General features: G+C 69.2%; 47 protein-coding genes and 1 pseudogene (1 of these 48 running past the window's edge). 28 read left to right on the top strand and 20 right to left on the bottom strand.

Going from position 1 to position 57,671, the window contains the following annotated elements:
* Positions 1–549, bottom strand: the 5' portion of a protein-coding gene (locus ACWDEW_RS31180) for a helix-turn-helix domain-containing protein (RefSeq protein WP_450517092.1). Its footprint begins 483 nt before the window's first position; 549 of the gene's 1,032 nt are visible here — the first part of the coding sequence; its start codon is at positions 547–549; its stop codon lies beyond the left edge, outside the window.
* Positions 550–761: 212 nt separating this feature from the next.
* On the opposite strand from ACWDEW_RS31180, the gene ACWDEW_RS31175 reads away from it, so the two are divergent.
* The 5 genes from ACWDEW_RS31175 (at position 762) to ACWDEW_RS31155 (ending at position 7,157) form a co-directional block, all read left to right on the top strand.
* Positions 762–1,796: a sugar ABC transporter substrate-binding protein gene (locus ACWDEW_RS31175; protein ID WP_450517090.1), complete on the top strand. Its 1,035-nt coding sequence runs from the start codon at positions 762–764 to the stop codon at positions 1,794–1,796.
* 9 nt (positions 1,797–1,805) lie between these two features.
* Positions 1,806–3,383, top strand: a complete 1,578-nt coding sequence (locus tag ACWDEW_RS31170; protein WP_450517088.1) for a sugar ABC transporter ATP-binding protein — start codon at positions 1,806–1,808, stop codon at positions 3,381–3,383.
* Positions 3,380–4,378: an ABC transporter permease gene (locus ACWDEW_RS31165; RefSeq protein WP_450517086.1), complete on the top strand. Its 999-nt coding sequence runs from the start codon at positions 3,380–3,382 to the stop codon at positions 4,376–4,378. The genes ACWDEW_RS31170 and ACWDEW_RS31165 overlap by 4 nt, the downstream gene beginning before the upstream one ends.
* 42 nt (positions 4,379–4,420) lie before the next feature.
* A complete protein-coding gene (locus ACWDEW_RS31160) occupies positions 4,421–6,118 on the top strand; it encodes an amidohydrolase (protein ID WP_450517084.1) in 1,698 nt (565 codons plus the stop codon).
* A 97-nt stretch (positions 6,119–6,215) separates the two neighbouring features.
* Positions 6,216–7,157, top strand: a complete 942-nt coding sequence (locus tag ACWDEW_RS31155; RefSeq protein ID WP_450517082.1) for a TIGR03619 family F420-dependent LLM class oxidoreductase — start codon at positions 6,216–6,218, stop codon at positions 7,155–7,157.
* 1,108 nt (positions 7,158–8,265) lie between these two features.
* Here the strand turns inward: ACWDEW_RS31155 and ACWDEW_RS31150 are convergent.
* Together ACWDEW_RS31150 and ACWDEW_RS31145 are read right to left on the bottom strand one after the other, a co-directional pair.
* Positions 8,266–9,552, bottom strand: a complete 1,287-nt coding sequence (locus tag ACWDEW_RS31150; RefSeq protein WP_450517080.1) for a cytochrome P450 — start codon at positions 9,550–9,552, stop codon at positions 8,266–8,268.
* Positions 9,553–9,580: 28 nt separating this feature from the next.
* Complete coding sequence (locus ACWDEW_RS31145) at positions 9,581–10,894, bottom strand: glutamine synthetase family protein (RefSeq protein ID WP_450517215.1); 1,314 nt, start codon at positions 10,892–10,894, stop codon at positions 9,581–9,583.
* A gap of 363 nt (positions 10,895–11,257) precedes the next feature.
* Here ACWDEW_RS31145 and ACWDEW_RS31140 point away from each other — a divergent pair, with 363 nt between their 5' ends.
* From ACWDEW_RS31140 to ACWDEW_RS31095, 10 genes are all read left to right on the top strand, one after another.
* The gene (locus tag ACWDEW_RS31140; RefSeq protein WP_362983495.1) at positions 11,258–11,446 is read left to right on the top strand and encodes a ferredoxin; all 189 of its coding nucleotides are present in this window, start codon (positions 11,258–11,260) and stop codon (positions 11,444–11,446) included.
* Complete coding sequence (locus ACWDEW_RS31135) at positions 11,446–12,657, top strand: NAD(P)/FAD-dependent oxidoreductase (RefSeq protein WP_450517077.1); 1,212 nt, start codon at positions 11,446–11,448, stop codon at positions 12,655–12,657. Before ACWDEW_RS31140 ends, ACWDEW_RS31135 begins: the two co-directional genes overlap by 1 nt.
* Before the next feature lie 12 nt (positions 12,658–12,669).
* Positions 12,670–13,482 carry an acetoacetate decarboxylase family protein gene (locus tag ACWDEW_RS31130; protein ID WP_450517075.1) on the top strand — a complete coding sequence of 271 codons (813 nt, stop codon included), beginning with the start codon at positions 12,670–12,672 and terminating at the stop codon, positions 13,480–13,482.
* A 45-nt stretch (positions 13,483–13,527) separates the two neighbouring features.
* Entirely contained in the window at positions 13,528–14,988 is a 1,461-nt protein-coding gene (locus ACWDEW_RS31125; RefSeq protein ID WP_450517073.1) for an aldehyde dehydrogenase, read from the top strand.
* Positions 14,981–15,916, top strand: coding sequence for a 3,4-dihydroxyphenylacetate 2,3-dioxygenase (locus ACWDEW_RS31120; protein ID WP_450517071.1), 936 nt, complete (start codon positions 14,981–14,983; stop codon positions 15,914–15,916). Before ACWDEW_RS31125 ends, ACWDEW_RS31120 begins: the two co-directional genes overlap by 8 nt.
* 9 nt (positions 15,917–15,925) lie before the next feature.
* Complete coding sequence (locus ACWDEW_RS31115) at positions 15,926–16,771, top strand: fumarylacetoacetate hydrolase family protein (protein ID WP_450517069.1); 846 nt, start codon at positions 15,926–15,928, stop codon at positions 16,769–16,771.
* Between the two features lie 28 nt (positions 16,772–16,799).
* Positions 16,800–17,399: a TetR/AcrR family transcriptional regulator gene (locus tag ACWDEW_RS31110; RefSeq protein ID WP_450517067.1), complete on the top strand. Its 600-nt coding sequence runs from the start codon at positions 16,800–16,802 to the stop codon at positions 17,397–17,399.
* Between the two features lie 160 nt (positions 17,400–17,559).
* Complete coding sequence (locus tag ACWDEW_RS31105) at positions 17,560–19,020, top strand: APC family permease (protein ID WP_450517065.1); 1,461 nt, start codon at positions 17,560–17,562, stop codon at positions 19,018–19,020.
* A 94-nt stretch (positions 19,021–19,114) separates the two neighbouring features.
* Complete coding sequence (locus ACWDEW_RS31100) at positions 19,115–20,605, top strand: aldehyde dehydrogenase (protein WP_450517063.1); 1,491 nt, start codon at positions 19,115–19,117, stop codon at positions 20,603–20,605.
* Entirely contained in the window at positions 20,602–21,333 is a 732-nt protein-coding gene (locus ACWDEW_RS31095) for a gamma-glutamyl-gamma-aminobutyrate hydrolase family protein (RefSeq protein ID WP_450517061.1), read from the top strand. Before ACWDEW_RS31100 ends, ACWDEW_RS31095 begins: the two co-directional genes overlap by 4 nt.
* 3 nt (positions 21,334–21,336) lie before the next feature.
* Here ACWDEW_RS31095 and ACWDEW_RS31090 read toward each other — a convergent pair whose 3' ends face one another.
* The 4 genes from ACWDEW_RS31090 to ACWDEW_RS31075 form a co-directional block, all read right to left on the bottom strand.
* The gene (locus ACWDEW_RS31090; protein WP_362983486.1) at positions 21,337–21,909 is read right to left on the bottom strand and encodes a MarR family winged helix-turn-helix transcriptional regulator; all 573 of its coding nucleotides are present in this window, start codon (positions 21,907–21,909) and stop codon (positions 21,337–21,339) included.
* Positions 21,910–22,705: 796 nt separating this feature from the next.
* Positions 22,706–23,278, bottom strand: coding sequence for a DUF3060 domain-containing protein (locus ACWDEW_RS31085; protein WP_450517059.1), 573 nt, complete (start codon positions 23,276–23,278; stop codon positions 22,706–22,708).
* Between the two features lie 205 nt (positions 23,279–23,483).
* On the bottom strand, positions 23,484–23,864 hold the full coding sequence (locus ACWDEW_RS31080; protein ID WP_450517057.1) for a winged helix-turn-helix transcriptional regulator: 381 nt from the start codon (positions 23,862–23,864) through the stop codon (positions 23,484–23,486).
* Positions 23,865–24,023: 159 nt separating this feature from the next.
* A complete protein-coding gene (locus tag ACWDEW_RS31075) occupies positions 24,024–25,556 on the bottom strand; it encodes an MFS transporter (RefSeq protein WP_450517055.1) in 1,533 nt (510 codons plus the stop codon).
* A 550-nt stretch (positions 25,557–26,106) separates the two neighbouring features.
* Between ACWDEW_RS31075 and ACWDEW_RS31070 the strand changes: the two genes are divergently transcribed.
* Complete coding sequence (locus ACWDEW_RS31070; RefSeq protein WP_450517053.1) at positions 26,107–26,337, top strand: hypothetical protein; 231 nt, start codon at positions 26,107–26,109, stop codon at positions 26,335–26,337.
* Between the two features lie 105 nt (positions 26,338–26,442).
* On the opposite strand, the gene ACWDEW_RS31065 is transcribed toward ACWDEW_RS31070, so the two are convergent.
* Positions 26,443–27,696 (bottom strand): FAD-dependent oxidoreductase, encoded by a 1,254-nt coding sequence (locus ACWDEW_RS31065; protein WP_450517052.1) that lies wholly within the window; start codon positions 27,694–27,696, stop codon positions 26,443–26,445.
* 169 nt (positions 27,697–27,865) lie between these two features.
* Positions 27,866–28,621 carry a dienelactone hydrolase family protein gene (locus ACWDEW_RS31060; RefSeq protein ID WP_450517050.1) on the bottom strand — a complete coding sequence of 252 codons (756 nt, stop codon included), beginning with the start codon at positions 28,619–28,621 and terminating at the stop codon, positions 27,866–27,868.
* A 1,452-nt stretch (positions 28,622–30,073) separates the two neighbouring features.
* Here ACWDEW_RS31060 and ACWDEW_RS31055 point away from each other — a divergent pair.
* From ACWDEW_RS31055 to ACWDEW_RS31020, 8 genes are all read left to right on the top strand, one after another.
* Positions 30,074–30,493, top strand: coding sequence for a hypothetical protein (locus ACWDEW_RS31055; RefSeq protein WP_450517048.1), 420 nt, complete (start codon positions 30,074–30,076; stop codon positions 30,491–30,493).
* Positions 30,494–30,647: 154 nt separating this feature from the next.
* On the top strand, positions 30,648–32,009 hold the full coding sequence (locus tag ACWDEW_RS31050) for an aminomethyl transferase family protein (protein ID WP_450517046.1): 1,362 nt from the start codon (positions 30,648–30,650) through the stop codon (positions 32,007–32,009).
* An 800-nt stretch (positions 32,010–32,809) separates the two neighbouring features.
* Positions 32,810–33,610 (top strand): dihydropteroate synthase, encoded by an 801-nt coding sequence (gene folP, locus ACWDEW_RS31045; RefSeq protein ID WP_450517044.1) that lies wholly within the window; start codon positions 32,810–32,812, stop codon positions 33,608–33,610.
* A 148-nt stretch (positions 33,611–33,758) separates the two neighbouring features.
* The gene (locus ACWDEW_RS31040) at positions 33,759–35,102 is read left to right on the top strand and encodes an aminomethyl transferase family protein (protein WP_450517042.1); all 1,344 of its coding nucleotides are present in this window, start codon (positions 33,759–33,761) and stop codon (positions 35,100–35,102) included.
* 145 nt (positions 35,103–35,247) lie between these two features.
* Complete coding sequence (locus tag ACWDEW_RS31035; protein WP_450517041.1) at positions 35,248–36,120, top strand: methylenetetrahydrofolate reductase; 873 nt, start codon at positions 35,248–35,250, stop codon at positions 36,118–36,120.
* Entirely contained in the window at positions 36,117–37,022 is a 906-nt protein-coding gene (gene purU / locus ACWDEW_RS31030) for a formyltetrahydrofolate deformylase (RefSeq protein WP_450517040.1), read from the top strand. The genes ACWDEW_RS31035 and purU overlap by 4 nt, the downstream gene beginning before the upstream one ends.
* 208 nt (positions 37,023–37,230) lie before the next feature.
* Positions 37,231–38,094, top strand: coding sequence for a bifunctional 5,10-methylenetetrahydrofolate dehydrogenase/5,10-methenyltetrahydrofolate cyclohydrolase (locus tag ACWDEW_RS31025; RefSeq protein WP_450517038.1), 864 nt, complete (start codon positions 37,231–37,233; stop codon positions 38,092–38,094).
* 63 nt (positions 38,095–38,157) lie between these two features.
* Positions 38,158–39,267 carry a chorismate-binding protein gene (locus tag ACWDEW_RS31020; protein WP_450517037.1) on the top strand — a complete coding sequence of 370 codons (1,110 nt, stop codon included), beginning with the start codon at positions 38,158–38,160 and terminating at the stop codon, positions 39,265–39,267.
* Between the two features lie 812 nt (positions 39,268–40,079).
* Here the strand turns inward: ACWDEW_RS31020 and ACWDEW_RS31015 are convergent.
* The 5 genes from ACWDEW_RS31015 to ACWDEW_RS30995 all read right to left on the bottom strand — a co-directional run bounded on the left by ACWDEW_RS31015 (position 40,080) and on the right by ACWDEW_RS30995 (position 44,917).
* Positions 40,080–40,505 carry a hypothetical protein gene (locus ACWDEW_RS31015; RefSeq protein ID WP_450517035.1) on the bottom strand — a complete coding sequence of 142 codons (426 nt, stop codon included), beginning with the start codon at positions 40,503–40,505 and terminating at the stop codon, positions 40,080–40,082.
* 25 nt (positions 40,506–40,530) lie between these two features.
* Positions 40,531–41,385, bottom strand: a complete 855-nt coding sequence (locus ACWDEW_RS31010; RefSeq protein ID WP_362984079.1) for a carbohydrate ABC transporter permease — start codon at positions 41,383–41,385, stop codon at positions 40,531–40,533.
* 2 nt (positions 41,386–41,387) lie between these two features.
* Complete coding sequence (locus tag ACWDEW_RS31005) at positions 41,388–42,404, bottom strand: carbohydrate ABC transporter permease (RefSeq protein WP_450517033.1); 1,017 nt, start codon at positions 42,402–42,404, stop codon at positions 41,388–41,390.
* A gap of 65 nt (positions 42,405–42,469) precedes the next feature.
* Positions 42,470–43,813, bottom strand: coding sequence for an ABC transporter substrate-binding protein (locus tag ACWDEW_RS31000; RefSeq protein WP_450517031.1), 1,344 nt, complete (start codon positions 43,811–43,813; stop codon positions 42,470–42,472).
* 84 nt (positions 43,814–43,897) lie between these two features.
* The gene (locus ACWDEW_RS30995) at positions 43,898–44,917 is read right to left on the bottom strand and encodes a LacI family DNA-binding transcriptional regulator (protein ID WP_450517029.1); all 1,020 of its coding nucleotides are present in this window, start codon (positions 44,915–44,917) and stop codon (positions 43,898–43,900) included.
* Between the two features lie 181 nt (positions 44,918–45,098).
* Between ACWDEW_RS30995 and ACWDEW_RS30990 the strand changes: the two genes are divergently transcribed.
* Complete coding sequence (locus ACWDEW_RS30990; protein WP_450517027.1) at positions 45,099–46,439, top strand: mucin-1; 1,341 nt, start codon at positions 45,099–45,101, stop codon at positions 46,437–46,439.
* Between the two features lie 267 nt (positions 46,440–46,706).
* Here the strand turns inward: ACWDEW_RS30990 and ACWDEW_RS30985 are convergent, their stop codons facing one another.
* Positions 46,707–47,042, bottom strand: coding sequence for a hypothetical protein (locus tag ACWDEW_RS30985; RefSeq protein WP_450517026.1), 336 nt, complete (start codon positions 47,040–47,042; stop codon positions 46,707–46,709).
* Between the two features lie 382 nt (positions 47,043–47,424).
* On the bottom strand, positions 47,425–48,069 hold the full coding sequence (locus tag ACWDEW_RS30980) for a TetR/AcrR family transcriptional regulator (RefSeq protein ID WP_450517024.1): 645 nt from the start codon (positions 48,067–48,069) through the stop codon (positions 47,425–47,427).
* Between the two features lie 586 nt (positions 48,070–48,655).
* On the opposite strand from ACWDEW_RS30980, the gene ACWDEW_RS30975 reads away from it, so the two are divergent.
* Both ACWDEW_RS30975 and ACWDEW_RS30970 read left to right on the top strand, forming a co-directional pair.
* Entirely contained in the window at positions 48,656–50,974 is a 2,319-nt protein-coding gene (locus ACWDEW_RS30975) for a family 78 glycoside hydrolase catalytic domain (protein WP_450517022.1), read from the top strand.
* Positions 50,971–51,927, top strand: coding sequence for an alpha/beta hydrolase (locus ACWDEW_RS30970; RefSeq protein ID WP_450517021.1), 957 nt, complete (start codon positions 50,971–50,973; stop codon positions 51,925–51,927). Before ACWDEW_RS30975 ends, ACWDEW_RS30970 begins: the two co-directional genes overlap by 4 nt.
* A gap of 366 nt (positions 51,928–52,293) precedes the next feature.
* On the opposite strand, the pseudogene ACWDEW_RS30965 reads toward ACWDEW_RS30970, so the two are convergent.
* Positions 52,294–53,505: pseudogene (locus ACWDEW_RS30965) on the bottom strand (beta-galactosidase); the annotation flags it as partial.
* Here ACWDEW_RS30965 and ACWDEW_RS30960 point away from each other — a divergent pair.
* Positions 53,470–53,790 carry a hypothetical protein gene (locus ACWDEW_RS30960; RefSeq protein WP_450517019.1) on the top strand — a complete coding sequence of 107 codons (321 nt, stop codon included), beginning with the start codon at positions 53,470–53,472 and terminating at the stop codon, positions 53,788–53,790. The pseudogene ACWDEW_RS30965 and the gene ACWDEW_RS30960 overlap by 36 nt on opposite strands.
* Positions 53,791–53,808: 18 nt before the next feature.
* Here ACWDEW_RS30960 and ACWDEW_RS30955 read toward each other — a convergent pair whose 3' ends face one another.
* From ACWDEW_RS30955 to ACWDEW_RS30945, 3 genes are all read right to left on the bottom strand, one after another.
* On the bottom strand, positions 53,809–55,806 hold the full coding sequence (locus tag ACWDEW_RS30955) for a ricin-type beta-trefoil lectin domain protein (protein ID WP_450517017.1): 1,998 nt from the start codon (positions 55,804–55,806) through the stop codon (positions 53,809–53,811).
* A 14-nt stretch (positions 55,807–55,820) separates the two neighbouring features.
* Positions 55,821–57,209, bottom strand: coding sequence for a glycoside hydrolase family 43 protein (locus tag ACWDEW_RS30950; protein WP_450517015.1), 1,389 nt, complete (start codon positions 57,207–57,209; stop codon positions 55,821–55,823).
* A gap of 193 nt (positions 57,210–57,402) precedes the next feature.
* Positions 57,403–57,671: jacalin-like lectin (locus ACWDEW_RS30945; RefSeq protein ID WP_450517013.1), on the bottom strand; the 269-nt coding region annotated here is incomplete at its 5' end.

The raw sequence follows: 57,671 nt of genomic DNA, 5'->3' as shown, positions 1-57,671 counted from the left end.
GTCCACCGGAAGGTCGTGCGGGTCACTGGTATGGGTCGTCGGCTCGGCCAGGGCACCCAGTGCCGGCAGGACCGAGGCGAGCAGCTGGCGCGCGTTCGTGTCGTACGTGCCCGGTCCTTCGACGGACAGGGTGACCAGACCGACCACCCGCCCGTGGTGACGCAGGGCGCCGGTCAGTGCGTCACGGAACCCGGCGGGCCGGACCCGCTCGGCGTAGAACCAGCCGTTGCGGAAGCGCTGCGCGCCGGATGCCGCGTCTTCGGCGTCTTCCGTGATGGACGGCGGGAGCGTCTGCCGTACGACGTTCGCGTACCACGGGGTCGAGACGAACTCGGCGGCCATCGATTCGGACGTCATGGTGGTGTAACCGATGCCCGCGACCTGCAGATGTGCTCCGGTGATCGGATCGATGGTGAGCAGGGTGGCGGCGTCGAGGGGCAGAGCGCGGCGGAGCTCGTGCAGCGCCTGGGCACAGGCCGACGCGGTGTCGCGCTCGCGGGTGAGCATGCCGATGCGGGTGGCTGCCGCGAGCTGCTGGTAGCTGACCATGCGGGCCTCCGGGAACCCACGACCAAGGTGTCGTTTGGCTCCTAACGGTATGGGTTTCGGGGTGGGTCGGACAAGACGTTCACCACCGCACGGCTCGGGCGGTCGGTATTTCTACGGATGGCGGCGACGGACCGCCCGGGTCTTTTCTGTTCGGCACAGCCGGATGCCCGACACCAGCGGTATCGGGCCGCATCCCCTCGGAGAGCCCCGCCATGTCCAGATCCTCTTGTCCTTCGCCGGCCTCGCGCCGCCGGTTCCTGGCTCTGTCCGGTGGCGTTGCCGCCGCCACCGCGCTGTCCGTCGCGGGCTGTTCCGCGCCGGGCGGCGGCACGAGCACGGTGGATGCCGCCGACTCGTCGGCGGGGTCGAAAAGCCTCACCAAGATCGGCCTGGACTATCCCTTCACCCAGCTTCCGCTCTACGCGACGCTCGTGAAACTCTCCACTGCCGCGGCCAAGAAGCACGACGTCTCCCTGCTGACCACGAGCGACGCGAGCAGCGCCGACACCCAGGCCACCGATCTCACGACCTGGGTCACGCAGAAGATGCCGGCCATCGTGTCCTTCCCGATGGTCTTCGAGGCAACCGAGGCGATCGCCGAGCGGGCGTTGGACTCGGGCCTGATCTGGGTGACGTACGGCGGATCCCTGCAACATCAGAGCGCGGACATCCAGTTCAGCTTCCTTGAGGGCGGCACGCTCCTCGGGGAGGCCGCCGCCAAGTGGGCCAACGAGACGCTCGGCGGCAAGGGGAAGGTCGCCTTCCTCACCGACAGCACCATCGAACTCGGTCGCGAGCGGTCCAAGGGCATGATCGACGCGTTCACCAGGAACGCGCCCGGCGTCGACGTGGTCGCCCAGGAGCAGGCCATCGACCCCGACAGCGGACTGTCCAAGTCCCGTGCCGTCCTCGCCAAGCACTCGGACCTCAATCTCATCCTCGGTGTCACGGACGCCGCCGCGTACGGTGGTTTCAAGGCCCTCCAGCAGGCGGGCCGCAAGTCGACCGACGCCAGGACCTTCGTCGGCGGCCAGGACGGCGCGGCCCCCTCCCTTCTTGCCATCAAGCAGGGCACCTTCTACCGGGCCTCTGCTGCTCTGGCGCCGAAGGACATTGCGAACGCTGTCGTCGAGGTCCCCCTGGCCGTCGCCGCCGGGAAGGCGCACCCCAGCGTCCAGGTGCCGATCACACTCGTCGGGCACGGGGACGTCGCGCGTATCGACGACCTTCTCGCGCAGAACTCCTAGGCGCCCGCCATGACGGAACCCAACCTCCGTATCAGCGGGCTGAGCAAGTCCTTCGGCGGCGTCAGGGCCCTGGACGGCGTGGACCTGACCGTCCCGGCAGGCCAGGTCCACGCCCTGCTCGGTCACAACGGCGCCGGCAAGTCCACCTTGATCAAGTGTCTCGGCGGTGCCTTTCCGCCGGATGCGGGCACGATCGAGGTGGGCGGGACGTCCCATGCGCGTCTGACCCCACGCGAGTCGATCGCCGCCGGCGTGGCGATCATCTTCCAGACACTCAGTGTCGTCGACTCCCTCACGGTGGCCGAGAACATCTTCCTCGGCCAGGAGTGGACGCGGTACGGCACCGTTCACCGCAGGGCCCAGGAGGACGTGGCGGCGGAACTGCTGGAGCGGGTCGCCGCGAGCTGCTCGCCGCGCGACCGGGTCGCTGAACTGCCCATGGGGCAAAGGCAGTTGGTGGAGATCGCCAAGGCTCTCAGCCGTAGCGCCTCGGTGCTGGTCCTGGACGAGCCGACCGCCGCGCTGTCCGGGGCCGAGAGCGATGCCCTGTCCGAACGCGTCGAGGACCTGCGCAGCCAGGGGCTGGCCATCGTCTACGTCACCCATCTGCTGGGCGAAGTCGAGCGGCTGGCGGACGCGGTAACGGTGTTGCGCGACGGCCGGGTCGCCCACCACTCGACGGTCGCGGGTCACACCCGGCGTGGGCTGGTCGAAGCCATCGTCGGCCGACCCGAACCCGTCCCGGACGACCTCTGCAGCCCCGCGCGGAGCGCCGCTTCCGCCACCGTCGTCGCACGGGACGGCACCTCGGCCCCTCCGCGTGTCCCTGGGCTTGTCGTGGACGGGCTCTGCGGCCCGGGGTTCGGCCCCGTGGAGATCAGCGTCGGCGAGGGGGAGATCGTCGGGCTGTACGGGCTCATGGGCTCAGGCCGTACGCGCATCCTGGAGACCCTCTTCGGCGGGCGCCGTGCCTCAAGCGGAAGGGTGACGGTGGGGGAGCGGATCGTCGCGCCCGCGTGTCCCGCGGACGGGCTGGCCGCCGGAATCGCCCTGGTGCCGGCGGACCGGCGCAGGCAGGGCCTGTTCCCGGTGCTGAGCGCCCAGGACAACGTGCTGCTGCCGTCGATCCGTCGGCTCGCCCGACACCGGGTGCGGGCCCTGGCTGCCGAGCGGAGGGTCTTTCGTGCGCTGTCCGGCGCGGTCGGACTGCGCCCCGCCCGGCCGCGCCTGCCGGCAGCCGCCTTCTCCGGTGGCAATCAGCAGAAGCTCGTTCTGGGCCGGTGGATCAACGAGGCGCGCAGCATCGACGTCCTGCTCCTCGACGAGCCCACCCAGGGTGTCGATGTGGGCGCTCGGCAGGAGATCTACCAGGTCGTCTCCGCACTCACCGCTCAGCGGGGGACGGCCGTGCTGTTCGCCTCCAGCGACCCGGAGGAGGTCGTCGCCCTCGCCGACCGCTGTCTGATCGTCTCGGCAGGACGGATCAGCGGCGAACTCAGTGGCGCCGAACTGACCGAAGCCGCCCTGATGTCGGCCGTCCACAACGTCGACAACACCGCCCTCATGACCCCGGAAGGAGCGGCATGACGACCGCGACCACCGCCCCCGCGAACCGCCTGATCCCGAGCCCGCGTGTCCTGGCCGGGGGTGGGCTGAACGCCGTACGGCGTCACCCCCTGCTGGTCGTCCTCACCCTCATGGTGCTGGTCTTCCAGCTGACCACCGGGAGCTTCCTCGACCCCGGCAACCTGCGTGGGATCGCCACAGACGCGGCCACCCTCGCCGTCGTGGCGGTGCCGCTGGCACTGCTCGTCATCAGTGGCTATCTCGATCTCTCGGTGGGCTCCACGCTCGCGCTGGGAGGACTGGTGGCCGGCTGGCTCGCCGGACAGCAGCACCAGTCGCCCGTCGTCGCCGTACTCGGCGCGCTCGTCGTGGGCGCGGCGGTGGGTGCCGTGAACGGCATCCTCTGCTGCTACCTCGGGCTGTCCGCGTTCATCGTGACGCTGGGCATGCTGACGGCGGTCCGCGGACTGGCACAGCAGCTCTTTCCGCTGCCGCTGAGCAGCTTCGGGTCCGGGTTCGCCTGGCTCGGCGGATCACGGATCGCCGGGATCGACGCGCCGATCGTCATCGCCGTGCTCGTCCTCGTGGCGGGCGCTCTGTTCCTGGCGCTCACCCCGGCCGGGCGGCACGTCTTCGCCATCGGCGTCAACCGGGAGGCCGCCTATCTTTCCGGCATCAACGTTCGCCGTACGCCCTTCGCGCTGTTCGTCGTCACGGGTGTGGCCGCGGCGCTGGCCGGTGCGATCAAGGCGTCGGTGCTCGACAGTGTCGTGTCCGGAACGTCGGGGGCCGGGTTCGAACTGACCGTGCTCACCGCCGTACTGCTCGGCGGGGTCGCACTCACCGGCGGCTCCGGTTCCGTCCTCGGTGTCCTGCTCGGCGTGCTCTTCCTCGGCTGTCTGCAGAACGGGCTGACGCTCTTGAGCGTGCCCACGTTCTGGCAACAGATGGCGCAGGGCACCGCTCTGGTTGCCGGTGCCGCGCTCGCCTGCTTCGGCCCACGGCTGACGCGGTGACCATTTCCTCGCCCCCGAACCCTCCCTGCAGAAAGGCCACGCGTGAGCGACTGCACCCCCTCCCTGATTCTGACCGGTGGCCAGGTACTCACCATGGACCGCGACTTCACGGTCGCCGAAGCCGTGGGCGTACACGGCAGGGACATCGTCGCTGTCGGCAGTGACGCCGACCTGCGCGCCCTGGCCGGACCCGGCACCCGGATCATCGAACTCGACGGCAGGACCGTCCTGCCGGGCATCAACGACTCGCATCTGCACGGGGCGGCGTACGGCATGACGAAGCCGCCCTTCGCCCTCGACGTCGGCCACCCGGCGGTCGGTTCGATCGAGGACATCGCCACCGTCGTGGAACGGGCGGCCCGGGCGGCCCGGCCCGGCGAGTGGATCATCGGACTCGGATGGGACGCCGGTTACCTGGCCGAGTGCCGAGCCGATGCACGGCGGTTCCCGCACCGCCGGGACCTGGACGGGATCGCACCGGAGAACCCGGTCTGTCTGACCCACTTCTCCTCGCACCTCGTGTGGGTCAACAGCGCGGCGCTGCGCCGCTGCGGCATCGACACCGCGAGCGTTCCGCCGTCCGGCGGAGTCATCGACCTCGACTCCGGCGGGGAGCCCACCGGCATTCTGCGCGAGGCCGCGCAGCAGCTCGTCCTGGCATGCCTGCCCTCGCCCGCAGTCGGCCGACGGCGCGAGGCCATCCAGGGCATGGTGCGTGAACTGCACTCCCGGGGCATCACCAGCTACACCGAACCAGGCCTCGGCCCGGGCGGTGCCACCTCCCTCTTCGGCGGCCTGAGCACCGACAACTGGACGGCCTACGCCGACCTCGCCGCGAGCGGCGAACTCCAGGCCCGAGTCAGCGTCCTCCTGCTGCCCGCTCCCATGGGCGGCTCGGCCGATGACGTCCGCAAAGGCCTGGTCGAACTGCGGCGCCCCGAGTCGGCCGACCCGCGTCTGCTGAACGCCATCGGCGTCAAGATCTTCGCCGACGGTGTGCCGCCCAACCGGACGGCCTGGATGAGAGAGCCGTACGCGGACGGAGGCCATGGCGCGCTGTGCGTGCACGGCGACACCCCCGCACTCCGCAGCGGCGAACTGGTCGAAATGATCCGCGTCGCCCACGAGGCAGGTTTCCAACTCGGCGTGCACGTCACCGGCGACCTGGCCATCGACACGGTGGTCGACGCCTTCCTCGCCGCGAACGACGCCGTACCGCGCCCGGACGCCCGGCACTACGTCATCCACGGAGACTTCGTCGGCGCCGACAGCCTCGCCAAGCTGGCCGCGCACGGCTACGGCGTCAATATGAACCCCGCCATCAAGTGGACCATCTCCGACCTGATGGACGAGGTCGTCGGCCCCTGCCGCTCCGCGTACCAGTGGCCCGTGCGGTCCGCCGTCGAGGCCGGGGTCACGGTCTGTGCCAGCTCCGACGCACCGATCACCGAGCCCGACTGGCGGCAGGGAGTGTCCGCGATGATGCTGCGGGAGTCGAAGGCCAGCGGCCGGCAGAGCGGTCCCGAGCAGTGTGTGTCGCTCGCCGAAGCCTTGCGGACCTACACGATCAATCCCGCCCGGCAGGACTTCGCCGAGGACTGGAAAGGGTCCGTCGAGGTCGGCAAGGTCGCGGACCTGTGCGTGCTGGATCGAACCCTGCTGGGTCTGGACCCGCACTCCATCACGGACGTCGAGGTGGATCTGACGGTCTTCGACGGACGTGTGGTCCATGAACGCTGACTGCACCGGCCTCCGATGTCGGACGATCCCCTAGATACGTTTGAGGTCAAATGAAAAACTGGCCTTTCACGGCTCCCGCAAGCGAAGGACGTCCTTGATGACTGACACACCCCGCATGCTGCTCGTCCTCAGCGAGAACTGGACCCTGACCGGTGGCCGAGCCGACCTGCCTGCCGCCGTGCGGTGGGCGCGCGAGGCCGAGGAGGCCGGCTTCGACTCGGTCATGGTCAGCGAGCACATCGTCCTCGGCCCGGACGCGGCGTCCAACGGCGTCATGGGAAACCCCCGCGACTATGCCCTCCCGGGCAACCAGGACCCGTACACCCCCTGGCCGAACTCGCTGCTCCTGCTGTCGGCCATCGCCTCCGTCACCGAACGCCTGCGCCTGGCCGCCGCCGCGGTGCTGGCACCCCTGCGCCATCCTCTGCTCATGGCCAGGGAGCTGGGCACCCTCGACCTGATCAGCGAGGGGCGACTGCTGGTGCAGCCGACGGTCAGCTGGAGCAGGGACGAGTACGACGCCCTCGGCGTCCCCTTCGACAGGCGCGGGCAACTGCTCGACGAACACCTCGCCGTCTGGGCCAAGGCCTGGGGGCCTTCACCGATCTCCCACGAGAGCGAGCACTATCGGTTCCGGGACGTGTACTTCGAACCCAAGGCATACCGTCCCGAGGGGCCGAGGCTGTGGTTCGGCGGACAACGCCTGGGCGGCCCCGTTCTGCGCCGACTCGTGCGGTACGGCTACGGCTTCCATCCGCTGGGGCGGCCGGCACCGCAGGACATCCAGGTGCTCAAGGACGCCCTGGCGGCGGTCGGCCGGGACATGGCCGAGCTGGAGATGATCGGCGGCACCCAGGCGGTGTTCCCCGACGACCACTCCCCGGCGGATCTCGGCGCGGCGCTCGCGGTCGTCCCGGAACAGATGGAGCAGGGCTTCACCACCTTCTGCATCAAGCCGAACCAGTTCATCGACGACCCGGACGGGATCGGCGTGTTCTGTCGTGACGTGATGCGTCGTGTCGAAGCGCTACGCGCCTGACACCCCGGTCGGCTTGATCCCTCGTGCAACGTGAGTCCGAACTGCGCTCGCGCTCCACACGACTGCGGCCGGAGCGGCCTCCCCGCGCCCGGCCGGAGATCCGGCGCCCAGGCCGAGCAACCGGCCCAGGCCGAGTCTGACGGCATCCCGTCGCGGGGAGCGGATGCCCTTCGCCCGCCGCCACCTGGCCGCTTCGGCGGGCGAGTGGCGTCCGGATGGCTCCGTGGCGCGTCGGGCGGACTTGGCCCGGACTGTGTTCGTCGTGCACCGGGCCTGTCTTCCAGTGGGCGGCATCTGCCACTGGCGCACGGTGCCGTTGGCCGGACGTGCGGCCCTGGTCCCCGCTCTCCAGATCCAGGCCACCTGTCTGTAGCGTGCCGGCAGGTCACTCCAGTAGCTCCGGGCCGGGGCTTCCGGACGATCCCATTGACGACCTGCCGCCCCGACACCCGCGGCCGGACGGTGACGGCGCGCGGTATGAGCGGAGCGGTAACTCCCGCTCGTGGTCGCCGAGTTCATGGTCGCCCTCGGCTGTCGGGTGACAGAGCACGGCACGACATGGTGGGCCGAGTTCATCGGAGACTGCTGAGCCGAGCGCACCGAGCGGCTTCCCGGCTCCAAGGAGAGCTATCGATCATGTGTCTGTCGGCCTGTCCGTTCGTTGGTCCGGTGCTGGGGCAACGTCAGTCGCGGCCGTGGATCGTGTCGGATGAACTGGGGGCGCTCATTGAGACGTTGCTGCCCGAACCAGGGCCGAAGCCGGCCGAAGGCAGAGCTCGGGTTCCGGACCGCCAGGCCCTGTGCGGGGATCCTCTTCGTCCTGCGCACCGGCATCCAGTGGGCCTACCTGCCCAGTGGATCATCGCCACCGAGTTGGCGGGCCGGGCCTCGCAATCACGCACGAGTCTGCGGCACAGCCGGAGGGTGCCGAGGGTCTGCTCCACCACCCCTCTCTTCGGTTCCGGGGTGGACCTTCTTGCCCCGGGGCATCTGCGACCTCCCGCTTCTGGTACTGCCCGTATGCCCGCTGAAGCCCCGGAAGCCGACAAGCCGCCCTCAAGTGCGATGAGAACCCTTGATCTCTCGCGGAACCCTCACTCGGTTCCTTTCACGCGAGCGTCACCTCCACCGGCAGTTTCTTGATGCCGTTGACGAAGTTCGAGCGCACGCGGGGGACCTCACCGGTCAGGCGTATGTCCGCGAGGCGGGGGATGAGTTCCTCGAACATGATGCGGATCTCGGTGCGGGCCAGCAGGTTGCCCAGGCACAGGTGGGGGCTGCCCTTGCCGAAGGTCACGTGGTCGTTGTGCTGCCGGGCCACATCGAAGTCGTAGGGGTCGGTGAAGACCTCCTCGTCGCGGTTCCCCGAGGCGTACCACATGACGACCTTGTCGCCCTCCTTGATGCGTTTGCCGCCGAGTTCGACCTCCCGCGTTGCGGTCCGGCGGAAGTGGTAGACGGGAGACGCCCAGCGCAGGAACTCCTCGACCGCCGTGGGGATCAGGGACGGGTCGTCCTTCAAGCGGGCCAGCTGCTGCGGGTGTTGGAGCAGGGCCAGCATGGAGTGGGTGATGGTGTGCCGGGTGGTCTCGTTGCCGGCGACGACCAGGAGCAGGAAGTAGTTGTCGAAGTCCTGCACGGAGAGCGGGACTCCGTCGCGCGGGGTGGTGTTGACCAGTTTGGAGACCAGGTCGGTGCCCGCGCCACCGCGTCGCCGGCGGGCCAAATCCCGCCCGTACTCGAAGACTTCGAGCGAGGCGGGCGAACGGAACGGCAGGTCGCGGTACTTCTCGCTCTCCTCGCTGTGCAGGAGCACATCGGCGTAGTCGGGGTCGGTGTTGCCGATGATGCGGTTGCCCCAGTCGATGAGCCGCTGGTTGTCCTCCGGCGGGACGTCGAGCAGCCGGGCGAGCACGTTGATGGGGAAGTCGGCGGAGATCTCCTTCACGAAGTCGAAGCTGCCCTTGGCCAGCGCCGCGTCCAGGGTCTTCGCGGTCAGGCCGCGCAGGAAGTCCGCGTAGCTGTTGATCACCCCCGCCCCGAACTGCCGCTGGATCAGGCTGCGCAGGGCCCGGTGGCGGACGCCGTCGAGTTCCAGGATGGAGGCGCGTTTCTTGATCTGGTCGTCGTCGACCTCTTCGAGGTTGACGAACCGGGTGGAGGTGAACGTCTCGGCGTCCCGGTCGACCCGGGCGATGTCGGCGTGCCGGGTCACCGACCAGAAGCCGGAGTTGGGGGCCTCCTCGGGCTGCCAGTGGACGGGGTCCTCGTGGCGCAGGGTGTGGAACATGCGCCACGGGGTCACGCCGTCGGTGAAGTTGTCGAGGTTCGCGAGGTCGACGTCCGCGAGAGGCAGCGGTTCGTTCGCGGCGGCGGGCAGGGTCGTCTCGGTCATCGGTGGCTCCTCGGGGTCGTACGGCATGTCACAGGTGGTAGGCGTACTCGGTGAACTCCCAGTCGGTGACGTGCCGTTGGAAGCGCTCGACCTCGTTCCGCTTGTAGGAGAGGAAGGACGTGGTGAAGTCCTTGCCGAGTACCTCGGCCAGGGCGGTGTCCGCCTCCAGTGCGTCGAGGGCCTCGGACAGGGTGCCGGGCAGGAGGGCGGAGCGGGCCGGGTCGTAGCCGTAGCCCTCCAGCGGGGCGGGCGGCTCCTCCGCGGCCGTCACGCCCAGCAGGGCGGCGGCGATCGTGCCGGCGATCGCGAGGTAGGGATTGGCGCTGGCATCGCCGAGCCGCAGTTCGAGCCGGGCCCCGGAGCCGCGCTCGGGCGGGACGCGGACCATGGTGCTGCGGTTGTCGAGCCCCCAGTCGATCAGCCAGGGCGCGAGTGTGTCGGGTCCGAAACGTTTGTAGGAGTTGACGGTGGGGTTGAGGAGTGCGGCGAGGGCGGGCGCGTGGGCCATCACCCCGGCGACGGAGTGCCGTGCGGTGGCCGAGAGGCCGTAGGGCCCGGACGGGTCGTCGAAGGCGTTGCGGCCCTCGGTGTCGTGGCTCGACAGATGGAGGTGGAAGCCGGACCCTCCGGCGTCGTTGAAGGGTTTCGCCATGAAGGTGGCGAGTCTGCCCTCCTTGCGGGCCAGTTCCTTGATGGCGGCCTTGAAGCGGAACGCCCGGTCGGCGGCCGACATCGCCTCCGAGTGGACCAGGTTGATCTCGAACTGTCCGCCGTCGAACTCGTGGTTGCCGCTGAGCACGCCGATGTTCAGGTCGCGGACCTGGCGCAGGGTGCGCAGGAGGTGGTTGTCGGGGTCGGCGCGCAGCCCGGCCGTGTAGACGACACCGGGGTCGGACGCGTAGCGGCGCCAGCCGGCGGCACCGTCCCGCTCGCACAGGAAGTACTCCAACTCCGGCCCTACGACGGGTCGCAGCCCGTGCTCCGCGCACCGGTCGAGGACGGCCTGGAGGAGGTCGCGGGGGGACTCGGGGGCGGGCGCGCCGGTCGCCGGGTCCAGGACCTCGCCGAGACAGGTGGCCACGCCGGGCTCCCAGGGGAGGGGCGCGAGGGTGTCCAGGTCGGGGCGTACGCAGATGTCGGGCAGTCCCGCGTCCAGGCCGCCGCGGACCGGGACCACGTCTCCCTGCGGACTGGTGTGGTAGACGGCCCGGCAGAAGGCGAGCCCGTGTTCCACGGCCCGGGGCAGCTCCTCCAGCAGGACGTCGCGGGCGCGGTCGGTGCCGATGAGGTCGGGGTAGGTCACCCGGACCACGTCGATGCCCTCGGCTGCGAGTCGCTCCATGTGGCGGCGGACTTCCGGGATGTCTTGAACGCTCACCGTTGTCTCCTCGGGCGGACGGTGGGGCACTTCCGGGTCGGGAGCCCGGAGGCGGGCGAATGAGGGGCCGGGACACAGCGGTCGCGGGCGACCCCGGCAATGTTGTTTGACGCCAAACGGTAGGAGCGGTCCTCGCGTACCGCAAGAGGTGACGGCAAGAAAATTATCCATCCGGATAGGTATTGACCCCACCTCGGCGGCTTCCTATCTTGTTTGAAGCCAAACGAGTCAGGGGCGGTCTTCGAGCCCCTTTGGCCGGGGCCCGGCCAATGTGCCGGGCCCCTCTCCCCACCACTTCTCCGACGCCCTCACTCCAGGAGGCCGGCCATGAAGGTCGTCGTCGACATGAACAAGTGCCAGGACCACGGCCAGTGCGTCTTCGCGGCACCCGACGTCTTCCAGCTGGACGACGCCGGACACCTCGGCTACGTCCCCGACCCGGACGACGCCCTGCGCGACGAGGTCGAGGAAGCGGCGGACGTCTGCCCGCTCCAGGCCATCCGGATCGAGGACTGATGGCCGGCGGGAACGTGGTCGTCGTCGGCGCCTCGATGGGCGGCCTGCGCGCCGCCGAACAACTCCGCACGGCGGGCTGGACCGGCTCGGTGACGGTGATCGGCGACGAACCGCACATGCCCTACAACCGCCCCCCGCTCTCCAAGGAGGTCCTCGCCGGCAAGGCCTCCTTCGACTCCCTCGCCTTCACCCCCAAGGCAAGCACCGCCGACGTCGAATGGCGGCTCGGCCGAAGGGCCGTAGCGGCCGACCTCGCCGGACGCACCCTGACCCTCGACGACACCACGACCCTCTCCTACGACGGCCTGGTCGTCGCCACCGGAATGCGCCCCCGGCGCCTGCGCTGCCCCGGACCGCTCACCGGCCGTCACACCGTACGCACCCTCGCCGATACGCAAGGCCTGCGCGCCGAACTGACCAGGCCGGGCGTGCGCGTGGTCGTGGTGGGCGCCGGATTCATCGGCTGTGAGGTGGCCGCCACCGCCGTGGGCCTCGGCGTGACCGAGGTGACCGTCGTCGACCCGCTGGCGCTGCCCATGGTGGGACCGCTCGGCGAACTGCTGGCCGGTGCCTTGCTGCGGCGGCACGAGCAGCGCGGGGTGCGCTTCGCGCTCGGTACCGGGGTCGCCGGCTTCGAGGGCGACGACCGGGTGACGGGTGTCGTGCTGGGCGACGGCACCGTCCTGGCCGCCGACGTGGTGGTGGAGTCGGTCGGTTCGCTCGCCAACACCGAGTGGCTGGAAGGCAATGGGCTCGACCTGAGCGACGGCGTGCTCACCGACGAGCTGCTGCGGGTCGGTGGACTGCCGTCCGTCGTCGCGGTCGGTGATGTGGCCCGATTCCCCAACGCCCGCTACGACGGGGTGCCTCGCCGGGTGGAGCACTGGTCGATCCCGACGGACAGCGCCAAACACGCGGCGAGGAGTCTCGTCACCCATCTCACCGACTCCCAGGGCGAGTTGGGAGCCTTCGCGCCGCTGCCCACCTTCTGGAGCGACCAGCACGACTTCCGGTTGCAGTCCTTCGGCTCGCCCCTGCTCGGCCTCGACGACGTCCGGGTCCTGGACGGCGACCCGGACGGCGACCTCATCGCCGGCTACCACCGCGAGGACCTGCTCGTCGGCGTCGTGGCGCTCGGTGCACCCACGACGGCCGCGCGGGCCGCCCGTTACCGCACCGCGCTCCTCCAGCAGCCCGCCCTCACCGCGTAAGGAACCAACGTCATGGCCAGCGTCCGTGGTTACTTCCATCCCAAGACCGCGACCGGATCGTCGTCACTGATCCCCGCGCCGCCCTGGCGCTACTCCGGCGACCTGCTCACCGTCGAGTACCGCACGGATCCCGCACGGGTGCGTGAACTGCTGCCAGAACCACTGGAGTTGGCCGACGAGGACCCCGGTGCGGTCGCGCTGATCTGGGCCGACTGGCAGTCCTGCTCGAAGACGGGGGACGAACTGCTCGACCCCGTGCTCGCCCAGTACAAGGAGGCGTTCGCGGTCGTGCGCTGCTCGTTCCGGGGCCGGACGTACTCGCGGTGCGTGTACATCTGGGTCGACAAGGACTTCGCGATCGCGCGCGGGCTGCACCAGGGCTATCCGAAGAAGCTCGGCTCCATCCACCAGACACGACCGCATCCCTACGGCCCCGCGCCCCGCGTCGAGGCGGGCGCCCGCTTCGGCGCGACCCTCGCCGCGGCCGACCGGCGCCTCGCCGAGACCGTGGTGACCCTGCGCGAACCCGCGGAGGCGAACGGGTTCGTGAACGCCCACCCCATGGCTCATCACCGCTGGCTCCCCTCCATAGAGAAGGGCAAGGGCCTGGCACTCGACGAACTGGTCGAGACGGGCGCCGCCGCCTTCGAGGGCGGTCAACCCTGGGTCGGAGACGCAGAGTTGGCGCTGTTCGAGGCACCCACGGAGGAGCTGGCCCGGCTGGAGGTCCGCGAGCCGATCGCCGCGTACTACCGACAGGTCGGGGTCGTCTGGGACGGCGGCCGACTGCTGGAGTCCGGCACGTCGGCGGTAACTGCCGACTAGTCCCGCCTGTCCGCCCGTCGCCCCTTTGCGTCAGGAGCCCTTCCCATGCCAGAGAAGATCATCGTCGCCGGAGTCCCCGTCGACACCCGGCACTTCATCGGCGGCCGACGCGTCGCCTCCCCCGACACCTTCGACGACGTCTCCCCGATCGACGGCCAACTCCTCGGCCCGATCGCCCGCGGCGGCCCGGCCGAGGCCGGGGCCGCGATCGGCGCCGCCCGCGAGGCGTTTCCCGGCTGGGCCGCCACTCCCCGCGCCGAGCGCGCCCGCATCCTGCACACCATCGCCGACGGCGTCGAGAAGCGCATCGAGGAACTCTCGATCGTCGAGACCCACGACAACGGCGCTCTGCTCCGCTCGCACCGCCGTGGCGTCATGCCCCGTGTCGCGCACAACTTCCGCTTCTTCGCCGACTGGTTGCTCACCCTCGACCACGACGACTTCGAGACGCGCGGCCACACCAACCACGTGAGCTGGGACCCGGCCGGCCCCTGCGTCCTGATCACCCCGTGGAACGCCCCTTTGATGCTGGCCACTTGGAAGGTGGCCCCGGCCCTGGCGGCCGGCAACACCGTCGTCCTCAAGCCGGCCGAGTGGTCCCCGCTGACTGCCTCTCTGCTGGCCGACATCGCCACCGAGGCCGGACTGCCGCCCGGTGTCCTCAACGTCGTCCAGGGCTACGGCGCGGAGATCGGCGACGCCCTCACCTCGCACCCGGACGTACGCCGGATCAGCTTCACCGGCTCGGTGCCCACGGCCAGGCGGATCGCCGCGTCGGCCGCCGCCCACCTCACCCCGCTCAGCCTCGAACTCGGCGGCAAGTCACCGCTGTTGGTGTTCGCGGACGCTGATCTCGAGCTCGCCGTGGACCTCGCCGTCGAGCAATACGACAACGCCGGCCAGGTGTGTCTGGCCGCCACCCGCATCCTCGTCGAGGAGTCCGTCGCCGAGGAGTTCACGCGACGGTTCGAGGAGAAGGCCTCGGCTCTGGTCCAGGGCGATCCACGTGAGGAGGCCACCGACCTCGGACCCACCATCCACTCCCGCCAGCTGGAGAAGATCGACGGGTTCGTGCAGCGGGCGGTCGCGGCCGGGGCCCGTGCCGTCGTCGGCGGCCACCGCAACGGCGGTCAGTACTACGAACCCACCCTCCTCACCGACGTCGCCCAGGACTCGGAGATCGTGCAGGAGGAGGTCTTCGGACCGGTCCTGACCCTCCAGACCTTCGCCGACGAGGAGGAAGCGGTCAGGCTCGCCAACGACTCCCGCTTCGGGCTGGCCGCCACCCTCGCCACCGGCGACCGCGAACGCGCCGAGCGCGTCACCGCGCGGCTGGTCGCGGGCACGGTCTGGGTCAACTGCTTCTTCGTGCGCGACCTCCGGGCACCGTTCGGCGGCTCCCGCCTCTCCGGTGTCGGACGTGAGGGCGGCACCTGGAGCTTCGACTTCTACTGCGACCTGAAGAACACCGTCACCGCCCCGAACGGATGGAACAACCATGGGTGAGATCGTCGGGGCCGGCCTGCTGGCCCATGTCCCCACCATCGTGCTGCCCGAGGCGGATCGGCTGGAGCTGAACGAGGGCAGGGAGATCACCCTTGTCACCGGCCTCCGCCGGCTCCGCGAGGACGTCTTCGACCGCGACGACTACGACACCGTCGTCGTCCTCGACTCCCACTGGGCGACGACCGTCGAGTTCGTCGTCACCGCCCAGCAGCGGCGCGCCGGGCTCTTCACCTCCGAGGAACTGCCGCGCGGCATGTGCCGGATGCCGTACGACTATCCCGGCGACCCCGAACTCGCCCACAACATCGCCGAGTTCGCCGACCGGAACGGTACCTGGATCACCCCGATCGAGGACGACTACCTGCCCGTGTACTACGCCACCATCAACCTCTGGAAGTTCCTCGGCGAGGGACTGCCGGACAAGCGGTGGGTCACCATCGGCGTCTGCCAGACCGGGGACATGGAGGACCATCTGCGCCTGGGCCGCGCGCTCGCCGGCGGCATCGCGGCCACTCCCGGCCGCCGGGTCCTGGTCATCGCCTCCGGCGCCCTTTCGCACACCTTCTGGCCGCTGCGCGAGATCCGCGACCACGAGGCCAGCGACCCCGCGCACATCCGTACGCCCGAGGCCCGCGAGGCGGACTACGAGCGGATCGCCTGGTTCAAGGAGGGCCGACACGACAAGGTCCTCGACACCATGGAGGAGTTCTGGAAGTACAAGCCCGAGGCGAAGTTCTTCCACTACCTGATGCTGGCCGGTGCTCTCGGCGAACAGGCCTGTACGGCAAGGGCCCGCCAGTACGGCGAGTACGAGAACTCCGTCGGCACCGGCCAGGTCCACCTCTGGTTCGACCGCCCCGGTACCGGCTGGACCGGCGACGACCTGCCGGTACCCCCCTCACCCCGCACCCCGCACAGCCGCCCCTAGGAGAGCGACATGCCCGAGTACCGCCGCATTCTGCTGGACGGCTCCACCGTCGAGGTCACCGTCGACGGGGACGAACTCGTCGCCGGGGACGGCCGCCGCGTCAAGACCGACGAGGCGCTGCACCTGCCCCCGGTGGTCCCGTCCAAGGTGATCGCCGTCCACCTCAACCACCGCAGCCGGGTGGACGAGTTCCGGATCGATCTCCCGGACACCCCGACCTACTTCCACAAACCGACCTCCTCCCTGAACTCCCACAGGGGCGCGATCGTCCGCCCCGAGGGCTGCAAGTGGCTCAACTACGAGGGCGAGGTCGCCATCGTCATCGGCAGGACTGCGCGGAACGTCTCTCCGGCCGAGGCCGGCGAGTACATCGCCGGCTACACCGTCGCCAACGACTACGGCCTGCACGACTTCCGCGACACAGACGCCGGCTCCATGCTCCGCGTCAAGGGCTCCGACACCCTCTGCCCGCTCGGCCCGGGCCTGGTCACCGACTGGGACTTCCGCGGCAAGCGGCTGCGGACATACGTCAACGGCGAGGTCGTACAGGACGGGTCGACCGACGAGATGAAGTGGGACATGCACTATCTCGTGGCCGACATCGCCCGCACCATCACCCTCTACCCGGGCGACGTGCTGCTGTCCGGCACGCCCGCCAACTCGCGTCCCGTCCAGCCCGGGGACGTCGTCGAGGTCGAGGTCGAAGGACTGGGCAGACTCACCAACCACGTCGTCACCGGACCCGCCGCCATCCGCACCGACGTCGGCGCCCAGCCCACCGAATCCGAAGAAGTACTGTCCACCGCGCTCGGCGGCGACTGGGAATTCCGTGGCATCCGTCCGCCGCGTCTGTGAGCACCCCGGCGCCGGTAGGGTCGCCCGCATGACCGAGCCCGCCGGCCGCCGCCCCCGCAAGCGCGTCACCTACGGCGAGGGCCGCGAGGCCTTGCTGGACGCCGCGGTGCGCGTGGTGGCACGTGGCGGGCTGCGCGGGCTCACCTACCGCGCCGTCGCGGAGGAGGCGGGGGTCACCCACGGGCTCGTGGTGCACCACTTCGGGACGCGCGACACGCTGATCGAGGAGGCGCTCTCCCACGCCATCCGCTCCTCCCTCAGCAGCAGCGACCTCGAACCCGGCACCGGAAGGCCCGAGGACTTCTCGCACGGGCTGACCGAGATGGTGGACTCGGGGCCGGACCTCCAGGCCTTCCAGTACGAACTGCTCCTGGAGTCCCGGCGCCGCCCGGAGCTGCTGTCCCACCTGCGCGCGCTCTACGACGAGTACTTCGCGGCCACCCGGCGCGAGCTGACCCAGATGCTGCCCGGACCTGTCGACGAGGGCCTGTCCCGGATGGTGTTCGCCACCCTGGAGGGCCTGGTCCTGCACCAACTGGTCTTCGGTGAGCGCGAGGTCATCGAGGACGCCCTCGACGAGCTGCGCAACGTCCTGCGGCTGCTCGCACGGGAGCGTGACGGGAACTGACCTCCCGCTCCCGCCTCTCGCCGATCACGACCTCGTAAGAAATCCGCGTCGCGCACGGATTCCCCCGCGCCACCCCCTTGCCAAACGGATAGTTCCGCCCCACGATGAGGCAACTCGTTTGGCCTGAAACGACCATCCCCTTTCATGGCAGGTGATCCGAGTGGACAGTCAGGCGGTCGCATCCCAGCGGTCCGTGCGGGACGAACCCACGGCAGGCACGCTCAAACCCAACGCGCTCGGCGTGCTGGGCATCCTCTTCCTCGTTCTGTCCGCCCAGGCGCCGCTGACCGGCATCGCCGGAGCGGTCCCGATCTCCGTCGGCATCGGCAACGGTCCCGGCACCGCCGGCGCCTACGTCCTGGTCGGCGTGGTGACCCTGCTCTTCTCGGTCGGCTTCGTCACCATGGGCCGTCACGTGGTCGACGCGGGCGCCTTCTACACCTACATCGGCACCGGGCTCGGCCGCACCACCGGGGCCGGCAGCGCGGGCGTGGCGCTCTTCGCGTACTGCGCCATCCAGGCCGCCATGTACGGGCTGTACGGCTCCATCGTCAGCGGACTGGCCGACGCCCACACGGGACTCGACCTGCCGTGGTGGGTGTGGTCGCTGCTGACCATGGCCGTCGTGCAGGTCCTCGGCGCCACCGGCATCGACATGGGTGCCAAGCTGCTGGCCGTGTTCGTTCTGGCGGAGTTCAGCATCCTGCTGGCCTTCAGCCTCGTCACCCTCGTCAAGGGCGGCGGTCCGGAAGGCCTCGGCTTCACCGAGACGTTCTCACCGAGCGCAGTGACCCAGGGCGCACCGGGCGTGGCCGTGATGTTCGCCGTCGCCTCCATGTTCGGCTTCGAGGCCACCGCGATCTACGGCGAGGAGGCGCGCGAGCCGAAGAAGACGGTCCCCCGCGCCACCTACCTGGCGGTCGTCGTGGTCGTCGGCTTCTTCGCTCTGACGTCCTGGATGCTGGTCGCCGCGTACGGACCCTCCAAGGCCGTCGCGGCGGCGGGCAAGGCACTGGCGAGCGGGGACTCCACGGCGTTCGTCTTCGCCCCGATCGCCGCGCAGTTCGGCGGCTGGGTCAACGACGTCCTGCCGGTCCTGCTGGCCACATCCCTCTTCGCGGGCCTGCTCACCTTCCACAACTCCGCCAACCGCTACCTCTTCTCGCTCGGCCGCGACGGGCTGCTGCCCCGCCGCCTGTGCACTCTCAACAGCCGCCACGCGCCCTGGACGGCCGGCTGTGTGCAGACCCTCGTCGCGGTGGCTCTGGTGGTGCCGTTCGCACTCGCGGGCAATGACCCGGTGCTGACGCTCTTCTCCTGGTTCAGCGGGGTCGCCGTCCTGGCGATGATGCTCCTGTACCTGCTGACCTCGGTGTCCGTGGTGGTCTTCTTCCGCCGCGAGCGCCTGGAGGTGCGGCTGTGGAACACGCTGATAGCCCCGATCCTCGCGACGATCGCGGTGGCCGGTGCCGTCTGGCTCATCCTCGCCAACTTCACCACCCTCATCGGCGGCGACAGCACCACGGCTCTCTGGCTCGCCCTGTCGGTCCCGGTCGTCATGGCACTGAGCATCGTGACCGCACGGCTGAGCCGCCGCGGGCCCTCGACCGCCGACAGCTGACCGGCTCCCCTCCTCCGGTGCGCGTCCGACGACACGGGCGCGTTCCGGGGGAGACACACCACGCTCTCCCCCCTGCTGACGAAGTGGAGTTCCCATGCAGGCCGTCACTCATGACGGATGGCTCTGCCGCGCCAAGGCCTTCCAGGTGTACGGCGCCCACCACATCGGCGGTGCCGACGAACCCGGAAACGGTGGCACCTTCCGGGTCGTCTCCCCGCGTGACGGCCAGGTGGTCGCCGAGGTCGCCGACGGCGGCCCCGCCGAGGTGGACGCGGCCGTGGCCGCCGCCCGCCGCGCCTTCGACACGGGCCCCTGGCCGCGTCTGGCCCCGGCCGAACGCGGCCGGGTCCTGCTCCGGCTCGCCGAACTCCTCGAAGAACAGCGGGAGTCGCTCGCCCTCGCGGTGAGCCTGGAGATGGGCAAGCCGGTCACGGACGCCCATGACATCGAGCTGCGCGCGGCGATCAACACCTTCCGCTGGTACGGGCAGTTGGCCGACAAGCTGACGGACGAGTCCCCGCACACCGCGCCGGACGCGCTCGCCCTCGTCACCCGCGAACCCGCCGGTGTCGTGGGCGCCGTCGTCCCGTGGAACTTCCCGCTGACGCTTGCGAGTTGGAAGGTGGCCCCGGCCCTCGCGGCTGGCTGCACGGTCGTACTCAAGCCGTCCGAGAACTCACCGCTGTCCGCCCTGCTGCTGGGCCGGCTCGCCACGGAGGCCGGACTGCCGCCGGGAGTCCTCAACGTCGTAACCGGCGACGGCCCGACTGCCGGTCGGGCGCTGGGATTTCACCCCGACGTCGATGTGCTCGCCTTCACCGGCTCCACCGCCGTCGGCCGGCACTTCCTGCGCTACTCCGCCGACTCCAATCTCAAGAGGGTCTGGCTGGAGCTGGGCGGGAAGTCGCCCAACATCGTCCTTCCGGACGCCCCCGACCTGGAGAAGGCAGCCGCCACGGCCGCCTGGGGCATCTTCTTCAACCAGGGCGAGATGTGCACCGCCCCGTCCCGGCTGCTCGTGCACTCCTCCGTCGCCGAGCAGGTCACCGAGGCTGTCGTCGCACGAGCCCGGGAGCTGCGGGTGGGCGACCCCCTGGACCCGGCGACCGAGATGGGCGCATTGGTCGGCGAGGGGCATCTGGAGCGCGTACTCGGCCATGTGCGGCGTGGTGTCGCCGAGGGCGCCCGGCTGCGTACGGGAGGCGCGCGCACCCGTACCGACAGCGGCGGCAGCTTCGTCGAGCCGACCGTGTTCGACCGGGTCGAGGTCGGCGCCGGGCTGGCTCGCGAGGAGATCTTCGGCCCCGTCCTTTCTGTCATCTCCTTCAACACCCTTGAGGAAGCGGTGGAGTTGGCCAACGCCACCGAATACGGCCTGGCCGCCGGTCTGTGGACCTCGGACCTGAGCACCGCCCACCGGATCTCCCGCGCCCTCAAGGCGGGCACCGTGTGGGTGAACTGCTACGAGGAGGGTGACCTGACCGTGCCCTTCGGCGGGATGAAGCAGTCGGGCAACGGCCGCGACAAGTCCGCGCACGCCCTGGAAAAGTACACCGAGCTCAAGACGACCTGGATCCAGCTGTGACCGTCCCGCCGCGCCCGCTGATCGCCCTGCCCGCCCGCTTCTCCGCCACCACCTCGGCGCTGCGGTACGCGGCCGAGGTCACCGCCCGGGCCCTCGTCGAGGCGGTGTGGCGGGCGGGCGGCGAACCCGCGACCATCCACCCGTACGCCCCCGACGGCACCGCCGACCCCGCGGAGGTCACGACCCGCCTCGCCCGCTTCGACGGGGTACTGCTGCCCGGCGGCGGCGACCTCGCACCGTACCGCTACGGAGCGGGCGCGGCCCACGAGAGCGTGTACGACGTCGACGACCAGCAGGACGGCTTCGACCTCGAAGTGGCCCGGAAGGCCCTGGAGTTGGGCCTGCCCCTGCTGGCCGTGTGCCGCGGACTCCAGGTCGTCAACGTGGCGCTCGGCGGCACTCTGGAGCAGGACATGGGCGGGCCGGACCGCGAACATCGCCATGTCGTGCATCCCGTGACACTGGAGCCCGGGTCGGTCCTCGCAGCGGCGACGGGCGCGGAGAAGGTGGAGGTGTCCTGCTACCACCACCAGCGCGTCGACCGGCCTGGCGACGGAGTACGGGTGACCGCACGGGCTGCCGACGGCACTGTCGAGGGGCTCGAACTCCCCGACGCCCGCAGCTGGTTCACGGCCGTGCAGTGGCATCCCGAGGACACCGCGCACCGGAACGCCGCGCAGCAGGGCCTGTTCGACGCCCTCGTCCGGGAGGCCCGGCCAACCCGCTGAGATTCAGGCCCTGGGCCGGCGCCCGCTGCGTCGGGGTGCCGGCTCCGCTCCGTCCAGCAGGGACTGTCGGCGCTCCTCACCGTGGTCCTCCACCTGAAGCACGACGCGGCGCAGCATGTCGGCGAGACCGCGGCAGTCGTCGTCGGTGAGTTGCCCGGTAACGAAGGCCTCCTCCTCGTTGAACTGCGGGAACAGCCGTTGCATCAGCTGCTCGCCCTCGTCCGTGAGACTGAGCAGGACCAGCCTCCCGTCCGTCGGATGACCGGCCCGCCTGAGCAGCCCACGCGACTCCAGCGTGCGGGCCACACCCGTCAGCGTCCCCTTGGAGATCCCCGCCTCCTCCGCGACATGCCGGGTCTCCGACTCGTCCCACACCCAGACGACCCACAGGACGACGAAGGCGGTCCAGGTCAGGTCGGAGCCCCGCAGCACGGAGTTCTCCAGGTGCTGGCGCACCGCCGCCGCGGCCCGGTGGATGTTGGCGACCGCCGCCATCTGATCCCGGCGTATCGGGAAACCGCCGAGCCTCTGTGCGGCGAGTTTCTCGGCTTCGGTAATCGATCGGTGGCCGGGCACAGGGGGCTCCCTCTCTCTGACACTGGTCGTTCGGGATCAAATTGTACGGAGACGGATCGCCGGGAGGGTACGGCGGTGCAGTGGCTGCCACGTCGGAGGGCCATCCCTCCGCGACGTTGCGCCGAAGACGAACACCTCGTCCCCGGGGCCGCCCGGGAACGGTTGACCGCGTGCCGCGCCACTGCCATCAGTTAGTTGGGGGTGGCGACGGCGAAGGGCACGGTGCCGGGGAAGACTGCGCGGCTATGGACGGTGTCGTTCCCGATGAGGAGGCACTCGGTCATCCCGCCGGTCTTCCCGCCGCAGTCGATGAGCCACGTCGGCGCGCACTTCGATGATCTCGTCGGTCGGCGTCCAGTGGCCTGACCGGCCCCAGCACGTCGACGGCAAGTCCCCGCTTGCGTCCTGGTGTCCTCTCGCTCACATCCAGTCCCGAGGGGCGGGTCCTTTGATCGGCGCACCTTCTCCCTCACCTGGCAGCGCCACTGACAGCCTGTCCGGTTCTGGTAGAAGATCGCGTTCACGGCTTTCCGGAGTTCACCGGTCCCGGTGTCTCAGGTCGCCTCACCCCGCCCTGCTTCAGGCCGTGATCATCGGCTCGATCAACACCCCATGCTCTTCCGGCAAGTCGCTCGGATACGGTGTTCGGTCCATGCGCGCAGCCCGGCATGCTCATGGCGGACGGTTGCCTCGCGTGGCGATCAGTCCCACGATCGAGCGATCACGAAGCGAGGAAGATCGGACGTGACGCCTGCCGAGCGCGTGCCGCGGCCACAGGCCGCGTGCCCTGACTGCGTCAGCGCCTGATCCCGTTCTCGTACTCCTGTCCGCTGATCTTGTCCACGGTGCAGGCCCTGCCGCTACCGGAAACGGTGGGCTCCTTGCCACCGGTCCCGTTGACCCAGCGCACGGTGACGAAGGCGGCGCCGTCCAACCGGATGGCGCCGACGGTCTCCGCGATCACCGCGCTGGAGTTGCCCGTGATCTTGATGGTGTCGGCCGTCTCCACGGTGACGGTGTTGAACCTGCCGCCGATGGTGACCGTTCCACATCTACCGGTGAGCCCGATGGTGTTCGCCTGGCCTTCGATGACGACGTCGTGCCCCGTGCAGTCGGTGGCCCGCGTGCTGTAACTGCTGCCGATGGTGAGTGACGTGTCACTGCCGGCCTCAGCGGCCGCGGTTGTGTCCGGGGTGCTCTTCGAACCGGCAGCGGGTGAACCGATGCCTGCATCGCCACGCGCAGTGCCGGGGCTTGGCATCGCCGCCCCGGTGCTCGGGGCCGGAGCCGGCGCATTGTCCGCGCAGCCGACCGTCGTCGAAAGTGCCAGAGCGATGAGAGTGCTGGAAAGCAGTGTCGTCTTGCGCATGGCAGGACTTCTCCTTCTGGTGAATTCGCTGAGACCCGGAATTCCCGTACCCGCGTCCGCGGGCAGGGCGGAGAGCCAGGTGGATGCACGTACAACGCACCCGAGCGCCGACACCGGGCGGCTGTGGATGTCGCAGAGTCGTCGCCCCGGAACTGCGGATGTCCGCACCTGCGGGGGAGCGATGCTCAACGATCTGGTAGGGCCATCAGTGCGATGCCGGTGAACCCGTCGCGGGGAAGTGGTCCTCCGCCCACACGATCACGGTGGCCAGGGGGATGAGGAAGGCGTCGCCGTGCGGTGAGAGTGCGTAAAGGATTCGCGAGGACGGGCCGGGCGGGACAGTTCGGGAGACGAGGTCAACTGCGGCCAGTTCTCTGAGGCGTTCGGTGAGCATTCGGTCGCTGATGCCAGGGATTCGATCGCGAAGCTGGGCGAAGTCGGCCGGACCTTTAGCCAAGGCCGCGATGATCAGGCCGTTCCAGCGTCTGCCCATCAGGGCGAAGGCCCGATCAGCGGCCAGAAGGGATGCGGGCAGCCGCGGCGCCTGGGACCGGTGCTCCCGCTGAGCGCAGCGCGAGGGGTTCATGATGGCTGTCCTTTCTCCGTGGGCGCTCGGCATCACGGTGCGATGCCTCGCGCCGCACATCGTTGTGGCGTCTTGAAGATCGGTTGGATCCATCTGGCCGCACAGTTGGGAATGTCGTCCCCCACCGCCCACATGGGGGTGGGATCGCCCTTTGCGAGGTCAGCCCATGTGGACGGGTGCAGCGCCCTCCGCGTGCTCCTGCTTGCCGGAGTTCATGGCCAGGGCTGTGACCGCTGCGCCCACCAGGAACAGGGCGCCCGCGCCGACGAAGGCCGTGGTGTAGCCGTGCGTCAGTGCCTCACTCGCCTTCGACACCAGCCTGAAGTCCTTGGTGGCGAGGCCTCGGTAGAGACGGGAAGCCGCCTCAGGCAGCTTGTCGTCGGCTGCCGAGGTGGAGATCGTCGACAGAACCGCGAGACCGAGCGCGCCGCCGATCTGCTGGGCGGTGTTCAGGAGCGCCGAGGCGACGCCCGTGTCCAGGTGGTCCACACCGCTGACCGAAGTCACCGTCAGCGGGACGAAGGCAGCTCCCAGTCCTGTGGCGGTGACGAACATCGCGGGCACCAGGTGAGCTGCGTACGAGGAGTCGGTGTCCAGGGTGGCGAACCAGAACATGCCTGCCGCTCCGACCGTCAAACCCAGTGCGGCGATCAGTCGCGGTGCGAAGTGGGTAACCAGCTTGGAGCTGAGGCCTGCGGCTGCGGACATGCCGATGCTGAAAGGCAGATAGGCGAAGCCGGTTTGGATCGCGCTGTAGCCCAGGACCAGCTGCATGTACAGCGTCAGGAAGTAGAACGTGGCGAACATGCCCGATCCGATCAGCAACATCGCGCTGTAACTACCGCTGCGATTACGGTCCTTGAACATACGCAACGGCATCATCGGGCTCGGTACGCGGGACTGGAGGAGCAGGAATACGGACAGCAGTACGGCGGATGTCACGAAGGAGATCAGTGTCAGGCCGTTCGTCCAACCGTGCTCGCCGCCCCGGGTGATGGCGTAGACGAGGGCAAGCAGGCCACCCGTGCCTGTGATCGCGCCGGGTACATCCAGGCGGCCGGGGTGGCGTTCGGCCTCGACCAGGGTCTTCGTTCCGGCGAGGACGGCCAGGCCGACAGGGATGTTCACGAAGAACACCCAGCGCCAGCTGAGAGCCTCGGTCAACGTACCGCCCAGCAGCATGCCGACCGTGGCGCCGATGCCGCCCATGGCGGCGTACACACCCATGGCCGTGTTGCGTGACCTGCCCGCCGGGAAAGTGGTGGTGATCAGAGCCAGCGCGCTGGGAGCGGCAAGCGCGGCGCCGACACCCTGCAGGACTCGGGCGCCGAGCAACAGCCCTTCGTTCGGGGCGAGTCCGCCCGACAGGGAGGCGAGGGTGAATATGAGGATGCCGACCTGGAACATCCGCAAGCGTCCGAACAGGTCGCCGGCCTTGCCTCCGAGCAGGAGCAGGCCGCCGAAGGCGAGTGCGTAGGAGTTGACGATCCAGGCCAGGTTCGCGTCGGAGACGCCGAGGTCGGTCTGTATGGAGGGCAGGGCGATGTTGGTGATGGTGTTGTCAAGAACCATCATCAGCTGAGCGGCGGCGATCACGAAGAGCGCGATGCCCAGGTGTCGGTTGCCCGGGGAGGCCTCAGTCGCATCGGCCCCCGTCTGGGCGGGAGTGGTGATCGTGCTGTCGGCAGACAACGGAGAACTCCTTAGGAGGGTCGGAAAGCGCGGCAATTCCAGTGGAGCGAGAAAGGGAAGTGGAACATCAGGTTGAGTTCCGGGACGATCGAGACCGCAGGCAAAACCCGTTCCCCATTGCTGATGGAGCTGGATGCGGCGCACAAGCCTGTCTCTAGGTCGAACGAAACATAACACCTCGGCTCTCGGCGACGGGCACCCCCAATTATGTGATTGTTTTCGCGCTTGACGTGGGTGACAGATTTGTGATCGAGCGGCAGGGTATCGAAATTCCTTCGAGCGTTGATTGGCGACTCTGTCAAATCCAGGATCGTTTTTCGGAGTTCTTGCATACGGAAATCGGCGACCGGAGCGCTGAGGCCGGCCCCGGTCAAGGGAGAGCTGGACCGTGCGTGCGGCGTAACACGAGTGAAGCCGAGATCCGCTGCTCCACAGGGGGCGAGCCCCGGCTCGCCGGCTTCACCGGAAGGAGCCCGATGGCTGTCCCCGCGAGCCCGTGAGCCGGCCTGCTCGGCGACGTCATGGCGGACAATGTCGTATGCCAGAGGCGATGGCAGTCCTGCCCATCGGCTTCACGGACCTCGACTACTTCAGCGACGTCGGCATGCGGATGTCGTCCGTCAAAGTCCGCGTCGTCCCTCACCGCATGCGGTCCGGCGCGATGACGGACGAAGACTGCATCTGGCCGGCCCAACCGATGCCGGATGGAGCGGCCTTCCTGGTCACATCCAGGAAGGCGCCCAGTGCGACCTCCGCGGCTGATGTCTCGTCCTCAGCGTGACCTGGCTCTCATCGGTGCCGAGACCCGGTGTTCACCGAGGGCTCCGACACCGATGAGGCCTGCCTCGCGCCCGTCGCGTGCTGAGTGTGGCTGCGCGAGGGCTGCTTACGCGGGCAACGGTAGGTGGCCTATCACCTTCTCGCCCACCGCTGCGGACTGCCGAAGAGCCTTGTACCCGTAGTCCCGCATGGCCTCTTCGTAGGCGCCGATGCCGGCGATGACGTCCTTGTCGCCCCGCGCGGCGGCAAGCAGTTGCCCTCCGAGAACGTGTGCGTCGCGCAGTGCGGTGTTGGCGCCGATGCCCAGGGCCGGGCTCATGGCATGGACGGCGTCGCCCACCACGGTGACGTTCGAGGGTTCCCAGGCACTGACGGGCACACAGCTGCGCAAGGTCAGCGGCTGCACCGTGGCGGTGTCCCACAGGCGGACCGTCTCCACCAGGGCCGGGTGCCAGGAGGCCACGCGTTCCAGTGCATACGCCTTCAGCTGCTCAGGGGTCGCGGTGAACAGTTCGGCGTCGGGCATCATGAGGCTCTTCACCGAGTTGAAGATGCTGAGTGCGTAGTTCTTGGTGGCCTCGTCCTGGAAGTCCGGGTGTTGTTCCTTGACCAGCGGAGAACCGGGGTTGCTGCGCTCCAGTGGGCCGAGCGTGAGTCCGGTCCAGTCGGAGGCATAGGCCAGCGAAAAGGTGTTGAACAGCTGGGCCGGCAGCTTGGCCTTGGTCTCCTCGGTGATCGGGACCTTCGCGGCGATGTGCCGGGCGGCCAGGTCGACGACCTCCACCTGCGGCAGCCGCTGTGCCCGCACGCCGGAGTGGATGCCGTCCGCGGCGATCAACACGTCGGCCTCGACGCTCTTGCCGTTGGCCAGGAGCACAGTCACGGTGCCGTCCGGGTCGGAGCGGTATCCCGTGACCCTCGTACCGAAGTGCACGGCCTTCTCCAGACCGATGTACAGGATCCGGCGCAGTGTCGAGCGGCAGACCACCAGGTGCTCGGGGATGTCGGTGGGCACCCCGGTGCCCTCGGTGGCGGATGTGTCGCGGCCCGGGCGGAGGTTGAGCTGTTCGTCGAACAGCAGCATGTCGTCGTCGGGCATGCCGGAGGTCGCGAGGAACAGCTCCCACAGCCGCGGTTCCAGGGCTGCGTGCAGGGCGGACGTGCCGGTCGAGTTGATGTGGATCCGGTAGCCCGCCTCGCGGGCGGCGATGCCGGTGTCACGCTCGTAGACGGCCACGTCCAGGCCGTGCCGGTTCAGGTAGTGGGCCAGGGTCATCCCGGCAAGGCCACCTCCGGCGATGGCGATACGCGTCCCAGACAAAAGTACTCCCAGTGCAATTGGTTCCGTACGAGGGAGCACACTGGGCCTCTCCGAAAGAGAGAGCGGTTGACGCAGCCAGACGTAACAGCGAATGGCTGCGCCCCGGACTACCGACCGGGATGCAATTTTGTGTGCGATGGAATTGTTCAGCGGAATTTCACCGGTGGGTGCCGGACCGATTTTTTGCCCGCGGCACTTCGTCGTCGCGTCAGAGCGTGCGCGCGAAGAGGTCCAGCAGCGCCGCCCAGTGGCGTTCCGCGGCCTCGGGATCGTAGGCGGCGGTGTCCGCCTGGGTGAAGCCGTGATGTGCGCCCGCGTACACCACGCAGTGATGGTGTACGCCCGCCGCGTCGAGGGCCTCGCTGAGACGCTCGATCTGCTCGGGGGGCAGTGCCCGGTCCTGGTCGGCGTGGCCGAAGTACAGCTCGGCCTTGATGCGGTCGGCGAGCAGGTGCGGGCTGTCGGGCGCGGCGGACGCAAGGTTGGCGCCGTGGAAACCGGCTGCGGCGGCCACTCGGTCCGGATAGGTTCCTGCCGTGCGCAGCGCCAGGCCTGCGCCCATGCAGTAGCCGGTGACACCAATCGGTCCCCGCACGGCCGACGGGCATTCGGCCAGCCAGCGCAGGTAGGAGTCGGCGTCCCGCATCGTCGACTCCGGCGTCAGGGACTGGATGAGCGGCCCGAGTCGCTCGAAGAGCTCCTGGCGCTCGGCCGGGTCCACGAAGTCCGGCAGGTCGATCACCGGCGCTCGTCCGTGGCGGTAGAAGATGTTGGGTACCAGGACCACATATCCGGCCGAGGCCAGACGGTCGGCCATCTTCATCAGATGCGGGCGAAGCCCGAAGGCGTCCATGTAGAGCAGGACGCCGGGAAACGGACCCACCCCGTCAGGGTGTACCAGGTAGGCATCGGCTGTGCCGTCCTGCGTCGCGATGTTCACGGTCGTTCCCTGCGTAGTACTCATACGCATCTCTCTCCCTTTCTTTTGGTCGGAAACTGACGGATATTCGCAATGGGTACAGCTCGGCATTACGGCTCGGGGTGTCAGGTGGTCCCGGAGCCCGATTTTAGCCCGGGCCGGGACCTCTGCAGCGCCCATGAGAAAAGTGACGCTTCCCCTACTCCCCGACCTTGACGCGGTACGGGAAACCTGGTCAGGGAATACCTGAATTGACAGAATGCCCGCAATCTGCTCGCGGAAATGACGTCTGAATTGAGTCGGCACGGATTGGCGCCTGTCCGCACGGGGAGGGAAAGGGGAGTCGATACGTCTCCAGGCTGTCCGTCCCCTCGCTGAGGAGGGCCGCGGTGTACGGACGTCGGTGCCCAGTTCGAGTTGCCGGAGCGCACGCTGTCGCCGACGGCCGAGCAAGCGAGAGGGCAGGTAGCGCAGACAATGGCGGTCGCCGGACTTCAACCCCTCCGGTCCCGTGCTGGCAGGCGTTCCGCAGTCCTGCGGTCTCGGTGAACATCCGTGGTACGTGTCCCGACGAGTACACCCACAGGATGCGCAGAGAGCGGTCGCCGATGTTCCGGAGCAGGCGGGGAGCGGGGAGGGGAGGATGCGGTGTCGGACCGCTTCGGCTTGGTCACCTCGCCGTTCACCACGACAGCCGCCTCGCCCTCCGGGACCGTGACGTGCTCGTCGCAGTTGTGCGAGTGCAGCGGTGCTCCGGAGCCCGACGGGGTAGATGCTCGTCCTGTTGGTGATGAGGTTCCCTCAGCCCGCTGAGGACATGGTGATGAGCGGCGTCGTCACGACGACGCCGCCGTGGTCCAGCGGGGTGCGGACGAGGCCTCGATGACGGCGGTGATCCCCGGTTTCTCTCCGGTCCACGGTCCTGCGCCCTTCGACAGCAGGTTGCGTCCCGGTGATGGGATGTCCTCCGCCGTGCAGCTTTACCTTGCAGTCCTGGAGGGGTGGGCAACCCCGTACCGGGCTGTACTGTCACCTGGCATTGCACGGCGTCGTGTTCCGTGCCCGTAAGCGTCTGCAACGTGCCGGGAAGAAAAGGCAGGTACCGGCCCAAGGGCTGGCGACATGCACGCCGGTTCGGCCGACACACCATCGACTCCAACGCCTTCCGCTTCCTGCGCGCCCCCTGCGGCGGTCGGGTCGAGCACGTCGTCGACTTTGACCGCGTCAACGAGCCCTACGGAACCTGCGTACACGAGACGTCCCCGCCTCACTTCATCCGGGTGCTGTGTACCAACCGCTATCAGGAGAGCCCCGCCTCCTGAATCCTCAAAGCCTGAGAGGGCATCCAGCCATGACCACCGACCGCGGCTACCCCGCCGTCCGCATGTACGGCGGGCCAGTGGTGCCAATGTGCCACCGGACGTACGGCCCCGGTCGTGACCCCGGTCGTTGGAGAGGTACCGATCGACACCACCGCCGACCTCGAGCGAGCCCTCGATGGCGAACGGCACCCCGCTGCCCGAGGGCGCCGCCGCATCGGAGGGCGGTACGCCCGCCACTGACCCGGAGAAGGCAGTCATGTCCTTCCTCCGGGCAGCGCCAAGGGTTCCGGCACGTCCGCTGGTCGTCGAGCTCTTCACCGGCGCGTCGGTCGGCGAGCCGACCTTCCCCGCGTTCCGCTCGGAAAAGCACAGAAGCCGCAAATATTTCCAGAACTCCGTGCTTTGTGCCTTCGAGTCGGCGTCCTCGACGACCCGAGCGCCTCAGTTGCGGCCGTCGAGGGAACTCCGAAACACCCGCCAGGGGCTCCCGGTCGCCGACAGCGCGAACGGCGTGCACTACCCCGGCGAGCGCAGCGCCAGCGTGGCCGGACCCGAACCGCGGGCCGCGTGGCGTCGAAGGTCCGGCGCGAACTGACGGAAAACGCGGCCAAGTTGGGCGTCACCCCACCGGAGCGGGGCCGGCCGACACAGCCGCACGTTTCCGACGGTCTGACAGCCCCGCAGCCCTAGGGCCGTAGCCCATACCCCATAGCCCGTAACCCCATAGCCCATGAGCGGGAGGATGACCCGTGGACATCACCGAAGCCCAGCGCGCCACCTACGAAGCGGTCCTGCGACTGAAGGACGCACCCTTCGTTGCGGAGCGGCCGGCGTACTTCAGCCCGGCCGCCGCAGCCCAGGCCGAGAGCAACAACCTTCAGGCCTATGGCCACTTCGCGCAGACCCTGCTGCCTCTTGAGTACACCGGCTGGATCGACGAGTGCGGTGCGCACGTCGCTTCCTGCTACATCGGCGACTGGTCGCCGCTGCACAAGCTCGTCGTCCGGGGGAGCCAGGCGCAGGACTTCCTTGCCTGGCACGGCATGAGGGACCTGTCCCGCTTTGAGCACGGACAGATCAAGCATCACGTCCAGCTCGACGAGAATGGCTGGGTGGCGTCCGAAGGGGTCCTGTGCCGCGTGGGCGAGGAGGAGTTCTTCTACTCGGCCGGAAGCGGGGACTGGCTGCTGTGGCAGGCGAGTCAGGGCAGCTGGGACGTGGAGATCCAGGACGTCAGCCCCGAGCAGTTCATCTTCGGGATCCAGGGCCCGGCCGCCCTGAACACGATGGAGAAGCTGACGGGGGAGAGCCTGCGGGACATCGCGTTCAGCCGGAGCCGGATGTCCAGCATCAACGGAACCCCCGTACACATCCTCCGTACGGGCATCTCGGGCGAACTCGGCTATGAACTGCACGGCCCGGCCGGGCATGCCAACGAGATCTGGTCGGCCGCGGTCGAGAGCGGCGGCCAGTTCGGGATCCGCCAGCTCGGATTCCGGTCCCAGCCCGTCCAGCACATCGAGGCGGGCATCGCCACCAACGGCCTCGACTACATCTCCTCGTCCGTCGTCACACCCGCCGTGCCCAGGCAGTTCAGGATGGCGTTCCCCGGAGGCAGCTTCGTACCGGAGAACGGCGTCACCGACTACTTCCGCAAGCCCGCCGAACTTGGCTGGGGCTTCCGCAAGGGTGTCCCCGACCGCGACTTCCTGGGTCGCGACGCGCTGGTCGCCGATGCCGCCGAGGCAGAGCCGTACAGGACGCTCGTCGGTCTGCGCTGGAGCGCCTCCGACGTCACCGCCGTCCTCGCCGCGACGCTGGGCGAAGGCGACCTGCCCGACGCCATGGAACTGCCCCGGGGGCGCGGCCCGGTCTTCGACCAGGTTCTCGTCGGCGGACAGTGTGTCGGCGTCTCTACGGGCAGGACGGTCAGCGTGAATCTGCGATCGACCATTTCCCTCTGCGTGATCGACCCGGCCCACGCGGCGCCCGGGACGGAGGTGGTGGTGGTGTGGGGGAAGCCGGGAACCTCGCAGCGCGAGATCCGGGCGACGGTGGCCGCACTGCCCTTCAAGCCCGACAGGCGGCGAACGGACGTCTCCGTGCTGTAGCCGAGGGGCCGGGACGCGCGTCGCCGTGGCCCCGCACACGGCGCGCTGCGTGTACAGCCGCAGGATGTGGGACGCGCGGTACGGTTCGCCGCCGGCGCGATCGGCTTCCACTTCGGTGGCTACGAGCACAGCGGCGGCTGCGGGCACAACTGCCTCGGCGGCTCTGTGCGAGTCTGCCGAGGCTCTGGCGAACGACTGGCCGAGGCCGGTGCTCAACAGTCATCAGGCATGGCTGTACTGCCTGGGTCCGTGCCCTCTCCGACACCACCGCCGGAGGCGGACGGGGGCCTGGCTCCCGGCGGTTTGAGCCCGAGGATCCCGATCCCCGGGAAACAGGTGCCGACGAAGGCACCGATCGGGTTGAAGCGCCCGGATCGGAGGACACCGAGAAAGACCGAGGCGAACGTCGGGAGGAGCAGGGTGTCGGACGTCAGCTGTTGCCCGGTGAGCGCGACGTCCGCTCTGCGATCAGCTCCCGCCACCGGAGCCCTTGACCACCCTCGCCCTCTCGGAGCGGGATCCGCATGCCTCTGCCGGGCAGCTGACCAGAGCTTCAGCGCCGGGTCGGTCGCAATGTGGTGTCGACTCAGGTCGGCTGCCGGTGTCCCCCGGAAGCGGAGCTAGAACGATTTGGCAGACTCTTGCCCCGCCAACAAAATCGATTTAGTATCCCGTCCCTGCAGCAAGGTGCGGGACCAAGGAGGTTGCCGCCGATGTCGACCACGGAGAGTGCCGCCGTCCGGCCGTTGAGGACATTCCCATGGCCGGAGGGCCTGCCTCGGGCGGACCGATGTCTGGTGATGGGCATTCTCAACGTCACACCCGACTCCTTCTCCGACGGCGGCCTGTACGCGCGGACGCGGCAGGCGATCGACCGCGGGCTGGACCTGGCCGCCCAAGGCGCGGACATCGTCGACGTGGGCGGTGAGTCCACCCGGCCGGGCGCGCGGCCCGTGGCCCTGGCCGAGGAACTGGCCCGGACCGTCCCGGTGGTGCGCGAACTCGCCCGCGCTGGGGTGTGCGTGAGCGTCGACACCATGCACGCGCCTGTGGCCCGGGCCGCTGTCGAGGTGGGAGCGTGTCTGATCAACGACGTCAGCGGTGGCCTGGCCGACCCGGGCATGGGGCCGGTGGTCGCCGCGGCGGGTGTCCCGTACGTCGCCACGCACTGGCGTGCGCCCGGCCGGGAGATGGACCGCCATGCCGACTACGGTGACGTCGTCGCCGATGTCACGGTCGAACTCGACGCGCGGGTACGGCAGTTGACCCTCCAGGGGGTCGACCCGGCCCGCATCGTCCTCGACCCGGGGCTCGGCTTCTCCAAGCGGACCGAGCATGACTGGACCCTGCTGGCCGGCCTGGGGACTCTGCGGCAACTGGGTTTCCCGCTGCTCGTCGGTGCGTCGAGGAAGCGGTTCATCGGTGCGGCCCTCGCGAACGGTGGCGCCGGTGATGTGCCGCCCGGAGGGCGCGACTCGGCGACGGCCGCCGTCTCCGCGCTCGCTGCCGCGGGGGGCGCGTTCTGCGTCCGCGTGCACGACGTCCGCGCGAGCCTGGACGCGGTTCGCATGGCCGCCGCGTACGCGGCGGCTCGACTGTGACGGGCCGCCCGTGGAGCCCATGAGCGCCTACGGCGTGCATGGGGCGCACGCAATGCATTCGTAACGCCGTAGTCACCGGAACGAGGGTGCTGCGCTAACGTGCTTAATCGATCTAGTTCGCTTCGGGTATTCCGAAAAGGAGCCGTAAATGACCATCCCCTCCCTCCAGGACGGCATCGACAAGGCCGGATCGGCGATCAAGTTGCTGTGGAAGCCGGGCGCCGAGCCGTGGACCCCCGAGGTCGTCGCGCGTGAGCACTCCGGCTGGCGCCAGGAGCAGGCCTCCTGGCACGAGGGCGTGGCACTGCTCAACCTCTCGCACCATATGTACGACATGTGGATCGAGGGCCCGGACGCCACGCAGGTGCTGGCCGACCACGGCGCCAACAACTTCGAGAAGTTCGCGATCGGCCAGGCCAAGCAGTATGTGCCGGTCACCCGGAGCGGCCACATCGTCACCGATGGGATCCTCGCTCGCGAGGGCGAGAACAAATACCTGCTCAGCGGCATCCCGGCGGCGCAGCACTGGGTTCAGTACCACGCGGAGAAGGGCGGCTACGACGTCGGATTCGTCACCGACCCGTCCTCGGCCTTCCGCCCGGGCGGCGGCGACCCGAAGCTGTTCCGCTTCCAGATCCAGGGACCGCTGGCCGCGGAACTGGTCGAGCGCGCCTTCGGCGGGCCGCTGCCGGAGACGAAGTTCTTCCACTCCACCGCGGTCACCCTGGACGGACACCCCCTCCGCGCCTTGCGCCACGGTATGGCCGGGCAGGTCGGCTTCGAGTTCATCGGTCCCTGGGAGCATGCCGCGTACGTCCACGAGCGGTTCCTGAAGGTCGGCGAGCCGCTCGGCCTGACCCAGATCGGGGCCCTGGCGTACACCTCGGCCAGCGTGGAGAGTGGTTGGATCCCCTCGCCGGTGCCCGGCATCTACACCGACCCCGATCTGCTGGAGTACCGCAGGCAACTGCCCCTGTTCGGCATCGAGGGCAAGCGCCCGCTGAACGGCAGCTACTTCTCCGAGGACATCGAGGACTACTACGTCTACCCGTACGAGCTGGGCTACGGGAAGATGATCTCCTTCAACCACGACTTCCTTGGGCGCGATGCCCTGCTCAAGGCCAAGGACGAGCCGCTGCGCACCAAGGTCACCCTCGTCCTCGACGCGGACGACGTCCGCACCGTGATCGGACAGGGCGAGGACCCCGGCTTCGTGCTCACCTACGCACGCCACCGGGTTGAGACCGCTGCCGGTCTGGCCGGCATGACGATGCAGACCGCGTCGGTCGACCCGGTAGGCACCGTTCTGGCGCAGACCCTGATCGACTCCGAGCACGCCGAACCGGGCACCGAGGTGACGGTGGTCTGGGGTGAGCACCCCGGTGCCGGCGCCGACCCCGAGGCCGACCTCGGCTTCCCCCGTATCCGTGCCACCGTGCAGCCCTCCCCCTTCAACCAGCACGCGCGCACCCTCTACCGCCGCGACCGCTGACGACAGCCGGCTGCACGCGCATCGCGCCGGACTTCCGCGCCCTCGTGGCGGGCGCGGGGGCGGCGCAGGGCCCTCACCTCTGCCTCAGCGGTGCTCGGGGTGCCCAGGAGACGGCACCTCGGACGAGAAAGCGAGACGAAAGACGATGACTTCCGCCGGTACGGCACGAACAGCGGTCAGCACATCACTACTCGAGGACTTCTCCCTGGAGATGACGGGGAAGGACGTCCGCAAACTGGAGGAAGCCAGCGACTCCATTCCCCAGGGCACCCGCATCAACGTCACCTTCCTCGGCAACGAGGACCTGCAGATGCGCCTGGACGCGGCCCGGGCCGTCAAGCGGCTCGGATTCGTGCCCGTACCGCACATATCGGCCCGCCGCCTCGGGTCGAGCAACGACTTCGGACGCTTCCTGGCCGCCCTGCACACAGACGGAACGTCCGACAACGTGTTCGTCGTCGGCGGTGACCCGGCCCACCCCGAGGGCCCCTACGCCGACTCCCTGTCCCTGATCGACACCGGGTTGCTGCAGGAGTACGGAGTCCGGCACGTCAGCATCAGCGGATACCCCGAAGGGCACCCCGAGATCGACGGCACCACGCTGTGGTCGGCGCTGTGCGACAAGTACGCGGCCCTCACCGCGCAGTCCCTGGAGAGCGGCATCATCACGCAGTTCGGGTTCGACGTCGACCCGGTGCTGGCCTGGGTGGAAGAGGTTCGGAGCCGCGGCATCGGGGCCCCGATCAGGATCGGGGTGCCCGGTCCCGCCGGGGTGCGCCGGCTCATGTCCTACGCGGCCCGTTTCGGGGTCGGGACCAGCGCCTCAGTCGTCAAGAAATACGGCTTCTCCCTGACCAACCTCATGGGCACCGCGGGGCCGGACCGTTTCCTGCGCGACCTCGCAGCGGCCCACGATCCTGGCCGCCACGGCGAACTGAAGATCCACTTCTACACGTTCGGCGGACTCAAGGCCACCTCTGAGTGGGCCGCCCGCTTCCGGAAGGAAGGCCTGGCATGACCCTCACGCAAGACGCCCCGGCCCGCACCGCTCCGAGCAAGCCGCACACCCAGCAGGCCTCGCTCATCGTGCAGGGCGCCGACGCGACAGGCATCGTCGCCGCCGTGACATCGGTCCTCGGAGCCCACGGCGCCAACATCGTCTCCCTCGACCAGTACTCCGACAACCCGCAGGGCGGCGCCTTCTTCCAGCGCACGGTCTTCGGCCTGGACAACCTCCGGGTCGCGCTGCCCGCTCTGCGCACGGACCTCGACCAGCACCTCGTGAACGCGTTCGGGCTGAGCTACACACTGCGCGATCTGTCCGTGCCCAAGCGGGTGGCGATCTTCGCGTCGAAGTCCGACCACTGCCTGCTCGACCTGCTCTGGCGCCACCGGCAGGGCCAACTCCCTGTCACCGTCGCCATGGTGGTCTCCAACCACCCCGATGTGGCCGAGGAAGTCCGCAGTTTCGGCATCCCCTTCTTCCACGTGCCCTGCCAGGGCTCGGACAAGTCGGTCGCCGAGGCGGAGCATCTGCGGTTGCTGCAGGGCAACGTCGACTTCGTCGTCCTCGCCCGCTACATGCAGATCCTCTCCGGCGACTTCATCGAACAGGTCGGCGTGCCGATCATCAACATCCACCACTCCTTCCTGCCCGCCTTCATCGGTGCCGGTCCCTACGCCAAGGCCAAGCAACGCGGCGTGAAGCTGGTGGGTGCCACCGCCCACTACGTCACGCAGGACCTCGACGAGGGGCCGATCATCGAGCAGGACGTCGTCCGCGTCACCCACGCCCACACCGCGACCGACCTCACCCGTCGTGGGGCCGACGTGGAACGCGCGGTCCTCTCCCGCGCCGTGCTGTGGCACGCCGAGGACCGCGTCATCCGCGACGGCAACCACACCATCGTCTTCGCCTGACGGCGGGACACGGGACATCCCGCGGACAGGGATACCGCCCGGTGCAGGGAACTGGCGGTCTTGTCATGCGCCGCATCCCGTTCGGCCGAGCCGGCCGTTGCGACGGCCGGCCGGTCACGGCGCCGTACAGCCGCAGTCATGGTGACAGCACACCAGCCCCCCTCACCCGGGCGAATCGTTCCTCATCACAAGAAAGCGGTTCGCCACCATGACCACCACGATCAACGGCATCAGCATCGCTCAGCGGATCCGCTCACAAGTCGCCGAGGAGGTCGCCACAGCTGCCGGTTCGGGGAGGATTCCCGGGCTGGCGACCATCCTCGTCGGCGATGATCCGGCCAGCGCCGTGTACGTCGCCGCGAAACGCCGCGCCATCGAGGAAGCCGGCATGCGCGACTTCCACCGCCACCTGCCCCAGCACGCCACCCAGGACGACGTGGCCGCGGTGATCGACGAACTGGCCGCCGACCCGCAGGTGTCCGGCATCCTGCTCCAGCTCCCCCTGCCCCGGCAGCTCGACGCGGCCGCGCTGATCGACCGTATCCCCGTCACCAAGGACGTCGACGGCCTCACCACCGCCAGCGCTGGTCTGCTGGCCCGCGGGGAACGTGGCCTGCGCCCCTGCACACCCAGCGGTGTCATCGAACTCCTCGACGCCGAGGACGTTCCCCTCAAAGGCGCCCGCGTCGCCGTGGTCGGCTGGGGCGAACTCGTCGGCAAGCCCTTGACCCACCTGCTGCTGCGGCGCGGAGCGACCGTGACGGTCGCCCACGAATTCACCACGGACCTCGCGGCCGTCACCCGGCCCGCCGACATCGTCGTGGTCGCCACCGGCGTCCGCGGCCTCATCGGTCCCGAACACGTCAGGCCTGGCGCGGTCGTCATCGACGTGGGCATCCACCGCACTCCCTCCGGGCTGAGTGGCGACGTCCGTTCCGCCGAACTCGACGGCATCGCCGGTCGCATCACTCCGGTCCCCGGCGGTGTGGGTCCCATGACCATCGCCATGCTCATGGTCAACACGCTGCGCGCGGCGCAATGGGGTGCTGAACACGAGGCCGTCGTGGCCTGAGCGCTCCGTACGGTGAAACCCCACCGCTCGCTGCACGGCAGGCCACATCTCAGGAGGTGAGGAATGGAACGGTTCCCTCCCATGGCGCTTCTCGGCGGGCATCTCGCAACCGGTCTCGTCGACGTCACCAGCGATCCCTCGGCGCTGGATTCCGAGGGCTTCTGGGCTGTCGCGGCCACCTTCGAGGGCCGCCTGACGTGCGCCCGGTTTCGCGACGTGCGACAGGTCGAGGGCCGCGGTCTGCCGGCGTCACGCTGGCACGGGCCGGATGCCGGGACATGGTCCACTTCGCTCGACCGCATCGCATACACGAACGGCGTGGCACGTATCCGCGAGCACATCGCCGCGGGTGAGGTCTACCAGGCGAACCTCTGCCGGGTCCTGTCCGCGCCGGTCACGGCGGACGCCGATGTCACAGCGCTGGCCGGACTGCTGGTGCGCCACAACCCGGCACCCTACGCCGGCGTCATGCGCATCCCGCGGTACGGCATCGAGGTGGCCACCGCCTCCCCGGAACTCTTTGTGCGGCGGGCCGGCAGACACATCACCTCGGGCCCGATCAAGGGAACCGGCCAGACCGAGGCGGACCTGCTGGAAAAGGACTACGCGGAGAACGTGATGATCGTCGACCTGGTCCGCAACGACCTCGGCCGCGTGTGTGTTCCCGGTTCCGTGACGGTCCCCGATCTGTGCGCCGTGGAAAAGCATCCAGGGCTGGTGCACCTCGTGTCCACCGTGAGCGGGCGACTGCGCGAGGGTGCGGGCTGGCCCGAACTACTGGCAGCGACGTTCCCGCCCGGATCGGTCACGGGGGCTCCCAAAGCGAGCGCCCTGCGGATCATCGCCGCACTCGAGAAGTCGGAGCGCGGCCCCTACTGCGGCGGAATCGGCTGGGTCGACGCCGACCGCGGTCGCGGAGAGCTGGCCGTCGGCATCCGTACCTTCTGGATCGACCGGTCCGAAGGACTCCTGAAATTCGGCACGGGAGCCGGAATCACCTGGGGCTCGGAGCCCGAGCGGGAGTGGCAGGAAACCGCGCTGAAGGCACACAGACTGCTTTCCATCGCGTCAGCGGAACGTCCGGGCACGTTTTCACGGCGCGACCTTCGGACGGAGCGGCCTTCTTTCGGACAATCCACCGGTGCCGACTCCCTCAGCAGGGGTTGGCGCTGACGGCAGATGCGGGATCCGCACGGCATTGCCCGCGCGCTGCGCCGGGACTCGTCGCGCAGCGTCGTGCTCGACGTCGACCGGGGCGTGGAGGGAGACTCTTCCCGGAGCCACGTCCGGGGCCCGGACGGGGAGCTGGCCGAGCACGGTCACATCCTCCTGGTCCAACACGGTCGCGCGATCCCGGAGGCCACGCAGCAGGTACCGGACACCATCGTGTCGAGGGCGGTGCTGCGGCTCGGTGAGGCCTACATGCTGGGCCACGAACCGACCGAGGAGGACTGGGAAAGCGGGTTCGCCGCCAACGTCGCGCTGCAGTTCGGACACCTCGCCGAACGCGGGCACACCCGGAACGACAGTTCCGGCCCGCGTCTGCGCCAGGTCTTGGCCGTCGACCTGGACCACCACGCCCACACCGGTGAGAAATGGCTGGAAACTCGGCTGCGCAACCGTCTGTGTCCGAGCCCCGGACGACAGGACGGGACGGCTCCCACCGTACGGCCGAGAGGAGTGTCACAGCCGACGCCTACGGGCCGAATGCCGGCTGGCCGCCCCATCGGGCCGAGTGGCGGCGGTGGGGCGGCGCAGGTTCCTCGACGGGGCGCCACTTCCGCGAAGCCCAGGACTGCTTCCTCTTCATCGGACCGTCCGCCAAGGTCACGGGCGTGTCGATGCGCACGTCCGTGGAGCCCTCGCCCGGGTTGTATCTGTGCTTTCGCGTGCCGTAGTGGGCCTCGATCCAGCCATGGAGGGCTGTCGGCACGGCGCGAACCGATACAGGCCCGTCCCGCGGTGTCGAGGGGGTCCGCGGAAATCTACTCGCACTTCCAGGTGGCCCAGTACACCTGGTCCTTCAGTGACCCGTCCGACCAAGCGGCGGGCGTGTCGATGCGGACCCCGCTGGAGCCTCTGTACGGGTAGAACCAGTCCCGGTGGCCGAACTGCCTCTTGTTGTAGTGGACCTCCGCCCAACCCTGGGAGTGGCGGACGTACGGGGCGAACCAGTAGGCGCCGGCACACCCGGGACGGATGGTGATGGTTGCGGTCGCGGTGCGGGTGGTGCCCAGGGTCCAGGTCTCGGAGGACGACGTGCTGGCCTTGATGCCCGCCTGCAGTTCGTCCGAGAAGCCGGCGCTGACCTCCAGTCTCTGCGAGTTCTCGTAGGAGTACGAGCTGTTCGTCGAGTAGGTGTAGCTGACCGCATAGGTCCCGTTGTCGGTGCCCGCGCAGTTTGGACACACGGGGCCTTTCGAAGGGAACGGATCCTCAGCCCTTGACGGCGGAGCTGGCGACGCCCTGGACGAACCACCTCTGGAAGAAGGCGAAGACGATCAGGACGGGCAGGACGAGCAGGACGCCGAAGGCGAGCGTCTGGCCGTAGTCGGGGGGCAGTTGGGCCTGGAAGACACTCATCTCCAGGGGAAGGGGGCGTACCGAGGGGTCGGAGACCATCAGGACCGGCCAGAGGAACGAGCCCCACTGGGTGAGGAAGGTCAGGATCGCGACGGATGCGAAGGCCGGCTTCGACATGGGGACGACGATCGCGAAGAAGGTGCGCCAGGGGCCCGCGCCGTCGATGCGGGCGGCTTCCTCGATGCTCGGCGGGATCGAGCGGAAGAAGGTGTGGAACTGGTAGACCGAGAAGGCGTTGGCGATGAACGGGAGCGCCAGGATGTAGAGCGTGTTGCGCTGGTCGTTGAACATGTAGAAAAGCGGTACGGCCACTGACTCGAACGGGACCAGCATCAGCAGCAGGACGAGGGTGAAGACGGCGTTCCGGCCGCGCCACTTCAGCCGTGAAAGTCCGTACGCCGCCATCGAGTTGACGAACAGGCCGCCCGTCACCACCACGAAGGCCAGCGTCACCGAGACGCCCATGAACCGCCAGAAGTAGCCGGTGCTGTCGGAGTTGAGACTGTCGAGGACGGCCGTGTAGTTGTCGAGGGACAGGTGGGTGGGCAGGAAGCCGGCCAGGCCGTTGAGTACTTGGTCGGACGGCTTGAGGCTGCCGACCAGCAGGTAGAGGACCGGCAGCACGAAGATGAACGCCAGGACGGACAGGACGGCGTAGTCGAGGAACCGGCGCAGGGGTGTGCGGGTGAGGCCCGTGTTGGTGCTCATGGTCAGTCCTCGTTGTCGGGCCGGACGACACGGCGCTGGACGATGGTCAGGGCGACGACGATCAGGAAGAAGACGACGGTGATCGCGGACGCCTGGCCGATGTTGTTCTGGTCGAAGGCGGTGGTGACGGCCTGGTACATCACGGTGCGGGTGGCGTCCTCGTTGAGGCCGCCGCCGCGGATGAGGACGTAGACCTGGTCGAAGACCCGGAAGGACAGCACCGAGGTGAGCATGACGACGAAGACGAGCGTGCCGCGGATGCCGGGCAGGGTGACGTGGCGGAACTGCTGCCGGCGGGAGGCCCGGTCGAGTTCGGCGGCTTCGTAGAGCTCGCCCGGGATCTGCTGGAGGCCGGCGAGCAGGATGACCATCTGGAAGCCGACGCCCTGCCAGATGGACAGCACGATGATCGAGGCCATCGCGGTGGCGGAGTCGCCGAGCCAGTCGAAGGCGCCCCAGTTGCCGAAACTCACCGCGTGCAGCGCCGAGTTGAGCATGCCCTGGTCGCTGCGGGCGAGGATGAGCCGCCAGATCACGGCGACCAGCGCCATCGGGAAGACCACCGGCATGAAGAAGAAGGACCGGAACAGTCCGATCGCCTTCAGCTTGCGGTTGAGCAGGATCGCGAGGCCGAGCGCCAGAGCAGTCTGTACCGGTACGACGACCACGGCGAAGGTCAGGTTGTTCAGCAGGGCCCGCAGGAAGGGGCCGGACAGGTCGGGGTCGGTGAACAGCCGCCGGTACTGCTCCAGGCCGAAGAAGGACGGTGCGAGCGGGGAGCCGAGGCGGACGTTGTAGAAGGAGAGGACGACGGCGTAGCCGAACGGGATGCCGACGAATGCGATGAGTCCCGCCACGGCGGGCGTGGACATCAGCAGTCCGTGCAACCAGTCGCGGTTCTTGCGCGCAGGGCGCACGGAGCGCGCCGGACGCGCTTCTCGCGCGGGCTTGGCGGCGGTCACGGGTGGGGCCTTCTCCCGGGCGTTGGGCGCGGGGTGCGCCGGATCGACGGATGTCACGGGATGGTCCTGTTCCCGGCCGGGGGCGGGCGTGGCACGAGCGGGCCCACCCCCGGCCGATGGTCCTACGGGATCTTGTAACCGGCGTTGTCGGAGAAGTCCTGGTCGATGGCGCGGGCGGCCTTGGCCAGGGCGGTCTTCGGGTCGGCGCCGCCGTAGACCGAGTTGAGGGCCTCGCTGAACTTCGCGGTGACGGTGGGGTATCCGGCGGTCACCGGGCGGGTGACGGCGACGCAGGACTTGCTGATGTCGCTGTCGCCGCACGGCTTGGCAAGCTGGTCGGCGAAGAGCTGGAGAGGGCCGCCCTGCTTGTACAGGGAGCTCGCGGCGAGTGCCGTCTTGGTGGCGGGCGGGGCGCCGTTGGCCGTCGTCATCGCGGTGACGTTGGTGTCGTCGAGGAGGTAGTCCATGAACGTGCCGGCGGCCTTGGCGTTCTTGCTGTCGGCGCCGATGCCCCACGCCCAGGAGCCCTGGCCGGTCTTGGGGCCGTTGCCGAAGTCGGGCAGCGGCAGCACGACGAGGTTGTCGCCGAGGGCCTTGCTGTAGGTGGGGTACATCCAGTGGCCGACCCAGCTCAGGGCGACCCGGCCCTTCGCGAAGGCGTTGCCGTCGGTGTTGGGATCGACGTACGTCTTCCAGGACTGGAAGGTCTTCAGTGCCGACACGACCTTCGACGAGTCGAGGACGCCTTCCGCCTTGCCGTCCTTGAGCAGCGAGCCGCCGGCCGACCAGACGATCGGGGCGAAGCCGTAGGTGCCCCACTCCGTGGCGAACCCGTTGTTCTCCTGGACGTCGAGGGTCTTGCCGTCGGAGTCCTTGGCCTTCAGCGCCTTGAGCGCGGCTGTGAACTCGTCCGCCGTCCAGGCGTCGTCCAGGCTCGTCGGGTACTTCACCCCTGCCGCGTCCAGTAGCTTCTTGTTGCCGTAGATCCCCAGGCCGGAGTCGTACATGCCCAGGCCGTAGTGCTTGTCGTCGATCTCGCCCTGGGCCTTGCTGGCGTCGGTGGCGTTGGCCATCGTCTTGGTGGAGACGTAGCCGTCGAGAGGGGCGAGCTTCTTGTTGTAGACGAAGTTCGCCATGGTCGGGCCGTCGAACTCCATCACGTCCGGCAACTTGGACGCGTCAGTGGTGGTGATCGTCTTCGTGTAGTCGTTGGCGGGCAGCAGCGTCAGCTTGACCTTGATCTTGCTCTGCGAGGAGTTGAAGGACTTCACCGCGGCCTGCAGCGCGGCGTCCTCGCTTTTCTGGCCCTGGTGGGCCCAGACACTGATGGTGCCCTTGCCGCTGCCCGCCTCCGCGGAGGCGCCGGTGCCGCCGCCCCCGCCGCAGGCGGCCAGTGCCGCCAGGGGCAGGGAGAGAGCCAGGCCCGTACAGGCTGTGCGGCGGTACTTTCTGCTGGTCGAGCTCATGGTGTGTGCCTCCGTGCTGTGGCGAGGGTTCGTGGTGCGGGAGTGCTTTTCGAGGCGTGGGGGAGTGGGGCTCAAAAAAGAGGGCTACTGCGGTCCGCGCGGACGGGGCGGGGCGGTGGTCTCGCGCAGGACGAGGCGGGTGGGCATCTGGACGTGTCCCGGGGATTCGGCTTCGGGCTCGTCGAGCTGGCGCAGCAGCAGCCGGGCGGCCTCCGCGCCCTGCTCGGCGACCGGCTGGGCGACGGTGGTCAGGCCGACCACGTCGGAGAGTTCGTGGTCGTCGAAGCCGACGACGGACACGTCGTCCGGTGCCCTGAGCCGGTGGCGGCGCAGGGCGCGCAGGGCGCCCATCGCCATCTCGTCGGACTGCGCGTACACGGCCGTCGGCGGACGGGAGGCGGCCAGCAGTTCGGTCATCGCCCGCTCGCCGCCGTCGACGGTGTAGTCACCGTCCGCCTCCATGGCCGGATCGTGCTCTATCCCGGCGTCGGCCAGGACGTCCAGATAGGCGTTGCGGCGCTCGATGGGGGTGGTCCAGTGCAGCGGTCCGCTGGACCCCGAGATCATGCCGATGCGGCGGTGGCCGAGGTTCACCAGGTGTCGTACGGCGATTTCGGTGCCCGCCCGGTCGTCGATGCCCACGACGGTGAAGCCGGGCCGGGCGCCGCCGACCGTGGTGGCCAGCGGCACCCCCAGTGAGCGCAGCGCGGCCGACTCCTCCTCGTCGGGGATGAGGAGCGACAGCACCGCGTCCACCCGCTTGCGGATCGGCAGCCTGGTGAAGAAACGCTTGCGTGTCTCCGGCGAGCCCAGGTTGTACAGCAGTACGTCGTACCCGGCGGCGCTGAACACCTTCTCGGCGGAGTCCAGCACCGTGCCGAAGAACCAGCGGCCCACGTACGGGACCAGCACGCCGATGGTGCAGGTCCGGCCGCTGGCCAGGCTGGAGGCGGAGCGGGAGGCGGTGTAACCGAGCCGGGCGGCGACGGCCTTGATCTGGTCCCGCACCCCGTCGGAGACGCCCGGGCGACCGCGCAGGGCGCGGGACACGGTGGACGCGGAGACGCCGGCCTCGCGGGCGACGTCGTTGATGCTGGCCGTCACGGCTCAGTTCCTCCCGTTGATTTCACGTCGGTGTGATCTGTGGGTGACGCGACCGTAAACCTGCCCACCTTGTTGCGCAAGCGTTTGCGTTCATATTTACTTGGGCCGATCTCAAAATGAGTCCGTTTTGATCGATGGACAGCGCATGCGTTTGGGCGCTGTGAGCCGACAGGAACTGCCCATGCGATACGCCCCACCCGGCCTCTGCCTGAACGACTTCGCCCTGCTCCGGGACGAGGACGGCACGTACGCGGTGCTGCATCTGCAGGGGCCCTGGACGGCCGCGTTCGACCACCTGCGGATGGAGACCTCTTTCGGCCGGGCCACCTCCACGGATCTGGTGGGCTGGCAGCCGCAGGGGCCCGCGTTCGGGGTCGGCCTGCCCGGCCGCTTCGACCACCAGGCGGTGTGGACCATGCACCCGATCCGGCACGGCGACGGAATGGCGATGTTCTACACCGGCGTGAGCGGACTGACGCCGGGCGGCTGGCCACTCCAGTCCGTCGGCCTCGCGTTCTCCGACCGCACCGACGGCACCGGTTGGCGGCGCCACGGCACCGGACCTGTCGTCGAGGCGGACCCGCGCTGGTACCGCACTGGGGAGCAGATGGGCTGGCGCGACCCCTTCGTCGTACGCGACGACGAGAGGGACGGTTGGGTGATGGTCGTCTGCGCCAACGACGCCTCCCTGCCCGTAGAGGCCGGCGGTTGCGTCGCCTGGGCCATCTCCGACGACCTGGAGCACTGGACCGTCCACCCGCCGCTCGTCTCACCCGGCGACGTCGACGAGCTGGAGTGCCCGGTCCTGGAGCGCCTTGATGACGGAAGCTGGCTGCTGATCGGCTCCATCGGCGCGACCCGTGGCTTCGAGTCGTGGACGGCCCCCCGGTTGCGCGGCCCCTGGACCCGCCGCGGCCCTCTCGGGCCGACCGGCTCCTACGCCCCACGCGTCGTCTCCGCCCCCGACGGTTCCCGAGTCGTGTTGCACACCACCCCCCGCCAGGTCGGCCTCACCGACACCGGGGAGCGCTGTCGGGGCATGCTCGCCCAGCCCAAGTCCCTTGTCGTACAGGGCGATTCCGCACCCCGCCTGGAATGGTGGCCCGGCCTGGAGAGCTGGCTCGGCGAGGAGACGGACCGCCCCGCCCTGCACGCGGTCGGCGACATCGGCATCGCCGGGCCCGTCGAGATCACCCTGCGCACCGACACCACGGACGGTGCCCGACCGGCCCTCGCCCTCGGCTGCGACGGCAAGAACCTCTGGATCACCGGCCCCGACGGCAACCGCCTCGGCGAGACCGTCCTGACCGAACCCGCCACCACCCTGCGCATCCTCACCATCGGCGAATACGTCGAGGTCTACGCCGACAACGTCTTCGCCCTCACGGCCCTGTCCTACTCCGGGAACCCCGCCCCGTGGACAGCCGTCACCGAAGAGCACCGCCGTACGATCCCGGTACGCCCGATCCGGCTGCCCGCCCCCCACCGCGACGACGCCTCGTCCGTCTGGCCCGGACCTTGAGTGACGCGCGGGAACCCGCTCACGGGCCGCTTCCACGACCGAGTCCCGCACGCGCCGCCACCCCGGACGGAAGGCCGAAGGTTCTCGACGCCGACGCCGGTTGCATCGGCTACCACGCCGGAAGCGTCTGGGCCCACGGCACCGCCGTCGCCGCACACGGCCCGGTGCGCGCCGGCTTCCCCGGCCACGCCGCTCGTCTCGCGGAGCGGCTCAGGGAAGCGGCACCTGCCTTCGACTTCCGGCTCCCCGAGCCGTTCGCCGCACACCTCACTCCTCGACCCGCCGCCCCGCGCCGTACCCGGTCTCCTGCCGCCCGGAGGCATGGTCCGCCGCCGCATCCATCACCCTGCCCCAGGCCCTGCCCGGCATCGAGGCGGACGTGCCCAGCCGACTCCTGACCATACGGCCGGCCATCAGCAAGGTGACATCCCGTTCGGTGACAGGGCTGTCCCTGGACGGTAGTCCGCTCAGCGGCAGTCCCTCCGGCCGGGCCCGTTCCACCGGCATCGCGACCAGTTGCTCGTCAGACACGGACGCCGGCTGCCCGGACGGGGCACTCCCGACAGGCTCCACGGTCTCCAACTCCACGGCGGTGTCAGTCACTTGACGTCCCTCCCGTGATCGTCGGATCCGCCGTTGGATTTACACTCCCTCGGCGGACTGCGCGACCCGCGCTCAGGACCGCAGAGGGCAACGCTCCCGCACGGTCCTCGTGAGGACGGTCGCGCGTCGCGTGACCGAACTGGTACCACCGCCCTTCCCCGCACGGGCACGACGACTCGGCGAGGACTTGGAAGGTGCTCTGCCTGCACTTCGGTGAGCGGCACCCGCAAGCGGGCAGCGTCACCGACGTGCTCGTCCTGATCGTGACCGTGGTCGTGGTGGCGGTGTCCGTGCCCGACCACCTCGTACGAGCCATGGTCCGGATCGGCGGCCGCTCATTCCCGCCCGGACACCCCAGAGGGTCGAGCCGGTCAGGGTGGCTTCAGTCGGCAGGAGCCAAATCGACAGGGCCGGGCGAGGCCTGCAAGGCGAGAGCGAGCTGCTCGAGATAGCCGCGCATGAGTCCGACGAGGTCGAGGCCGCCACCGCTGAGTACCCACTGGAGCTGCAGTCCGTCGCTCATGGCGATGTAGCGCCGGGCGACTGCCTCATAGTCGATGTCGACTCTGAGGAAGCCCTGTTCGGCGGTGCGGCGGAACTCTCCCGCGATCGCCCGCACGACTTGGTCGTAGTGCGTGGCGTACAGGTCGTGGGCGCGGCTGGCGGGGCCGGCGGCCTCGGCCGACATCAGGACGAACAGTTCGATGAGTCCCGGTTGGGTGACCATGCGCTCAGTGATGTTGAGCATCACGCGGAAAGGGCGGCTGCCGTCGTCGGGGCGGGGCGCTTCCCCGGCCCAGGTGGCGAGCAGCTTGAAGCGGCGGTCGGCGACCGCGACGAGCAGGTGCTTCTTGGTGGGGAAGTGATGCCGCAGTCCGGGCTCGCTGAGGCCGACGTCCGCAGCGATCTGGCCCATCGACGTGCGGTGATAGCCGGTCTGGGCGAAGCGCTCGGTGGCGGTGTCCAGGATGGCCTCCTGCCGGGCACGGCCCACTGCGTAGCTTCCGGTTCTTCTCTGCCTCGGCATGGCGGTATCGTATCCAGCCGTAAAAACCATTGCCCTGATGGTTTTTACGGCCTACGCTGACCCGGCCGGCGACCGGACCGACGGGTGATTCCGGTCGAGTCGGGTAACACACCCGCCCTTCGCGGCACCGTCGCCATGAGAGAGCGAGGACGCACATGGGCCAGGTGCGCCGCCGGAGTTTCAGGACAGATCGCCCGTCCCGCCCCCGAGGCCGTTCTGCTTGATCATCACGTTTCTCCAGGGCCTCGGAGGCCGCCCCTCTCAAGGCCGGGGACTGGTCTGCGAGCCACCGCAGCGCCGGCCTGCTGCTCCGCACTCGACGGCACCTCTGCCGACGAACCGGGGCAGGTCAGCGGTTCACAGGTCCTCCTCCCAGACCAGTTCAGTGCCCTGTTCTTCGCGGTGCGCGCCGCACACTGAGCCTTCTCGGCTCACCGAGCACCACCGTCCTCCACAGCGGCCGCACGGACACCATCTGCGCGGCGTACCGGACGGCCACCCACTGCCTCCGATCCACCCGAACGACGACAGAACAAACAACCCGCCCCTTGAGGAAAGAGACAGGGGCCCTCGCCGGGAAGTCGACATGTCCCACCACCACTGGACCGCACAGGTGATCGCTGCCCCGTCGGCTGCCTCGGCCGCCGCCTCCGATTCACCTGGACCCGGCATATTGCTGCGCACCGATTTCACCGTTCGCGGACCGGTGCGCGGTGCCCGCATGTTGATCACGGCCCTGGGCGTGTACGAGACGGAGCTGAACGGCACGGTCGTGGGCGATGTTGTGCTTCCCCCCGGCTGGACCAGCTATCACCATCGGCACCGCTACCAGACGTTCGATGTCACCGGGCTGCTGCGGCCGGGCCCCAACGCCTGGGGCGCCCACCTGGCCGACGGCTGGTACCGGGGGCTGCTCGGCTTCAACGGAGGCACCCGCGACCTGTACGGCTCGCGCACCGGCCTGCTCGCGGAACTCCACATCACCTATGCCGACGGCACCACCCAGACCGTCATCACCGGACCCGGCTGGCATGCCGGCAGCGGACCGATCGTCGTGACCGGGCTGTACGAGGGCGAGACGTACGACGCCCGCCTCGAACAGCCCGGTTGGAGCGCACCGGGATTCGACGACTCCGCGTGGCCGCCGGTGCAGATCCTCGGCGGCTTCGATCCGTCCGTTCTCTTCCCCGCCGACAGTCCGCCGGTTCGCCGGGTCGAGGAGTTCGGACCGGTCTGCGTGAGCAGGAACGGCCAGGGGCGCATCGTGGTCGACTTCGGGCAGAACCTGGTCGGCCGGCTGCGCATCCGCGTCCGTGGCGAGGCCGGCCACACCGCCACGCTGCGCCACGTGGAGGTCCTGGAGAAGGGGACGCCCTCCGCCCGCTCGCTGGGGGGTGCCGAGGCCACCGACCGCTATGTCCTGCGGGGCGACGCGGAGGCGGAGGAGTGGGAGCCCCGCTTCACCTTCCACGGCTTCCGTTACGCCGAACTCGAAGGCTGGCCAGGTGAGTTGGGACCCGGGGACATCGCCGCCGTGGTCCTGCACAGCGACCTGCGCCGCACCGGCTGGTTCGCCTGCTCCGACCCCTCCCTGGAGCGGCTGCACGAGAACGTCGTGTGGAGCATGCGCGGCAACTTCCTCGACGTGCCCACCGACTGCCCGCAGCGCGACGAGCGTCTGGGCTGGACCGGCGACGCCCAGGTCTTCGCCCCCACCGCCGCCTTTCTGTACGACGTCCGGGACTTCCTCGCCTCCTGGCTGCGGGACCTGGCCGCCGAACAGGCCGCGGACGAGGGCGGTGTGCCGCCGGTGATGAGCCCCGCGGTCCCGCTGCGCTTCCAGAGCGCCCCTCCACCGAGCGGCAACCGTCCCATGGCCGGCTGGGGCGATGCGACCGTCGTCGTCCCGTGGACCCTGTACGAGCGGTACGGCGACACCGAGGTGCTCCGTGTCCAGTACCCGTCCATGCGCGGCTGGGTCGACAGCGTCGACGCGGTCGCCGGACCGGCTCATGTGTGGGGCGAGGGCTTCCAGTTCGGCGACTGGCTCGACCCGACCGCGCCACCGTCGATGCCCCCGAAGTCGAGCACTTCCGGACCGCTGGTCGCCACCGCCTACTTCGCGCACTCGGCCCGGCTGCTGGCCCGTGCCGCGGAGGTGCTGGAGGAGAAGGACGACGCCGTGCGCTATCACGCGCTGGCCGACGCGGTGCGCGAGGCGTTCCGGGAGCGTTTCCATCGCGGCGGCGGCCTGCTCCACGAGGAGACCCAGACCGCGTACGCGTTGGCGCTGTGCTTCCGGCTGATCGACGACGCCGCCGAACGCGCGCGAGCCGGTGCGCAGTTGGCCACGCTGGTCGCCGCACGCGGCCACCGCATCGGCACCGGCTTCCTCGGCACCCCGCTGATCTGCGACGCCCTCACCGACACCGGTCACGTCGATACTGCCTACCGGCTTCTCACCCAACGCGAGTGCCCCTCCTGGCTGTACCAGGTGGACAGTGGCGCCACCACGATCTGGGAACGCTGGGACGCCGTACTCCCCGACGGCAGTCTCAACTCCTCGCCCCTGAACTCCCTCAACCACTACTCCTACGGGGCAGTCGCCGACTGGCTCCACCGCACTGTCGCCGGCCTGGCACCCGCCGAGCCCGGCTACCGCCGGATCCGGTTCCGCCCACTCCCCGGGGGCGGCATCACCTGGGCCGACGCGGCACACGAGACGCCGTACGGCCGTGCGGAGTCCGCCTGGCGGATCGCGAACGGTGAACTGCGGCTGGACATCCTGGTCCCGGACGGCGCCACAGCCACCGTGGAGCTGCCGGGCAGTGCGTCCGTCGAGGCCGGCCCCGGCGGTCACACCTTCCGCACCCCCTGGCCCACCACCGCAGAGGACCTCCGATGACCGACCCGTCCTACCCCATAGACCCCGAACTCGCGCCGCGACTGGAGTTGGTCGCCCTGTTCGACTTCGCCGACCACGAGGCCGCTCGCGCCGGCATGATCCGAGGGCTGGTCTACCAGCCCCCGTACGAGCCGACCGTGCCGCTGACCATCCAGGACGAACTGGTACCCGGGCCCGCGGACGCGCCGCCCGTCGCGGTGCGCATCCACCGTCCCGCGGGCCAGGACGAAGTCCCGGGACTGCTGTACCTCCACGGTGGCGGATTCGTCCTCGGTGGGATCGCCACCTCGGACGCCGACGCCCGCCGCATGGCAGCGGAGACGGGAGCGGCCGTCGTGCTGGTGGACTACCGTCTCGCGCCCGAGCACCCTTACCCCGCCGCGATCGAGGACTGCTACGCCGCCCTGGAGTGGCTCGCCAAGAACGCGGCCGGTCTCGGCATCGACGTGCACCGGATCGGGGTCTTCGGGGAGAGCGCGGGCGGGGCCCTGGCCGCCGCGCTGACCCTCCTCGCCCGGGACCGGGGCGGCCCGGACCTCTGTTTCCAGTGCCTGCTCACCCCCGTGCTCGACGACCGCCTGCTCACCGAGTCGATGCGCGCGTACACCGACACCCCGGGCTGGAGCAGGCCCGACGCCCAACTCAGCTGGGACCACTTTCTCGGAGAGGGCGTGCGGGGAGGGGACGGCGTGTCCTCCTACGCGGCGCCCGCCCGCGCCGAGAACCTGTCCGGACTGCCGCCCGCGTTCGTCGGCGCCGCCCAGTTCGACCCGCTGAGGGACGAGGCCATTGCCTACGCTCAACGGCTCGCGCAGGCTGCCGTGCTCACCGAACTGCACGTGTACCCCGGCACGTTCCACGGTGCCAACCAGGGCAGCCAGGCCACCGTGGCCACCCGGATGAACACGGACGTGATCGCCGGCCTCCGCCGAGGACTTCACCGCCCGCGTTGAGCAGCACCTCCGGCGACATCCGATGGCGCCCGGCGAGTGACGGGGACAACGAGCTCCTCGCTCGGCACCGGCAGGACGAGGGAATCAACTGCGGCGCCTTCAGGGCCCCGTCCGCGGCGAATTGCCGCTCCTGTGGCTCGGGCCGAAGATCTCGGGGCGCACGGTCGCCGGAGTCGATACGGGTGTCCAGACAGCGATGCCTCGCCCACCCGGCCGCCGTGCAACGGCGCTGCTCGTACTGGTGGCCGATGGTCGACCGAGTCGGTCCCGGAGGCCTTCACGGATGTCGAACCGCACGAGCGAGGCCGGATCGAGTGATGTCGCTTCCGTTGTCCCCGGACAGCCGCCCGACACCGGACCCGCTCGTCAGCCGTGCCGTGGCTCGCGTACCACCGCGATTTCTCCCGGTGCCAGCGTCACCGAGCCCGGCGTCGCCCTGCCGGTGAGGAGTTCGACCGCGTCCTCGGCGACCGTCACTTCCGCGCCGAGGCCCGAGTGGTCGATGAGGAACAGGTAGTCCGCGGACGGCGATCGGCGGCGCACCGCCTCGACGCCCTCCGGTGCCATGCGGACCGTTTCCACTCCGGCCTCTGTGTATACCGTGGTGATGAGGTACGTGAGGGGTGCTGGGTCCGGGTACGTGGTCAGGTACCAGGCCGTGCCCTCTCCGTACGTGTTCCGGGTCACGGCGGGTATGCCTGCCAGCAGCCCGTCGGCGTACTCCGTCACCGCCTCCGCTCCCGCCAGGCGCAGGCGTTCCGACCACAATGAGCCCCTACCGCCCCCGCCGAATCCGACCGTCTCGCCGGGTTGGAGCGGGAAGTGCTCGTCCGAACTGACGCCCAGCACCTCGCGGAACGCTCCGGGATAACCTCCCAGCCGGACATGGCAGTTCTGGTCGACGGCTCCGCTGTGGAAGCCGACCACGAGGGTTCCGCCCCGTTCAGTGAACCCAGCCAGGTTCGCCGCGCCCTCGTCGTCGACCAGGTACAGCCCCGGAACCAGAACCAGGCGGTACGGCGACAGGTCTGCGTCCGGGCATACGAAGTCCACGGCGACGCCCGCCCGCCACAGCGGGTCGTACCAGGAGCGCACCAGGTCCACGTAGCGCAGCTCGCTGTTGGGCTGGGCAGGGAATTCCAGAGCCCAACGGGCGTTCCAGTCCCAGGTGATGGCGACCTCGGCCGTGCCGGTACTGCCGCGCACCTCGGCCAGTGCCCTGAGGTCGGTGCCCAGTCGGACCACGTCCCGCCAGATCTGACTGTCGGTACCGGCGTGCGGAACCATCGCCGAGTGCCACTGCTCGGCGCCGACCCTCGACGCCCGCCACTGGAAGAACGCGATGCCGTCCGCGCCGTGGGCCACGTGCGCGAGGGCGTTGCGGCGCAACTCACCGGGCCGTTTGGGCCGGTTGACGGTGTGCCAGTTCAGCGCGCCGGTGGAGTGCTCCATCAGGAACCAGGGGCCGCCCGCCAGCGACCGCGTCAGATCGCCGCTCAGCGCGATCTCGATCTCCGGTTCGGGGTCGGTGGACATCGTGTAGTGGTCGTTCGCCACCACGTCCAGCTCCGGCGCCCAGCCGACCTGACCACCTGGGAACACCGGGGACTGATCCTCGACAAGCCCGGCAGCCGCCCCGACGACGGGACCATCGGCCTCCACGCCGACGTGGTGGTCCAGGGCGGGACGGCGTACGTCTTCTACTTCACCCATCCGGGCCGTGTCGCCCCCGTCACCGACGACGACGGCACCTACGCCACCCGCCGCTCCTCTCTCCAGGTCGCCGCCGCACGGGTCGTCGACGGCAGCCTGCGCTGCGACCGCGACGAACCCGTACGGCTCGATCTGTCCGCTGCTTTCTGACCGGCGGCACTCCGTCGGTCAGTTGAGGGTCCACTGCTGGTTGGTCTGGCCGTTGCAGGTCCACAGGCCCAGTTCGGTGCCGTTGGCGGTGGCCGCCTCCGAGGCGTCCAGGCAGAGGCCCGAGAGGTTGTTGGTGACGGTGCCGTCGGAGTGGATGGTCCACTTCTGGTTGGTGCCGCCGGTGCAGTCCCAGATGATGACCTTGGTTCCGTTGGCGGTGCCTTCGCCGTCGGCGTCCAGGCACTTGTTGCCGTAGACGACGAGTTCGTCGCGTGCGGTGTGCGTGAAGGTCTGGTTCTGCCCGCCGGCGCAGTCCCAGATCTCCGCCTGGGTGGCGTCGGTGATGGTGTTCTTCTCGATGTCCACGCAGCGGTCGGAGGCGCTGCCCACCAGGGCGGTGCCGTCGGTGCCGGGGATGTTCTGGACGCGGATGGCGTCGATGTCGGGCGCGGTGCTGCCGGAAACTGCCGCGAAGCGCACGGTGTTCGTGCCCTTGGCGAGGTGAGCGAGTACGGACACGGTCCGGTAGGTCGACGACGAGCCCGTCGGCGGGAAGGAGACCGTGTACGTGTACTGGCCGCCCACCTGGATGGTCGCCCGGCGGTCTGTGCTGCCGCCGTTGGCGTAGGTGACGTCGATCAGCTTGGTGCCGGCCGAGGAGGCGGTCACGCCGGTGAAGGCGGGCGTGGCGGCCGTGGTGGTGTCCTCGTACGTGGCCCCGGACGCCTCGGTGCCGGAGACGGTGAGCAGGACGGCGTCTCCCGCCGGCACGGTGGTGGTGTAACTCGTACTGAAGGAGCCCGCGTTGGTGCCGTTCCACACGTCGCGTACGGAGGCGGCGGCCGAGGTGAGGCCCAGGTCGGCCCAGCGGACCGTCATGGACGCGGCGGAGCCGGTGCGGTTGAGCAGGAGCACGGCGCGCTTGCCCGTGCCGGCCAGGACCTTGCCGTACACCTGAAGGTTGTGGGTGTCCTCGGCGACCTTGACGCCCTGCAGTCCGCGTGAGTCCTGGTCGATGGCGACGACCTCGCGGTTGGTGAGGATGTCGCGGGTGGTGGTGCTCATCGTGGCCAGGTTGTTGCCGGCCAGCAGCGGGGCGCCCAGGATCGACCACAGGCCCATGTGCAGCCGGTTCTGGGCGGCGGTCAGGCCGCTCATGCCGGTCATCATCATGTCGGGGTCGTCGTAGTAGCCGGTGTGCTGGGCGGCCGGGTGCAGTGCCCGGTCGAAGTTGGTGAGCATCATGGCCGTCGTGGGGGTCTGGCCCCACAGGATGACATCGGTGCTGGTGCGCCACAGGTCGCCGTAGCCGGTGGCCCAGTTCCACGGCAGTCCGCTGCCCCACTCGCAGAAGGACAGCACGAGCTTGTGGCCGGTGACGGCGGTGGCGGCCTGGTTGGCTGCGGCGATGGCCTTGTACGTCGTCTCCTGGTCGAGGCCCTCCACCCGACCGCCGCACCAGTCGATCTTGACGTAGTCGAAGCCCCAGCTTTGGAAGGTCTGCAGATCCTGCTGGTAGTGGCCCTCCATACCGGTGTTGGGGGCGGCGGCGCGAGTGGTGGGGTAGTAATAGCCGCAGCCGTTCTTGCCGGCGTCGGTGTAGATGCCGGCCTTGAGGCCCTTGCTGTGGATGTAGTCGGCGACGGCCTTCATGCCGCTCGGCCACAGGCCGGCGTCGACGGCGATGGTGCCGTCGGAGTTGCGGTCGCCCTGCCACCAGCCGTCGTCGAGGTTGACGTACTGGTAACCGGCCGCCGACATACCGGAAGAGACCAGCGCGTCCGTCTGCTGCTTGATGACGTCGAAGTCGATGCTGCTGGCGAAACTGTTCCACGACGCCCAGCCCATGGGCGGTGGGGTTGCTCCGATCTGGCTGGTGCTGACGGCGGCCGGCTCGGCGGACAGCGGGGCCGGCCGTTCGTGACCTGCCAGGGCCGTCAGACCGGCCAGGCCGAGGGCGAGAACGAGGATGCGTGCGGTCAGCCGCCTCGCCCATCTTCGGGGGGTGTACGACATGGAGGCTCCTTCGGTCAGTAGCCGACGCGGAAGGTCGCGTCCTGCCGGTCCGTGGTCGTGGAGATCGGGTCGATGCGCAGCACGTAGTTCGCGTGGCGGATGCAGCGGGTCGGGTTGTTGTACGACCGGAACGAGGACCAGCTCGCGTCGGCCAGTCCAGGTGTGCGGTAGAAGGTCGCGTCCGCGGCGAACGTCGACGTGCCGTCATTGACGTCGAGTCGGAGCTGGTAGTCGTAGTGGCGGAGGTACCTGGTCGGGTAGTTGACCGACTGGAACGAGATCCCGGCGGAGTCGGCGAGACCGGGGACCAGCTTCCACTGGGAGTCGCTGGGCGGGTCGATGGGGTATTCGTCGATGCGGCCGACGAAGTTGGAGTGGCGGACGTAACGGGCCGGGTAGTTGTAGGACTTGAGACGGTTCCAGTCGGGCGTGCCCCACTTGGCGACGAGGCTGTCGTACTCGGTCGTGCTGATGGCCGTGATGCCGCAGTGCTTGGAGTTCAGGGGCTGGGTGTAGGTCTTCTGGTCGAGGGCGGTCCACGTGCCCGAGGCGAGATCGGTGGACTGCCAGGCGTAGAAGACGCCGTTGGGGGTGTAGGTGTCGCCCCACAAATACCAGGTGCCGGAGGTCTGGGACCTGACGAGGGTCGGGGCCTCGGTGCCGCCGTGGGCGACACCGGTGGTGAACTCCGTGAAGCTGCCCGGGGCGAGGGAGGTGGATCTCGCCCCGACGAGTGTCTGGTCCTTCTTGAAGTAGAGGTAGTTGACGCCGCCCGCGCCGACGGCCATGTCGCCGTCGATGACGTCGTAGCCCGGGTCGAAGAAGACCTGCGGGTCGGAGGCGGTGAGGAAGTCGCTGGTGTAGTTGACCATGATGACGTTGTGGCCAGTGTCGTTGACGGCGGAGTAGATGACCGCGTACTGGCCCCGCGCCGGGTCCCAGAAGGCCTCGGGTGCCCAGCAGTGCGTGTTCATGCTGTGCAGCTTCAGCCGGTGGTAGCCGGTGAAGGTGCGCAGGTCCGTGGTGTACCAGACGTGGATGTACTGACTGACGTAATTCCAGTCCGTGCCCTTGAGGTCGGTGGCGAGGACGACGAAGGTGCCGTCCTGCTTGCGCAGGATGAACGGGTCGCGCAGGCCGAGATCGCCTTCGGTGGGCGTGACCAAGGGGTTGTTCTGGTTGAGCGGCATCCAGTTCAGCGAGTCCTGGCTGACGGCGAGGTGCAGGCCGTAGTCGGTTCCCTCGCCGAGGCTGGTCGACTCGGTGAAGTAGCACATCGCGTACGCGGATCCGGCGGCATGGGCGGTCCCGGCACCGAGGGCCAGCGCGCCGGACACGGCCAGGGGGGTGGCTGCGGCCATGCCGAGGAAGTGGCGGCGGGAAGGGAGGGGACGAGCGGTCATGCGTGCTCCAAGGGGGGTGTGCGGGGCCCTCAGGACGACATTCACGAGGAAGATTCGGTCGCTATATCGAACGGGGTTCGGTGAGCCGGTCGAAAAGTAGAGCCTGGCCATGTGCGCGTCAATCGCGCTGTCGGTCCTTTGTGATTCCTGTGCACCCCGGGGCGTCAGGTGGAGACGCCCCGGGGCGTCGAAGTCAGCGCTTCGTGTAGATGAAGCCGACCTTGTCCAGTTCGTCGCCGGAGCGTCCGTGGAAGCCGGCGATCTGCCAGCCGGAGGGGGCGGTGCGGGTCACGCAGTCCGAGGTGGTGGTGCCACCGGCCAGGGTGTTGCCCAGGTTGGTGGTGAACTTGGCGTAGAAGATCCGTGTGTGGCCGCCCTTCTGGCCCTGGCAGAGCTGAGCGGTGGTGACGTACTCGCCGGTGCCCAGTGTCAGGGAGGAGGCGGTGCCGCCGGTGCCGCCGT

Source organism: Streptomyces sp. NPDC001100, assembly GCF_053598575.1.
This window is presented reverse-complemented; position numbering and strand designations above follow the sequence as displayed.

Coding starts and splice junctions, on each gene's coding strand:
- ACWDEW_RS31175 (WP_450517090.1), top strand. CDS start 762: ATGTCCAGATCCTCTTGTCCTTCGCCGGCCTCGCGCCGCCGGTTCCTG.
- ACWDEW_RS31170 (WP_450517088.1), top strand. CDS start 1,806: ATGACGGAACCCAACCTCCGTATCAGCGGGCTGAGCAAGTCCTTCGGC.
- ACWDEW_RS31165 (WP_450517086.1), top strand. CDS start 3,380: ATGACGACCGCGACCACCGCCCCCGCGAACCGCCTGATCCCGAGCCCG.
- ACWDEW_RS31155 (WP_450517082.1), top strand. CDS start 6,216: ATGACTGACACACCCCGCATGCTGCTCGTCCTCAGCGAGAACTGGACC.
- ACWDEW_RS31150 (WP_450517080.1), bottom strand. CDS start 9,552: ATGACCGAGACGACCCTGCCCGCCGCCGCGAACGAACCGCTGCCTCTC.
- ACWDEW_RS31145 (WP_450517215.1), bottom strand. CDS start 10,894: ATGGAGCGACTCGCAGCCGAGGGCATCGACGTGGTCCGGGTGACCTAC.
- ACWDEW_RS31140 (WP_362983495.1), top strand. CDS start 11,258: ATGAAGGTCGTCGTCGACATGAACAAGTGCCAGGACCACGGCCAGTGC.
- ACWDEW_RS31135 (WP_450517077.1), top strand. CDS start 11,446: ATGGCCGGCGGGAACGTGGTCGTCGTCGGCGCCTCGATGGGCGGCCTG.
- ACWDEW_RS31130 (WP_450517075.1), top strand. CDS start 12,670: ATGGCCAGCGTCCGTGGTTACTTCCATCCCAAGACCGCGACCGGATCG.
- ACWDEW_RS31125 (WP_450517073.1), top strand. CDS start 13,528: ATGCCAGAGAAGATCATCGTCGCCGGAGTCCCCGTCGACACCCGGCAC.
- ACWDEW_RS31120 (WP_450517071.1), top strand. CDS start 14,981: ATGGGTGAGATCGTCGGGGCCGGCCTGCTGGCCCATGTCCCCACCATC.
- ACWDEW_RS31115 (WP_450517069.1), top strand. CDS start 15,926: ATGCCCGAGTACCGCCGCATTCTGCTGGACGGCTCCACCGTCGAGGTC.
- ACWDEW_RS31110 (WP_450517067.1), top strand. CDS start 16,800: ATGACCGAGCCCGCCGGCCGCCGCCCCCGCAAGCGCGTCACCTACGGC.
- ACWDEW_RS31100 (WP_450517063.1), top strand. CDS start 19,115: ATGCAGGCCGTCACTCATGACGGATGGCTCTGCCGCGCCAAGGCCTTC.
- ACWDEW_RS31085 (WP_450517059.1), bottom strand. CDS start 23,278: ATGCGCAAGACGACACTGCTTTCCAGCACTCTCATCGCTCTGGCACTT.
- ACWDEW_RS31080 (WP_450517057.1), bottom strand. CDS start 23,864: ATGAACCCCTCGCGCTGCGCTCAGCGGGAGCACCGGTCCCAGGCGCCG.
- ACWDEW_RS31070 (WP_450517053.1), top strand. CDS start 26,107: ATGGCAGTCCTGCCCATCGGCTTCACGGACCTCGACTACTTCAGCGAC.
- ACWDEW_RS31060 (WP_450517050.1), bottom strand. CDS start 28,621: ATGAGTACTACGCAGGGAACGACCGTGAACATCGCGACGCAGGACGGC.
- ACWDEW_RS31055 (WP_450517048.1), top strand. CDS start 30,074: ATGGCGAACGGCACCCCGCTGCCCGAGGGCGCCGCCGCATCGGAGGGC.
- folP (WP_450517044.1), top strand. CDS start 32,810: ATGGGCATTCTCAACGTCACACCCGACTCCTTCTCCGACGGCGGCCTG.
- ACWDEW_RS31040 (WP_450517042.1), top strand. CDS start 33,759: ATGACCATCCCCTCCCTCCAGGACGGCATCGACAAGGCCGGATCGGCG.
- ACWDEW_RS31035 (WP_450517041.1), top strand. CDS start 35,248: ATGACTTCCGCCGGTACGGCACGAACAGCGGTCAGCACATCACTACTC.
- purU (WP_450517040.1), top strand. CDS start 36,117: ATGACCCTCACGCAAGACGCCCCGGCCCGCACCGCTCCGAGCAAGCCG.
- ACWDEW_RS31025 (WP_450517038.1), top strand. CDS start 37,231: ATGACCACCACGATCAACGGCATCAGCATCGCTCAGCGGATCCGCTCA.
- ACWDEW_RS31020 (WP_450517037.1), top strand. CDS start 38,158: ATGGAACGGTTCCCTCCCATGGCGCTTCTCGGCGGGCATCTCGCAACC.
- ACWDEW_RS31010 (WP_362984079.1), bottom strand. CDS start 41,385: ATGAGCACCAACACGGGCCTCACCCGCACACCCCTGCGCCGGTTCCTC.
- ACWDEW_RS31000 (WP_450517031.1), bottom strand. CDS start 43,813: ATGAGCTCGACCAGCAGAAAGTACCGCCGCACAGCCTGTACGGGCCTG.
- ACWDEW_RS30990 (WP_450517027.1), top strand. CDS start 45,099: ATGCGATACGCCCCACCCGGCCTCTGCCTGAACGACTTCGCCCTGCTC.
- ACWDEW_RS30980 (WP_450517024.1), bottom strand. CDS start 48,069: ATGCCGAGGCAGAGAAGAACCGGAAGCTACGCAGTGGGCCGTGCCCGG.
- ACWDEW_RS30975 (WP_450517022.1), top strand. CDS start 48,656: ATGTCCCACCACCACTGGACCGCACAGGTGATCGCTGCCCCGTCGGCT.
- ACWDEW_RS30970 (WP_450517021.1), top strand. CDS start 50,971: ATGACCGACCCGTCCTACCCCATAGACCCCGAACTCGCGCCGCGACTG.
- ACWDEW_RS30955 (WP_450517017.1), bottom strand. CDS start 55,806: ATGTCGTACACCCCCCGAAGATGGGCGAGGCGGCTGACCGCACGCATC.
- ACWDEW_RS30950 (WP_450517015.1), bottom strand. CDS start 57,209: ATGACCGCTCGTCCCCTCCCTTCCCGCCGCCACTTCCTCGGCATGGCC.